Here is a 52730-nt window from a genome sequence, read left to right on the forward strand (position 1 = left end):
CCGTCCGCTGCCTGCCCCTACACCTCCGCGATCACGCCCCGCACACGAAGAAGTCCCTGTTCATCGAACAGGGACTCCCTTTGCCACAACGCACTGACAATCCCCTCCGCCAACCACCTCAAATCCCGCCTGGTTCAGAGCATGCAGGACCTCCGCGACAAGCTCACCCACCTCAGACGACACATTCCTCGCCAGCCCGCAGCCGGGCCCTTCATGCTCACGCGTGCGGCGGACTTCGTGGACGATCTGTAACGCTCGCAAGATCAGCACCACACAGATGCGTTGACCTCATGGCGGCGGGCCGTCACCCGTGCTACTTGAAACCCGCTTGCGCCGAAGAAAGTGACCCCCGGACGTGGGTCGGGCCGCCTGCCCTCCAGGGGGAGGTACGCGGGCGGCATCGTGCAGGGGTGGAGCCGTTTGCCCCCGGATGCGCGCGACGGACTTGCTCCCCGGCCGCGTAGAGCAGACGACGGATTCACCCACGGAGGGGACTGCACAGTGACAGCGCGTGCACTCAAGGGGGCACTGAGGGGTGCCAGGGGTACGGCGATCGCGGCAGCGGCGATGGCCGTGCTGACCGCGTCGCAGGCGCCGAGGGCGGTCTCGGCCGAGGCCGTGGAGCCCGCGCGTAGGGCGGCACCCGCCGAGCACGGCCTCAGCGTGTCCGGCGACGCTCCGTACCGCACCGGCCTTCCCCCGCTGCGGACGCGGAAGAAGGGCTCGGCACACGGAGTGTCGGGCGGCGGCGCCCTGCCCGCGAGCGTGTTCGCCGCGTACCGGCGTGCCGAGGAGGAGCTGGCGCGCAGCGCGCCACGCTGCCGGCTGCGCTGGCAGCTGCCGGCCGCGATCGGACAGGTGGAGTCCGGGCAGGCACGGGGCGGCCGGGTGACCCGGGACGGGACGACCGTGACGCCCATCCTCGGCCCGCGGCTGACCGGCGGTGCCTTCGCCGTCGTGGCGGACACCGACGGCGGTGCGTACGACGGGGACACGGTGTACGACCGCGCGGTCGGCCCGATGCAGTTCATCCCGTCCACCTGGGCCCGCTGGGGAGCGGACGGCAACGGCGACGGACGCGCGGACCCGAACAACGTCTACGATGCGGCGCTCGCCGCCGGCCGCTACCTGTGCGCGGGCGGCCGGGACCTGTCGAACCCCGCCGACCTGGACCGGGCGATCCTGGGCTACAACCACTCCGACGCCTATCTGCGCACCGTCAAGGCGTGGTACGCGTACTACCTGACCGGACACCGCGTGGTGCCGGACGCGTCCGACGGTTCCCGGTCGGACCGGCCGAAGCCCGCCCGCCCGAAGAGGCCGAAGCCGTCGGACGACCGGGAGCCGGGCCCTGGTCCTTCGCACACGCCGTCGCCCCCGCCCACCTCGCCCTCCCCCAGCCCGTCCCCCAAGGCCGGCATCCCGAAGGAGTCCGGGACTCCGCTCGTTCCCGTCCCCGAACCGACCCTCACATTGCCCGACTTCGGTGTGCTGCCCGACGCGGGACCGCTGACCACCGGCAACGGCGGGAACACGATGGACGTCTCCCCCTCCACAAATGCCACTACCCGGCGGTAATGTCGCCCCCCGCCGGAAGCACAGGACCGGCGGGTGAGTGCGAAGGGGCCCTCATGGCGACGGACATGCCTGCGGACACAGCGGCCGACGACGAGCGTTGGCAGCGCATGTGGAGCCATCGCGAGCAGCTGCTCAAGGTGGCCCGGCGGCGATCCATGAGCCGGGAGGACGCCGAGGACGCCGTTCACGAGGCGATGCTGCGGGCCGCGGAACGCCCGGACCTCGACGACGAGCGGCTCGGCGCCTGGCTGACGACGGTGACGATGCGGCTGTGCGTCGACCGGCACCGGCAGGTCAACCGCGAGGCCGAGGTGGGCAGCCGCCGCACACTCGTCGCGCCGGGCCCGGTTCCCGTCGAGGAGGCGGTGTGCGACCGGGCCGAGGCGAAGTGGCTCGCCGTGCGCAGCGGTGAGCTGCCCGCCCGGCAGGCGGAGGCGCTGCGGCTGAAGTCGGAGGACCTGGACGTCGGCCAGGTCGCCGTGCGCATGGGGCTGAGCTACCGGACCGTCGAGTCCCTGCTGGCCCGCGCCCGGCGAACGCTGCGCGCCTCGCTGGCCGGGACGCTCGGGCTCGTGCTGTTCCTGCTGGGACGCGGCCGGCCGCGCGCGGGCGGCAAGGCGCACACGGTGGCCGTGGCCTCGACGGCGGCGACGCTGGTGGTGACGGGCTTCGCGCTGCCGTACGCGCTGGACGGCGGCGGGAAGGGCCCGGCGCCCCGGCCGGCGGTGTCCACCGGTGCCGGGGCGATCCGGTCGGACAGCACGGCCCGGGCGTGGGTCCCGGGGACGCCCGAAGCCGCACGCAAGCCGACGAGCCGCGCGCACCCGCCGGCCGCGTCCACTGCCGGCGGGTCGTCGGCGAAGATGTCCGTGCCACCCCTGCCGGCCGTCCTGCCCGCCTCGCTTCCGAGCCTGTCGGCTCCCGCGGTGCCGCGGGTTCCGGACCTGCCGGTTGTGTCGGCCGTCCCCGCGCCGCCGTCGGTCCCGCCGGTCCCGGCCCCTGACGCCGTACCGTCCGCCCCGCTCTCCGTACCCACCCCGAGTACGCCTCGCGTGAAGCTGCCGTAGGGCCCGCGAACCCGTCCGAAAAAAAATCCGGGTCCGCCGCGACGGACGCCCCGCCCCTCCCCGTAGAGCAGTCGTCGGAGCTACTCACGGGCGAGGGCACGGGCGAAGGGCGGGACCGGATGGGTGTCGAGATCTGTGTGGAAGGGCTGACCAAGTCCTTCGGTCACCAGGTCATCTGGCAGGACGTGTCACTGACGCTGCCCGCCGGGGAGGTCTCGGTCATGCTCGGCCCCTCCGGGACGGGCAAGTCGGTGTTCCTCAAGACGCTCGTCGGCCTGCTCAAGCCGGACCGCGGCTCGGTCACGGTGGCCGGGCGGGACATCACCAAGCTGCGTGAGCACGATCTGTACGAGGTGCGGAAGTTGTTCGGCGTGCTGTTCCAGGACGGCGCGCTGTTCGGCTCGATGAACCTGTACGACAACATCGCCTTCCCCCTGCGCGAGCACACCCGCAGGTCGGAGAGCGAGATCCGGCGGATCGTGCTCGAGAAGATGGACATGGTCGGGCTGCTCGGCGCCGAGGCCAAGCTGCCCGGCGAGATCTCCGGCGGTATGCGCAAACGCGCCGGGCTTGCCCGGGCGCTGGTCCTGGACCCGGAGATCATCCTCTTCGACGAGCCGGACTCCGGCCTCGACCCGGTGCGCGTGGCCTACCTCAACCAGCTCATCGTCGACCTCAACGCGCAGATCGACGCGACCTTCCTCATCGTCACCCACGACATCGCCTCCGCCCGCCAGGTCCCCGACAACATCGGGCTGCTGTTCCGGCGCGAGCTGGTGATGTTCGGGCCTCGTGAACAGCTGCTGACCAGCGACGAGCCGGTCGTCCGCCAGTTCCTGAACGGCCGGATGCAGGGGCCGATCGGCATGGCGGAGGAGAAGGACGCGGCCCAGGTCGAACAGGAACTCGCCCAGATCCGGGAACCCACCAGGACTCCCGGCAGCAGGCCCCTGACCCCCCGCCTGCTGCCGGGCCCCGGCATCACCCGACCGCCCCGCTGGGAGGCGATCGCGGCACGGGAGGCCGAGCTGCAGCGGAAGGAGGTGGCCGACGCATGAACCTGTCCCCCACCGGTGCGCTACGGCACTCGGGCAACCTGTTCGCGATGGCCCTGGACGTCGTCCGGACCCTGCCCCGACGGCCTTTCCAGGCAAGGGAGTTCATCCAGCAGGCGTGGTTCGTCGCGAGTGTCACGATCCTGCCCACCGCCCTCGTGTCCATCCCCTTCGGCGCGGTCATCGCGCTCCAGATCGGCAGCCTGACCCGGCAGCTCGGCGCCCAGTCCTTCTCCGGGGCCGCGTCCGTGCTCGCGGTGCTGCGCGAGGCCTCGCCGATCGTCACGGCCCTGCTGATCGCGGGCGCGGGAGGCACGGCGATCTGCGCGGACCTCGGGGCGCGCAAGATCCGGGACGAGATCGACGCGATGCAGGTGCTCGGCATCGACCCGATCCACCGGCTGGTGGTGCCGCGCGTGCTGGCCTCGATGGTGGTGGCCGTGCTGCTCAACGGTCTGGTGTCGGTCGTCGGCGTCGCGGGCGGCTACTTCTTCAACGTCATCCTGCAGAACGGCACGCCCGGCGCCTACCTGGCCTCCTTCACCACCCTCGCCCAGCTGGACGACCTGTGGGCGGCCGAGCTGAAGGCGCTGGTGTTCGGTGCGATCGCCGCGATCGTCGCCTCCTACAAGGGGCTGACCGCGCAGGGCGGGCCGAAGGGCGTGGGCGACGCGGTCAACCAGTCGGTCGTGATCACCTTCATGTTGCTGTTCGTGACCAACTTCGTGATGACCGCGGTGTACTTCCAGGTCGTCCCGCAGAGGGGTTAGCCCATGCGACTTCTCAGCCGTCCACTGGACGCTCTCGAAGAGCTCGGATCCCAGCTCTCCTTCTACGGGCGCTCACTGGCCTGGACGGGCCGCACCGTGCGCCGCTACAAGAAGGAGATCCTGCGGCTGCTCGCCGAGGTGAGCTTCGGCCGAGGCGCCCTCGCCGTCGTCGGCGGCACGGTCGGCGTGATCGCCTTCCTCTCCTTCTTCACCGGTACCGAGGTCGGCCTCCAGGGCTACGCGGCCCTCAACCAGCTCGGCACCTCCAACTTCGTCGCGTTCCTGTCGGCGTACTTCAACACCCGGGAGATCGCCCCGCTGGTGGCCGGACTCGCCCTGTCCGCGACAGTCGGCGCCGGGTTCACCGCACAGCTCGGTGCGATGCGGATCAGCGAGGAGACCGACGCGCTGGAGGTGATGGGCGTCCCGTCGCTGCCGTTCCTGGTGACGACGCGGATGATCGCCGGCTTCGTCGCGGTGATCCCGCTGTACGTGATCGGGCTGTTGTCCTCGTACCTCGCCGCCCGCACCATCACGACCGGTTACTACGGGCAGTCGACGGGCACGTACGACCACTACTTCCACCAGTACCTGCCACCGGTCGACGTCTTCTGGTCCTTCGGCAAGGTGATCGTCTTCGCCGTCCTGATCATCCTCGTGCACTGCTACTACGGCTACCACGCGAGCGGCGGCCCGGCGGGCGTCGGCGTCGCGGTCGGCCGTGCGGTGCGGACCTCGATCGTCGCCATCAACGTCCTGGACTTCTTCCTGAGCCTCGCGATCTGGGGCGCCACCACAACCGTACGAATCGCGGGGTGAGGCCGATGAGAGCACTGAGACTCAGGTTGTACGGCGTCGCGTTCATCGCCGTGCTCGCGCTGCTGCTGTCGCTCGCCGTGGCCGTCTACGAGCAGGCGTTCACGCCGGTCGTGCGCATCACGCTGCAGGCCGACACGCTCGGCAACCAGCTCGAGCCGCGCGCCGACGTCAAGCTGCGCGGGCTGCTGGTCGGCGAGGTTCGGGCAACGCACGCGGACGGGACGAAGGCCACGCTCGACATCGCGCTCAAGCCTGAGTACGTCCCGTACATCCCCTCGGACGTACACGCGCGGCTGCTGCCCAAGACACTCTTCGGCGAGAAGTACGTCGATCTCGTGCCGCCCGCCGGGTCGGCGGCCCGGCCCATCCGCGCCGGGGACGTCATCACGCAGGACCGCACCACGGTCGGCATCGAGGTACAGCAGCTGATGAACGACCTGCTGCCGCTGCTGCGGACGGTCCGGCCGGGCGAACTCAACGCCACGCTCTCGGCGTTCGCCACCGCTCTGGAGGGCCGCGGCGACCGGATCGGCGACAACCTCACACGGGTCGAGGGCTATCTGCGCAGCCTCAACCCGCACCTGCCCTCCCTCAAGGAGGACATCACACGGTTCGCGGACGTCGCCGAGGTGTACGGCGACGCCGCACCCGACCTGATGCGGATCCTGCGCAACACGGTCACCACCAGCCGAACGATCGTCGAGCAGAGGGACCGGTTGGCCTCGGCTCTGCGCGCGACCGCCTCCGTGGCGGGCACGGCGAACGACTTCCTGTCCGAGAACGGCGACCGGCTGATCACCCTGGGCCGGGTCGCCCGCCCCACGCTGGAGCTGTTCGCCCGCTACTCCCCCGAGTACCCCTGTCTGTTCCAGGGCCTGGTCCGGCAGGAGAAGGCGTCGGAGGACGCGTTCCGGGGCGGCGAGATGCGGATCACCCTCGAGGTCGTCCGGCCGCAGGGGGCGTACCGGCCCGGTGAGGAGCCGGTGTACGGCGAACGGTCCGGCCCGAACTGCCGCGGCCTGCCGCATCCGCAGGTGCCCGGGCCGAAGCCCCACCTCGACGACGGTACGTCGGCCGGAGGTTCCGGCGGCGCACTCCCCGGAGGTGTCGACGTGTCCGCCACCCGGGCCGAGCAGCGGGCCGTCGGCTCGCTCGTGGCCCCCGTCATGGGCGTCCCCGCGGACCAGGTGCCGCCCGTGGCGACCCTGCTGTTCGGGCCGCTCGCGCGCGGAACGGCGGTGAGTGTCGCATGAGCAGGTCAGGAGCCCGGCAGACCGCCGCCCCGCTGGTCAAGTTCAGCCTCTTCGCGCTGGTCACGATCGCGGCGACGGCGCTGCTCGCCGCCACCATCGTCAACGTCTCCTTCACCCCCGAGGACACCTATCACGCGGTGTTCACCGACGTCACCGGGCTGGAGACCGGCGACGACATCCGGGTGGCCGGAGTGCGGGTGGGAGAGGTCGACGGCATCCGGATCAAGGACCGGACCCTGGCGGAGGTCACGTTCACCGTCAGCGCGGACCGGCCGCTGCTCGCCGGGACCCACGCGGTCGTCCGCTACCGCAACCTGGTCGGGCAGCGGTACATCGCGCTCACCGAGGGCACGGGTGACGTCACCGCCCGGCTGCGGCCGGGCGGCACGATCCCGCTGTCCCGGACCCAGCCGGCGCTGGACCTCAACGCGCTGCTGAACGGCTTCAAGCCGCTGTTCGCCGCGCTCAGCCCGAGCGACGTCAACCAGCTCGCCACCGAGATCGTCCAGACCCTGCAGGGCGAGGGCGGCACGGTGAACAGCCTGCTCGCGCACACCGCCTCGCTCACCAGCACCCTCGCCGACCGCGACAAGCTGATCGGATCGGTGATCGACAACCTCAACACCGTCCTGGAGACGCTCGACAAGCGCGGCTCCCGCTTCTCCGAGCTGCTCACGCAGCTGCGCCGGGTGGTCTCGGGGCTGGCCGCCGACCGCGGGCCCATCGGGGAGTCGCTGGTGAGCATCGGCGACCTCACGGACGTCACGTCGGGGCTGCTGAAGGACGCGCGTCCACCGCTGAAGGACGACATCGCCGGGCTCGGCGATCTCACCGGAACGCTGAACAAGAACGAGAACACCGTGGAGGGCGTCCTGAAGCGGCTGCCGAACAAGCTCGAGAAGCTGACGGGGACCGCCTCGTACGGCTCGTGGTTCAACTTCTACCTCTGCGACTTCGACGGCCGGATCGTGCTGCCGAAGACCAAGCAGGTGATCAGCCCGGAGCTGCACGTGGCGCAGGCGAGGTGTGGCGGATGAGCATGCGCATCAGGCGGCGCACCGTCCGCCGCCCCGAGCCACTCGTGAGGGTCCGGGTCCTGCCGCCGAAACTGCCGAAACTCCCCAGACTGCTACCCAAACGCAAACCCCGCCCCGAACCCCTCGTGAAGGTACGCGTCCTGCCGCCGAAGTTGCCCAGGATCCGGCTCAAGCGCCCACGCCTGAAGCCCTTTCGCGAGCGTAACCCGGTCGTCGTCGGCGCCGTCGGCCTCACCGTCCTCGCGCTGCTCACGTTTGCCGCCTTCAACGCCGACAGCCTGCCGCTGATCGGCGGCGGCGACACCTACAGCGCGGCCTTCTCCGAGGCCGGCGGGCTCAAGCCGGGCGACGAGGTACGGATCGCCGGGGTCAAGGTCGGCAAGGTCGAGGGCGTCGACCTGGACGGCGACCACGTCAAGGTGACCTTCAAGGTGAAGGGCCATCCGGCGTTCGGTACCGACACGGGTGCGTCGATCCGTGTCAAGACGATCCTCGGCGCGAAGTACCTGGCCCTGTACCCGAAGGGGCCCGGCCAGTTGAAGCCGGGCCGCGAGATCCCGCTCCGGCGGACCGTGTCGGCGTACGACGTCGTCCAGGCCTTCAGCGACCTGACGACCACCACCGAGGAGGTCGACACGGACCGGCTCGCGAAGGCACTGGACACGATCTCCGTCACCTTCCAGGACTCCCCCGAGGAGGTGCGGGCGTCGATCAAGGGGCTGTCGCGGATCTCCCGGACCGTGGCCGCCCGTGACAAGGCGCTGCGCGGGCTCCTCGACCATGCGAACGGAGTCACCGAGGTGCTGGCCGGTCACACGAAGGACTTCTCCGCACTGGTGAAGGACGGTGACGCCCTGTTCAAGGAGATCGACAAGCGGCGCACGGCGATCCACAAGCTGCTCAAGAGCTCCGCGCTGCTCGGCATCGAGCTGTCCGGCCTGGTCGACGACAACAGCAAGGAGATCGGGCCCGCACTCAAGAACCTCGACACCTTCGTGACGATGCTCGAACGCAACCAGGCGAGCCTCGACCGCAGCGTCCGACTGCTCGCCCCGTACGTACGGCTCTTCACCAACACCCTCGGCAACGGCCGCTGGTTCGACTCCTACATCCAGAACCTGGTCGCCGCCCCGGTCGCGCCACGGACGGGAGGCACCCGATGACCCGCAGACTCCTGGCCCTGTTCACCGCGCTCGCGATCGTCGTCGGCCTCGCCGTCGTCCTCTGGCCGGGCCCCGGCCCCGTCCGCGTCACGGCGTACTTCCCGCGCACCGTCGGCATCTACCCCGGCTCCGACGTCCGTGTCCTCGGCGTCCGCATCGGCGAGGTCAGGGAGATCACGCCGGAGGGCGACCGGGTACGGGTGGAGCTGGAATACGACCGGGGCCGCAAGGTCCCCGCCGGCGCACAGGCCGCCATCGTCAACTCCTCGGTGGTCAGCGACCGTTACGTGCAGCTGCTGCCGGTGTACCGCAGGGGCGCGGTGCTGCGGGACGGAGACGTCATCCCCGAGTCCCGTACGGCCGTCCCCGTCGAGCTGGACCGGATCTTCGACAGCCTGCACACCACCGCCGAGGCGCTCGGCCCGAACGGTGCCAACAAGAAGGGCTCGCTGTCCCGGCTGCTCGGGGTGAGCGCCGACAACCTCCAGGGGCAGGGCGAGAACCTCAACCAGACGGTGGAGGACCTGTCCCAGGCGGTCACCACGCTGTCCGACGGACGCGGCGACCTGTTCGGGACCGTGCGGAACCTTCAGGTGTTCACGGCCGCACTCGCGGCGGACGACACCAGCGTGCGGTCGTTCAACACCGACCTCGCCGACGTGGCCGGGCAGCTCGCCGGGGAGCGCAAGGATCTCGCGGCCGCGCTCAAGTACCTGGCCGCCGCACTCGGCGACGTGTCCGGCTTCGTGAAGGGCAACAAGAAGGCGCTGACCTCGGACGTGCAGGGCCTGGCCAAGGTCACCAAGGTCCTCGTCACCCAACGGGACGCTCTGGAGGAGCTGTTGACCGTCGCCCCCACGGGCCTGTCGAACCTGCAGAACGCCTACGACCCCGCCGCCGGCACCCTCGACACCCGCAACAACGCGCAGACCCCGCAGGATCCGTCATCCCTTCTCTGCTCGATCCTGAAGACGACCGGCGACGACCACGACAACTGTGCCGGGCTGAAGAAGCTTCTCCACTCCCTGCCCGAGGTTCCCTCGGCCCCGGCGTCGACGGGCACGGTCGACAAGACCCTCGGCGGGATTCTGGGGGCACCGGCATGAGCGTGCAGCGCAAGGGGCGGGTGGCCGCCTGGACGGCGATCGGCTCGCTGCTGCTGACCGGCTGCGAGTTCAACGGCTGGTACGACGTTCCGCTCCCCGGCGGCGCCGCCTCGGGCGGTCACGCCTACCACGTCACCGTCGACTTCCGGGACGTCCTGGACCTGGTGCCGCAGTCGGCGGTCAAGGTCGACGACGTCACCGTCGGCACGGTCGAGAAGGTGGAACTGGACGGCTGGCACGCCCGCGTGCGGCTCAGAATCGCCGACTCGGTGAAGCTGCCCGGCAACGCCGTCGCCGATCTGAGGCAGACCAGCATGCTCGGCGAGAAGTACGTCGCCCTGTCCCCGCCGGCCGGCACACGGCCCGTCGGACGGCTCCGCGACGGCGACCGCATCCCGCTGTCCCGGAGCGGCCGCAACCCGGAGGTCGAGGAGGTGCTGTCGGCCCTGTCCGCGCTGCTCAACGGCGGCGGGGTGGCCCAGCTCAAGACGATCACCGTCGAGTTGAACAAGGCCCTCAGCGGCCGCGAGGACCGGGTCAGGTCCCTGCTGAAGCAGCTCGACACGTTCCTCGGCGGCCTCGACGACCAGCGGGCGGAGATCGTGCGCGCGCTCAAGGGCGTCGACCGGCTGGCGAAGCGGCTGAAGAACGAGAAGAAGACGATCGCCCTGGCCGTCGACACCATGCCGCCCGCTCTGAAGGCCCTCGCCGACCAGCGCAAGGACCTGACGAAGATGCTCACCGCCCTGTCAACGCTCGGCAAGACCGGCACGAGGGTGGTGAACGCCTCCCACGACGACACCGTCGCCGACCTGAAGAAGCTCCAGCCCATCCTGCAGGAGCTGAACAAGGCGGGCGACGACCTGCCCGACTCCCTTGAGCTCCTGACCACTTACCCGTTCCCGCGCAACGCGACGGACGCCGTCAAGGGCGACTACGTCAACCTGAAGATCACCGCCGACCTCGACCTGGCGGACCTGTACGGCAACGTCACCGGCAAGCCGGGCAACGGCGGGAAGTCCCCGGCCCCCGGGACCCCGCACCTTCCCGGCGTCCCCACTCCCACCCCTCTCCCGTCCGTCCCGTCCCTGCCGGGCACCCCGTCCGTGCCCTCCGTACCCGCCGTGCCCTCCGCGCCCGGCGTGCCCTCGACGCCCTCCGACGGCAGCACCCTGCTGTGCCCGCCGGTCTGCACCGCCGCCTACGGCTCCAAGGGCGGCTCGCGTCGCCTCCCGCCGGGGGTCGATCTCGGCCTCGCCGAGCTGATGCTGAAGGGGATACTGCCGTGATCACACGTACGGTCAGGGCCCAGCTGCTCGCCTTCGCGACCGTCACCGCCCTCGGAGTGTCGTATGTCGGCGCCCGGTACACGGGCCTGGTGGACGACGTCCTGCACCGCGGCTACACCGTGCGCGCCGACTTCGCCGAATCCGGGGGCGTCTTCCCCGGCGCCGAGGTCACCTACCGGGGGGTGCCGGTTGGCCGCGTGGGCGATCTGCGGCTGACCGGGTCCGGGATCTCGGTGGCGCTGAAGATCGAGGACGGCGCCCCGAGGATCCCGGCCGACACGCTCGCGGTGATCGCCGACCGTTCGGCGGTGGGCGAGCAGTACGTCGACCTCCAGCCACGGCGGTCGGGCGGGCCGTACCTCATGGACGGCAGCCCGATCCCGCGCAGCCGCACCCGGACCCCGCTGCCGGTCACCGACCTGGTCCTCAGCCTGGACCGGCTGGTCAACTCGGTCGGCAAGGACGATCTGCGGGTCACCGTGGACGAGCTGGGCAAGGCGTTCGCCGGCACCGGAGCGAACCTGAGCCGACTGGTGGACTCCGGCGACGCGCTGGTGGAGTCGGCATCCGATTCGCTCCCCCGGACGGTCTCGCTGATCGAGGACTCGCGGAAGGTGCTCAAGACACAGGCCGACGAGGGCTCGGCCATCAAGTCGTTCTCCCGCGACCTGGCCACGCTCACCGAGCAGCTGAAGTCGAGCGACGGCGATCTGCGCAGGCTTATCGGCAACACCGCGCCCGCCGCCCGGCAGTTGGACTCCCTGCTGAAGTCCACCCGGCCGCACGTGCCGGTCCTGCTGGCCAACCTCATCAGCGGCGGCCAGATCACCGTGGCCCGGCTGCCCGGCGTCGAACAGGCCCTGGTCACACTCCCGCTCAATGTCGCGGGCAGCTACACGGTCATCCCCGGCGACGGCACCACCCACTTCGGGCTGACCGTGAACGCCGACGACCCTCCCGCATGCACCCAGGGCTACGGCACCCGGCGGCGCGACCCCGCCGACACCGGCACGCGCCCGGCGAACACCGACGCGCGCTGCACGGTACCGCGCGGCAGCAAGACCTCGGTGCGCGGAGCGCAGAACGCGCCCGGCGCGACGACCGGTCGGTACGGCGCCGACCAGGCCGCGTTCGTGGCCCCGTACGACCCGGAGACCGGCACCGTGACCGGCCCGGACGGAACGCCCGTCGAGATCGGCTCGACGGGCGGGGAACAGACCGTGTTCGGAAAGGAGTCGTGGCAATGGCTGCTCGTGGGACCGATGGCGTGAGAAGCGGCCGCATGAGGCTGCTGTCGGCGGGGCTCGTCGCCGCGACCGTGCTGACGACCGTGCTGTGTGTCTGGCTGGGCCTGAAGCTGTCCGACCAGCGCGCGGCGGAACAGCGCCGCCAGGACATCCTGGCGGCGGCCCGCCAGTCGGCGCTGAGCTTCACCTCGCTCGACTACCGGCACTACGACCGGGACAGCGGCAATGTGCTGAAGGGCGCCACCGGCGAGTTCAAGAAGGAGTTCGCCGCGCAGACCGCACAGCTGACGAAGCTGGTTGCGCAGAACAAGTCGGTGTCCGAGGGGCAGGTCCTGGAAGCGGGCATCGTGCGGTCCGACGCGCGCTCGGCCCGGGTCCTGGTCGTGGCCGACAGCAAGGTGACCAACACCGCCGCGCCCGAGGGCCAGGCGCGCACCTACCGGCTCCAACTCGACCTCGCGCGCGTGGCCGGCCGCTGGCTGACCTCCGACGTCGCGTTCGTGGGCTGACCCACCCGTGAGGCCATCGATGAGAAGAGACACCATGGTGAACCCGACCTCCCGCACCCGCGGCACCGGCTCACCGGCCCGCCGCACCATGACCGCGGCCGCCCGCGCGGCAGCCAAGCGCGCCGGACGGCCCGCGTTCCCCGAGCACGGTGCCCGCCAGGAAGAGCAGACTCTTTCCGGGCGCACCCTGCTCGTCGAGCCCCCGGCGAACGGCTGGGAGGACCCGCCGGAGCCCGAGTCTCCCGAGTCGCCCGAGTCGTTCGAGGGGGAGCAGCCGGAGGACGGCGCGCCCTCGCGCAAGGCCGGGCCGAGCGTGCTCACCGCGGTGCTGGGCGTCGTCCTCGTGGCGGCCCTGGTCGCGGCGGCCGTACTCGGGTGGCAGTACCGGCAGGGGCGGCAGGCGGAACAGGCCCGCGGCGAGGCCCTCGCGGCGGCGCGGCAGGCGGCGCCGGTCGTGCTGTCGTACGACTACCGGCACCTGGACCGGGACTTCTCCCGGGCCCGCGCCCTGCTGACCGGGCACTTCCGCGACCAGTACGGCAAGACCACGAAGGCGGTGGTCGCGCCGACCGCGACGAAGTACCACGGCGTGGTGAAGGCGACCGTGGCCACACCCACCGACGGCGGCACCCCGGCGGTCTCCGTCGTGTCGGCCACACCGGACCGGGCCGTCGTCCTGCTCTTCGTCAACCAGGTCACCCGGAGCACCCAGGTCCCGGAGCCCCGGCTGGACCTGAACCGGGTGCGTATGACGCTCACCCGCACCTCCGACGGCTGGAAGGTGAGCGGCGTCGACGCCCTCTGACCAGGCGTCCGTAAGTGCCCTCGCGCAGTCGTGCGGGGGCACTTTTTCGCGGGGAACGGGGTGCGGCCCGAAGACGTCCGCCCCAGAAGCCGGCGCCCCCGCCCGCCGCCGCCCGAGGGGGATCCGAAGGTGCCGCCGTTGCCCCCGGCACCCGGTGTTCCGTTCCCACCGTTGCTTCGACCGCCGCTGCCTCCGCTGCCTGTTCCGCCGGAGGCGCACATCCCACTGCCGCCCGAGCCGGCACCGCTGACGCCGGTGCCGTCGCCAACGGGGTTGCAGTTGGCAGTCCCGACGCCACCGGGCCCACCGGGCCGCAGGGGCAAGTTGGTGCCTCCGCCGACGGCGACGGCGACGGCGACGGCGACGGCGACGGCGACGGCGACGGCGACCAGCATCCGCGGGTCTGTCGCTGGAACGCCGGTCAGTCCGCAAGGGGCGGAAGACACTGAGCACGTGCGGACGTCGGACTCGCCGCCGCCTGCTCCGCCGCGGGCACTGCCGCCCGTGCCACCTGCCACCCCGACCTCGACATACAGGGTGCTGCCGGGCGTGACCGGGATGTCCGCGGTCACCTGTGCTCCGGAGCTTCCGCTGCTGATCCGTGGTGATGCCGTTGGCGCCGTCGGTGACCACATGGATGCTGGTCACCCCGGAGGGAACGGTGAAGGTGTCTTCCCCGGTGGTGGTGTACGTGCAGGTGGGGGGTCCACCGGTGAAGGTTCCATTGGTGCCGCACGGATTTTGCGCGTGCGCCTCCTGGGACGATGCCCCCGCGAGGCCGAGTGCCAGGCTCGCGGAAAGCGCCACGGCCGTTGGCCACCGGGGTCTTGTACGCGGTGCCCGGCCATCCACGGCCCGCACAGACGGCCCGCGAACCCATGACCCCAAGTGACGGGAACGGGGTCTTTGTCGGCCCCAAGGGGTCTGGGTGCTCACCGCTTCGACGACTGCAGCCGGTCTCGACCGACTCCCCAGCCCTCCTTCCTACGGGCTCGTGGAGTCCTCAATGGGAACCTCATGGGAACGGAAGGTCGAGTAAAGGCGGGGAACGATCGAACGACAACGCAAGGTCGGACTGCGCTGACCAGAAGGAACGACGAATCCCGAGGAAGATCATCACGGACGGGGAAGACTATAGGGACTCTCCTGAAGCGGGTGTCGCAGGTTCGAATCCTGCCGGGGGCACAGCGAGAAGGGCCAGCTCGGGAGGGTTTCCTCCTGAGCTGGCCCTGCGTCGCGTTCGGGGGCGTGCCAGACGCGTGTCACCAATGCCACGCGGATACCACGTCTCCTGGGCGGGAGCCTCTTCCCCGCCCTTCCAGATCATGTCGCCGAGACGCGGTGGCGTGTGGCAGCGGTAGGTTGAGGACCTTCGGCCAGGCTGGCGAAGCCGCCCTGGACCGATGACTGGCGGACAACACGCGAGTGTGCCTGGTCGAGCAGTTGGAACCGTGAGCCATGGAGTCACAGCTCATCTCTCGACTCGGCCTTCCGCCGGACCTCGACCAGAACCGCCACAACGCTTTCCGCTTTCCATAGCCGCCTGAAGAAGCTACGGGCCCGCTGTGGTTACCGATCAACGGTCAGGCTGTCGGCCAAGCCGTCAGCGATCACCCGACGAGGGAGTCCCGCGATCTCGCGATCAGAAGGAGACGGTGAATCCCACCTGGTGGTACTGACCGACGGTGTCCAGGACCTCGTCCTTGACCGCGCCGAGCTGAGCCACGAGGCCCGAGCTGCTGATCGCCGTGGGGCCGGCGGTGATACCGACCTGCGGGCTCAGGCCACCGGAGACGGTGTCGAGCTCGGCGTCGGAGATTTCAAGGGTCTGAACCTGGGGAGCGGAGTTCATCATGAAACTGCCCTTCGTATGGATGTTCTACAAGGGGGGCGGCCAAGCTGGGGACAGATGGTCGGCCGCGACCGCAGCCCGCGCCATCTCTTTCCGGACGTCTTGGCGCGATCCCTGCGACGCGAAGGATCAAATCACGGAGCATGCCCGGCATCCAGTCGGTCGTTGCTCCCAGCAGGGCAGTTGAAACGGTCGGCCACTCATCCGTGCAGGGATGCACACGAATAGAGGGCAGCCTCTCTACATGTAGTGCTGCACATCGAAACCGGCAGCTGTTGTCACGTCTGCTCCGACCCGGACAACTCTGCATCAACCGAACTCACCTGTGCGGCAATTGCGCCTTCGCTGTGTAGATCCAGTTGCAGATTCAGTCATGTACGCATCCGCGCGCCCTTCGGCGTGAGGTTCCCCGCCTGCCGCGCTGGTCGGGCCGGGCCCCGGCCGAGCGAAAACTCCATGACGAGATCCCCGAGCCGACCGAGGCCCTCACCGGCGTTTCCGCGAGCAGCACGCGTTCCTGGTCCGTCTTGCGTCTCGACCATCGGCCCGTCGTGATGCCGAGGTGTTCACGGAAGGCCGGGCGCTACCTACCGTCGGTGCGGTCGGCGGCGATGGCACGGTCCAGGGTGTCCGGTCTACAGCACACGAGATCAGCGACCGTTTGGCCGTCGTCGCGGGGTGATCCGCCGTGCAGACGGATCACCGTCCCGGCGATTCCTCGCCGAAGGCAGCCCCAGCCAGAACGGATTCAGTACACATGAGTCCGGGAATCCCTGTGAACACGCGAGAACCACCGAAGGGTGTTTCCCCGGCCCAGGCAGCATGCAGTCGGCGTTCCCGCAGGCCACGGCCCCAGCCAAAGGAAACTCCTAAAGCGGGTGTCGCAGGTTCGAATCCTGCCGGGGGCACCAGGTCAGAGGCCCCGGAGCGATCACGTCCGGGGCCTCGGACAGCCGCGTCGGGCATCAACGGCGCTGGGCGCTGACGATCGGGGCTCTTTCTGAGCAGTCGGTCCGATGTGGCTCATGACCGCACGCCGGGTCTCCTGCCCGCCGTGCGTGTACACGTTCATGGTGACGTTGATCCGGAAGTGACCGAAGATCTCCATCACCACGTGGGCGCGGTTCCTGCCGTGGTGAGGAGGGTGTGGAGTGACTCGGGGCACGCCCAGGACGGGCGCGCCCCTGTGTAACTGCGGTGACCGCTACCGAACCACGATGATCACGATGCTCCCGTTGACGAATCGGTGATCGAAGCGGTTGTCAAAGCGGTTGTCGAAGCGGTTGTTGAAGCAGAACCCCGGGTGATTGAAGCAGAACCCCTGGTGGTTGAAGCGGAACCCCTGGTGGTTGAAGCGGAACCCGCCGTGGTCGGAGCAACGCCAGTCGTTGTTGCCGAAGCACCAATTGGTGGGCGCCTGGGTGTGCACGGCAGGGGCTGCTGCGGCCGTGCCGGCTGCGCTGATCGCAGCGCCGCCGGCCATCAGAATGCTGGCAGCGAACGCCGCGCCGAGACGCCTCGCGCGTTGTGCTCGCATGATGGATACGCCCTTCCTTCCGACGTCTCGCGCGGCTCTCGGTGGCACGAGACGGATGGCTGCAGCCGCGGAGCACGTCCCGCATCCAAGATCCCGCTGTACTGGACCGGCCGATCGGGTGCGCACTCCCAGAATGCGACCTACTTCCAGTACGTCTGAAACGTCCCTTTGGATTGCCTCCAGGCGGACCGGCGGGGTGGTGCCGGCGAGATCCACAGCAGTCGGCCGTCCGGACCGGTCGCCGGCTGCACGCTCACCCCCGTACCGGCGGCGCTTGTGGGAACAGTGGGCGCGGCTGTCGCCGACCCGGTCGCACTCGGCGAGAGACCGAATGTGAAGCACGGCGGTTTGGCCCGATGCCCTGCGATGACCGGGCTTCGGAGCGCCGACGCACTGTCGTCCGGGTGCCAGGCCGCTCCGACCAGTACCGTTGCCGACCGCTCGTGCGACGGAGTAATGCCGGCCGCCATGAGTGCCGTGTGCGTCAGTGCGCGATGCGTCGAGCCGTCGTCAGACTCACGATTTCCATGAACTCGCATGTACTTCTATCAACCCACCGTATCCGCCCTGGCAGGTCAGGAAGAAAGGACTGAAGCCGACAGGCCGACGTGCCGGTCTCAGCGCGTCCTTTCTCCGGACCCTGGCGCGGTTCGCACACGGTCCGGTGTCTTCGACGGTCTCGGGGCGGCACGGGGCGCCGGCCTCTCTCCCAGCCAGGCGAGGAAGGCGAGGACGAACAGCCCCTCGACGATCAAGGACAGGGGGCCGTACGGCGGTTCCCAGCCAGGTTCGTAGTAGCCGTACGGCAGACCGACGGTGCGCGACAGCAGAAAACCGACGATCATGCCGAGGCTGACGACGGCCCCGGTCAGCCAGGCGGCCATGGGGCGCTTCAAGGCGACCAGCGCCGCTGCCACGACCAGCATGACGACACTGCCCACGGCGAACAGGACGCCGATGTAGAACTTCTCCTCAAGGTGATCAGGGACGAGGAGACCGTGCAGCACCACATTGCCCAAGGCGCAGCAGACTCCCAGTCCTCTCAGGGTGACTTCGGTGACAGAGGCCGAGTTCATGATGGCTCCGCTTCTCTCGTGCACGGAGTGGATCGGCCAAGGCGCTCACCGCGCAGTTCCACGCAGCACGCGCCGGGCTTCGGGGCGAGTACCGCTGGGGTCTGAACACCTGGTTGACGGCGCAAGACCAGTTCCGGGGCCTCGACGGGCATGGTGCGGAAGGAGCATTTACCCAGCAGGGAAGAGGCGGTGCGTGCCGGCTCGAAGCCGAACTTCCCCCAGCGTCCCGACCGTCACGCCGGCTCGCGCTCGGGACCGAGGCACTCAGGACGCACGCGCTCGCGCCGATTCCTCGTCCGCCGGCTCATACATCTGGGGCTTACGGCCGGGGGACGGCGGCGAGTGGCGGCGCCGGGGGGTGGCCAGGCTGGTCAGCGAGTCACGATCCCATCCCGCTGGGCAGAAATTCCGACCATGGATATGGGCGAAACCCACCAAGGTGCTGTTTCCGGAGGTGTTGCCTCCTGTGCCCTGGTACGAAAACGGCGCTCGAAGGGATTGCATCGAGGGGCTGGAACGCGCAACAACTTTCCCAAGCTTTACCGAGGCGGGAATTCCGCTGATCGTCGAGTTCGGCCTACTCGCCTTGCCTTCGCCTCTACGAGCACTGCGCGGCCGGAGTCGGTGGCTGCAGTCAGCGCATGCCGGAGCTGTTCGAGGGAGGGCGCGCATGCCAGACCGTCGATGATCATGACGTCGGCCACGCCCCACTCGCCGCCGCCACCGCGCTTCGCAGCCGACGACAGGATCAGCGCGGGGGGCATCAGCTCACGCAGGCTCGCTCCGGACAGGGCGAGGGCGTTCCCCGTGTGCTGAAGATCGTGCCCCGGGCAGAGCCGAGCAGCCGGGAGGGGAGCCGGGGGCCAGTGGCGGGTTGAGGTGGCTCGCGATCCGGAAGAGGGGTGGACGTGCCAAGGGTGGCCGTGGCCCGCCTTCGAACCGGGGTTTCCGCATCGAGGCGGACCCGAGTACGACGTCCTGGGCCGCTGAACGACACATGGCCACGATTCTCGTCGCTCGCTCCGTGTGAAGCCTTCGGGCCAGGGGCCCGGGGGTTCTTTGTTATCCGGACCGGCGAGCGGGTGCCGCACCCCCGGGGCTCGGAGGACTCCCCCTGCTTCTCCTCACCGGTGTGTCAACGCCGTAGCAGGAGTTGACCATTCACCTGCCGGGATCCAGCCGCTGGGCGAGGTCGTGGGCGGTGGCACTGGTGAGGTCACCGACATAGGCCCCGACGACTTCGAAACGGCCGCCGGTGATCGAGGAGGTCACGTAGGGCCTGCCGCGGAGCTTGCCGTCGATGACGATGGCGAACTCGTTGCGCGGGGCCGGGGCCGCCGCGATGGAGCCGGTGAGGGCGGCGAATCGGGTCCGGTCGGTGGGGCTGAGGGTCACCTCGACCTGCCACGTGCCGTCGGTGACGCTTTTCTCGGCCTTCGCGGAGGTGACATGGACGTCGGTCATACCCCTGGCCTGGTCGACGCGGACACAGAACGCGGGTTGGGTCGCGGTCGCGCGCACGGTGTAGCCGCCGCTGCCTCGGGTGCAGGCGTGCTCCATGGACGAGGTGACGGGCAGAAGGGAGACCGGGGCCGCCTTCCCTGAGTTCCCCGTGCCACCTCCTGCAGCGGGCTGAACCACGTGCGCGCGGGGGGTCGCGCCGTCCGCGACGGCCACCCAGGCGGTGGCGACCACGGCCACGGCGGCGACGCCGACCCCGGCGCGGGTCAGCCGCTGTCGCCGCCGGGCGACCCGCAAAGCACCGTCCGCCAGGCCGGCCAGGCAGGCACCGACGACGTCACCGCCGCTCTCCCGCACATGTGTGTGCAGGGCATCGTGCAGCAACGTGTCGTGCAGCGGGTGTTCGATCGAGTCGTTCATGCGATGACGCCCCTTCCGGAGGCGGTGGAGGAGGAGGCCGACGGCCCCGCCTCGGCCAGGGTGGTGCGGAGAGAGGCGAGCGCCTTGTGGGTCTGGCTGCGGACCGTCCCCTGGGCGACGCCCAGAATCGCGGCGATCTCGTTGTCCGGCCGGTCCTCGAAGTAACGCAGCACGATCACCGCACGCTGGCGCTTGGGCAGCCGCCGCAGCGCGGCCATGATGTCCTGCCGCTGGACCACGGTGTCGGCCCAGTCGGCGGCCTGCCCGGACGGCTGGTCCGGCAGGGTGTCCGTGACCGTCTCCCGCCCCCAGCTGAGGAGTCGGAAGCGATCCACCTGGGCGTGGTAGAGCGCCCGCCGCACATAGATCTCCGGCTGTTCCCGGTCACGCAGCTTCGACCAACGCCGAGCGGTGGAGGCAAGCGCGGTCTGGAGCAGGTCCCGGCCCTGCTCCCAGTCCCCGGTCAGCAGGTACGCCGTGTGCAGCAGCGGTCTCGACCGCGCCGCCACGAACTCTCGGAACTGGCGTTCCTCGTCGGCGTTCAATGTGCCCTCCCTCGTTCCTCTGTAAAGACGGGTGGGGAAGGAAGTTCGACTGCCCTGCCGGTCGCACTTTCTCGACCACGACGCCGCGAAGCTCGCCGTGGGGAGCATCGCGGGGATGCGGCGATCCAGATCGCGGTGTCCCCGGCCGATGGCCCGATCGCTCCATACGACCGCGGAATCTCGTGCAGGATGACGCCTGCCTACTTGGTAGGCCGCCTGCTGCAACGCGGAGACGCTTGCCGCGCCAGAGGTCGGTATGGGGGTCGGGACCAACGGCAGCCGCTACCGGGCGTGCCACTCCCTGGCGCTGGCCGCGTAGACCGTACGGCGGGCGCGGTTGAGGTTGCCGACGGGGGAAGCGCATCCACGGACCCGGTCCTTCCGCATCCGTGTACCGGTCCAGGCCCTCGATGCCGGAGCGCTCCAAGACCCGTCGAGCCCCTGACGCCCGGCTCGGACGGTGCCGGTTCGTGGTTCACGATGCCGTCGACTCCCCTGCGGACGGCCTGGCCAGTAAGCACTACCAGACACCCTGTAACCGACGTTTCCGCAGGTCAAAGCCCTGTCCAGAGAAAACTCCCCAAGCGGGTGTCGCAGGTTCGAATCCTGCCGGGGGCACAAGAGAAAAGGCCCAGACCGATCACGGTCCGGGCCTTTGGCATCCCCTTCTGGCATCAGGGGGGCTGATCACTGACGACCGGCCGGAGACGCCCTTGGGGACTGCTCATCGGCGGAGCCGGTCGAAGCGGAACGGTGTCAGGGGCTCGGGACGGTGGCCGGTGAGGAGGTACTGGGTGAGTTTGTGGCCGGTGACCGGGCCCAGGGTGATACCGAGCATGCCGTGGCCGGTGGCGGCGTAGGCGTTGGCCTGGCCCGGGACGCGGTCGATGACGGGCAGGCCGTCGGGGAGGAAGGGGCGGCCTCCGACCCAGGGGTCGCGGATCAGGCCGACCAGGTCGTCGGGGTCGTCGAACCAGCGGCCCAGGTAGTGCCGGCTGGCGAGGGCGACGGCGACGATGCGGCGCCAGTCGAGGCGGTTGTTGTTGCCGCTGAGCTCCATCGTGCCGCCGATGCGCGTGGTCGTGCCGATCGGTGAGGCGACGGCCCGGCGCTCGCCGAAGTAGAGCGTGTGCCGGGGCGCCGGGTCCAGGTCGACCGAGAAGCTGTAGCCCTTGCCCGCCTGGAGGGGCAGCGGACGGCCGAGGCGGCTGAGGAGGGTCGAGGAGCGTGTGCCGGCCGCGATGACGACGGCCGCGCACGGGATGTCGCCCTGGGTGGTGCGCAGTGCGGTGACCCGGTCCCCGGAGGTGCGGAAGCCGGTGGCCTCCGCGTTCTCGTGGAGCTTCACCCCCGATGCGGCGAGCGTCTCGGCGAGCGCGCGGGCGAACGCCTCCGGGTCGACCACGCCCTCCCCCTTGACGAGGTACGCGGCGCGCACCCGGTCCGAGAGCGCCTCGTCCAGCAGCCGCGCCGCGGACCCGGTGACGACGTCGTCGGGGAGCGGGTAGCGGTCGTGGGCCATCTCCCGCTGGACGGCGAGGTGGTGGCGGGCCTCGGCCGGGGACAGGAAGGCGTGCACCATGCCGGGGCGGGTGAGGGTGGTGTCGACGCCGGCCGTGCGCAGGCCGTCGAAGAGGTCGAAGGTGTCGCGGTTCAGTTCGGCGATCGCCGCGTAGCCGCGCTGGAAGGCGGCCGGTGTGCTGCTGCGCCAGAACCGCCACAGCCAGCGGACGAACGCCGGGTCGGGCAGGGGGCGCAGATAGAGGGGTGAGTCCGGGCGGCCCAGTGAGCGCAGGGCGTAGCGCACGACGCCGGGGGCCGGGACGGGGCTGGAGTGACTGAGGCAGACCCAGCCCGCGTTGCCGCGGGAGGCTCCCGAGGCCAGGCCGCGCCGCTCGACGACCTCCACGGGGATGCCGGCCTCGGCCAGGTAGTAGGCCGTGCAGAGGCCCACGACTCCGCCGCCGACCACCACCACGGGGCCGTCACCGACGAGGCCGGGCGTGGCGGTCATGACGCGGATCCGTACGAGGCGAGGAACTCCCGGGTCCGGGCCTGGGCGGGGTTGTCCAGGACGTCCCGCGGCCTGCCCTCCTCCACGATCCGGCCGCGGTCGACGAACACGACGTGGTCGGACACCTCGCGGGCGAAGGGGAGTTCGTGGGTGACCAGCAGCATGGTCATGCCGTCCGCGGCCAGCTCCCGCATCACGCTGAGCACTTCCCGGGTGGCCTCCGGGTCGAGGGAGGACGTGGGCTCGTCGAAGAGGAGTACCTCGGGCTTGAGGGCGAGGGCCCGTGCGATGGCGACACGCTGTTGCTCACCGCCGGAGAGCATCTCGGGCTGCGCGAGGGCGCGGTGGGCCACGCCGACCCGGCGCAGCAGCGTGACGGCTCGCTCCAGCGCCTCCTGCTCGGGGACACCCGCCGCGCGCTGGGCCAGTACGACGTTCTCCACGGCGGTCAGGTGCGGGAAGAGGTTGAAGCGCTGGAACACCATGCCGACCGTGCGACGCAGTCCGGGCAGGTCCCGGCAGACCTTCCGGCCGTCCTGGTGCACCACTTCGCCGGCCACTTCGACCGTGCCGTCGTCCGGGGATTCGAGCAGGTTGACGCACCGCATCAGCGTCGTCTTCCCGCCGCCGCTCTGCCCGATGACGCTCACGATGCGGCCCCGGTCGACCTCCAGGTTCACGTCGTCGAGGACCGTGCGGCCGTCGAAGGCCTTGCGGAGTCCTCGTATGCGTACGACCGCCTCGGTGGGCGACGCGCACGTGGTGTCGGTCTCGGCGGTGGTCACGGGCTCGGTCATACGACCGCCTCCTTCCGGTCGGTTGCCGTGGTTCCGGTGCCGAGGTCGGCGGCGAGCAGGGCGCGGGCGGCGCGTATCCGCCGCCGTCGCCACGGGGACAGGGGGACGCCGGCCCGCACCTTCCGCTCCAGCAGCAGGAGCAGTTGGGAGAGGGGGTAGCACAGGACGAAGTAGACGGCGGAGATCACCAGGTAGACCTCCAGCGCCCGGAAGGTGGCCGAGGTGATGAGCCGCCCCTCCGACATCAGCTCGGCGGCGGAGATGGTGACGAGCAGTGAGGTGGACTTCAGCAGGTCGACGAGCATGGTGTTGGTGCCGGCCAGGGCCAGCCGGACGGCCTGTGGCAGGACCACGTGGCCGAAGATGCCGGCCCGGCCCAGGCCCAGTGCCTCGCCCGCCTCCGTCTGTCCGGCGTGCACGCCGCTGATCGCGGAGCGGAAGATCTCGGAGAGGTAGGCGGCGTAGAAGACGACGAGGCTCAGGCATCCGGCGGTGAACACGTCGAGCCGGATGCCGGCCGAGGCCAGGCCGAAGTAGGCGAGGAAGATGATCGCGAGGAGGGGGACGTTCTTGAACACCTCGGTGTAGACGGCGGCGAGGGCCCGTGCGGGCCACACCCGGCTCAGCCGGAGCAGGGCCACCGCCAGCCCGAGGAGCACCGCGCCGGCGAAACTGACCACGGTGTACGACACCGTGCGGCCGAGTGCGGCGATCAGGTCGGGGCGGTAGTCGGACCAGGGAACCTGGAAGAAGCCGGACATGTCATCCCCTCACTGGCCGATGGAGCCGATGGACGGCGGGGTCCAGTCCGCGGGCCGGTCGACGCCCCGACGCGCGACGGCCATGTCGGCCGAGGGCTTGAGGAACTGCTCCGGGTCGCCGCCGTACTTCTTGATGAGCTTCGCCAGTTCGCCGTTCTGGTACATGGCGTCGATCTGCGCGGAGATCGCCTTTTCCAGCTTCGGCTCCTGTTTGGGGAGGTAGAAGCCGGTCTGGTACGGCTGGAAGTAGGAGTAGGCGGGCTTCGCCTTCACCTGCGCGGCGGTGGGCGGGGTGAGGTACTCGGTGCTGATCTTCAGGTCCGGGCGTTGTTTCTGGGCCGCGATGATGAGCAGCGGGTCGAGGAAGCCGACGTCGATGCGGCCCGCGCCGAGGTCGTCGAAGACTCCGTTGGCGTCCGGGTAGGCGTGCAGCTTGGCGCCGGGTACGGACTGGATCGACTTGACCCAGACGTAGCCCTCGACCGTGCCGAGGCTCAGGTTCTCCAGGTCGTCGACCGTCTTGTAGGTCTTGCCGTCGCGGACGGCCATCGCCGGGGGCGAGTAGTAGGGCGGGTCGGTGAAGAGGCCCTGCTTCTGCCGCTCCGCGGACCAGGCGACCCCGCCGATGGTGATGTCGACCCGACGGGACTGCACCCCGGCGAGCATGCCGGCGAAGTCCGTCACCTGGGGTTTGATCTCCAGGCCCAGCTTCTTGGCCGCGTAGGCGAGGATGTCGCCGTCCAGGCCGACGATCTTGCCGCCCTGGACGCTGGTGTACGGCGCGTACGGCTCCACGGCGACCTTGATGACGCCGGGTGTGAGGGTGCCCAGCGCGGCGGTCTTCGCGGAGACGTTCTTCGGAGCGTCGTCACCGCCCGACCCGCAGGCGGCAACGGAGGAAAGGAGGAGGAAAGTTGACAAAGAGGCGGCGATGGAGCGCACACGGATCATCGGCATGAGCCTTCCGTTCCGGCTGAGGGAGCCCGCCGTTCACCGCGCTGTGCCCCCGGCGGGGAGGTGATTGGGGCCATACGCTAGGGAGCGGCCCGTCATACGTCACCGGTCACTTCGTACACAGTTGTCGCTGGAATCGATCCCTCCGCTGTACGGTGCGTCCAAGCCCGGCCCGCCCCGCGACGGGAGGAACGCCCGTGCTGAGCCCGTCACTCGCGCAGGAGATCGCCGGGGACACCTCCGCCGTGATCGGCTTCAACGTGCTGATCACCGATGCGGAGGGCATGGTCATCGGCAGCGGCGACAGCAGCCGCGTCGGCACCTTCCACGAGGCGTCCGTGCAGGTCATCCGCACGCAGGAGGCCGCCACGCACGACGCGTCCCAGGCCCAGTCGCTGCGCGGAGTGCGCCCCGGCATGACCCTGCCGCTGATCGCGGGCGGGCAGGCGGTGGGGACGGTCGGGATCACCGGCACGCCGACCCAGGTCCGGCGGTTCGGCCTGCTGGTGAAGCGTCAGACGGAGATCCTGCTGCGGGAGTCCGTGATGCTGCGCTCCCGGCTGCTGGCCGAACGCGCGGGCGAGAAGCTGCTGGCCGACATCGCCGCCTACGACCCCGAGGTCGTCGAGGGTGAGTTCCTCGTGTTCCGGGCCGCCGAACTCGGCTTCGACCTGCGGCTGCGACGGGTCGCGGTGGCGTTCGAGGTGACCGTGCCCGGCGCGGCCGCCCACCGCCAGGGCGCCCCTACCCTGGCACTGGTCCGTTCCGAACTCCTCCGCACCGTCGGCGAGGTCTTCGCCGACCCCCAGGACATCATCGCCTCCACGGCTCCCGGCTGGATCGGCGTCCTGCACCGGATCCCGGCCGGGAGTTCCACGGCGTCCCTGGCCGCCGACTGCCGACGGGTCACCGACGTCATCGCCGCCCAGGACGGCCTGGCCGCCCGTGCGGGCATCGGCGAGCCGGCCGCCTCCGTCGGCGGGCTGCACGACTCCTACCAGGACGCGTGCGACGCGCTCCGCCTCGGTACCCGGCTGGCGAGCGGCTCCGCCGTCCACCTCATCACCGATCTGCGCGTCCACCAGGTCCTGACCTCGGTGAGTCAGTCCGCCCGCAACCGGCTGCTCGACCTCACCACCGCGGACCTGCGCACCCAACCGGACTGGCCGGCGCTCCGCGACACGATCACCGCCTGGTGCGAGAACGGGTTCAACCTCGTCAGGGCTTCCGAGGCCCTGCACGTCCACCGCAACACCGTCGTCTACCGGATGAACAAGATCGAGCAGATCACCGGCCGCCCCCTGCGCGAGCACCGGACCACCATGGCGCTCTACCTCGCCTGCCTGGCAGACCAGTTGGGCGGCGGCGCCGACTCCGCCGTGCCACGACAACGCAGGGAGCGCCGAACGACGCCGGTGAAGAAGCCCGGCGATCCGCGGAGCCAGCCGAGCACAAGCTGAACCGAGCGACGCCCGCCGGACCCACCGCAGTCGACGTCCGTGCAGGTCACAGCACTACCCAGGGAAGACTCGGGTGGTGAGGCGGTCCGGGGTCGGCCAGCGTACGTCGTGGGCCCAGTGGAGCTTTTCGAAGATGCGGATGAGGCGGGCTGCGGGGTCGAGTTGGCCGGGGAGTACGCCGTGGCGGGCGCTTGTGGGGTCGGCGTGGTGGGAGTTGTGCCAGCTTTCGCCGAAGGAGAGCAGGGCGAGGGGCCAGAAGTTGGTGGCCTTGTCGCGGCTGGCGAAGGGGCGGCTGCCGGCGACGTGGCAGATCGAGTTGACCGACCAGGTGACGTGGTGCAGCAGTGCCATCCGGATCACGCCGGCCCAGAAGAAGCCGGTCAGGGCGCCGGTCCAGGTGCCGGTGACGAGGCCGCCGGCCAGCGCCGGGGTCAGGAGGGAGACGGCGGTCAGGGGGCCGAAGAGGTTGCCGATGAGCCGCAGATCGGGGTCGGCGGCGATGTCGGGGGCGAACCTGGCCCGGTTGCTCAGTTCGCGCTTCAGCATCCAGCCGATGTGGGCGTGGAGGAGTCCCTTGAGGAGTGCGCGGGTGTCGGTGCCGTAGCGCCAGGGCGAGTGGGGGTCGCCCTCGCGGTCGGCGAAGGCGTGGTGGCGGCGGTGGTTCGCCACCCACTGGACGGGGGAGCCCTCGACCCCCAGCGAGCCCGCTACGGCGAGGGCGATCCGCAGGCCCCGCCGTGCCTTGAACGAGCGGTGGGTGAAGAGACGGTGGTAGCCGACCGTGAGGCCGGCCAGGGAAATGACGTAGAGGACCACGGCCATGGCGAGGTCCAGCGCGGACAGGCCCCAGCCCCACGCGAACGGCACCACGGCGATCAGGGAGATCGGCGGAGCGAAGACGAAGATCCACATCGCCACACCCGCCGCGGCCGTCTGGGGAGCGTCCAGTAGGGGCTTGGCCCCGGAATCGGCTTGGGGTGCGGTGGTGGGGGGTTTGGTGGCGGTGGGTTCGGTACGGGCGATGTCACTCGGGTTCATCGGGGGCATCGGGGTCATCGGTTCCTCACCATCGCTCAGGCTTTTCGGAGCCGGTGGTGGACCGACCTGGGTCGCGCGCCCGGGTGGTTTCGGGCGCGTACGGTGGTCCGTTGCCCACGATCGCACCGGGCGGCATCCGCGCAGGCCGTCGCCGATGGCCGGGGCGTGAACGTCGCGGAACTGGATCTCCGTGGGCGGCAGTCGGGCCTTGGTGTCCGGTTCCGGCATCCGCGGGGGCGGTCGCTCCCGCCCGGGAGGCGCCTGCGCGGGCGATGAGCTGAGTCAGTCCTGGGCTGACCGGCCTCCTGACATCCACGCTCGGGGTCCAGCGGAGGCATCCGGTTGGTCGGACCGCGGTCAGCCGACCGGGGCGAGGCGCCGGAGAACGACTCGGCGCCCCCGACACCCGCCTCTTGCGTTGCCGGGCACCCCCGAACCCTCGACATTGCAATTAGCAAAGGGAAAGCAAAGAGGCGGTCGAGTCTCATCACTGCCTGGATCAGCCTGAATGTGACATCGCTCAAATACTTTGCATTTCGCTCCTGAAATGCCTAGCCTCCAAGTGTACGAAACTGTTTCGATCAGTTACTGGGGCGACAGCCCTTGTGCACGCGGAGACGAGGTGTCGTCGGATGGGCGCTCCACAGACCGCTGCGCGGACCGCCGAGGCGGCGCCCCGCGCGCGCAGACTCACCCCGGAACGCGAGGGCGAGCTCTACGACGCCGTCCTCGACGGGCTGCGCGAGTACGGCTACGACGCCCTGACCATGAACGCCGTCGCCGCCCGCTCGCACTGCAGCAAGGCCACGCTCTACCGGCAGTGGCAGGGCAAGCCCCGGCTGGTCGCCGCGGCCCTCCGGCACTGCAAGCCCTTCGACCTCGACGGGCTGGACACCGGCTCGCTGGCCGGCGATCTCCACGAGCTGGTCCGGCGCTTCACCGGCGCGCGCAAGGACGTCGAACTCGCCCGGATCATCTCCCCCGCGCTGCACCGGAACCCCGATCTCGCCGAGGCGCTGCACCAGGCCGTCGTCGAGCCGGAGCTGGCGACGCTGCGGGAGATCGTCGAGCGGGCCGTGGCCCGCGGCGAGATCCCGGCGGACTCCCCCACGGCCGCCCGTCTTCCGCACCTGCTGATCGGCGCCGTCCTCGCCCGGCCCATCGTCGAGCGGCGCGAGGCCGACGCCGACTACCTCGAGCACTTCCTGGAGACCGTGATCCTCCGGGCGCTCGTCAGCACATGAACGGCATCAACCGCGTCAACCGCACAACCGCATGAGCCGCAGAGACCACCAGCACCACTAGCACCACTTCCGGAGAGCCCCGCCATGTCATCCACTTCTGTCGACGCGCACGCCGACGCCGCGTCAGCCGCGTCCGCGTCCGCCGCGTCCTCGTCCGCCCGGGGTGCCAAGCACCAGGCACCACACCGGTGGTGGGTACTGGCCGTCATCGGCCTCGCCCAGCTGATGGTGGTGCTCGACTCGACGATCGTGAACATCGCCCTGCCGTCCGCCCAGCGGGACCTGGGGTTCTCCAACGACGGCCGGCAATGGGTGGTCACCGCCTACTCGCTGGCCTTCGGCTCGCTGCTGCTGCTCGGCGGCCGGCTCGCGGACTTCTTCGGCCGTAAGACGACCCTGCTGATAGGCCTGATCGGGTTCGCCGGTGCCTCCGCGGTGGCCGGCGCCTCGCAGAACCTGACGATGCTGATCGTCGGCCGGGCCGTCCAGGGTGTGTTCGGCGCGCTGCTCGCGCCCGCCGCGCTGTCCCTGCTGACCACGACCTTCACCGACGCCAAGGAACGCGCCAAGGCGTTCGGCGTCTACGGCGCGATCGCGGGCAGCGGTGGTGCCATCGGTCTGCTGCTCGGCGGTGTCCTGACCGAACACCTGAACTGGCGGTACACCCTCTACGTCAATCTGCCGATCGCGGTCGTCGCGGTGATCGGCACGATGGTGTTCGTGCACCGCCCCGCGAAGGGCCCGCGTCCCCGGCTCGACTCGCTGGGCACGCTGCTCGCCGCGGGCGGCATGTTCTCGCTGGTGTACGGCTTCGCCAACGCCGAGACCCACCCGTGGGGCAACTGGATGGTCTGGGCGTTCCTGGCCGCCGGTGGCGTGCTGCTCGCTCTCTTCACGTTCTGGGAGACCCGGACCGCCCACCCGCTGCTGCCGCTGCGGGTGCTGGCCGACCGCAACCGTGCGGCCGCCTACCTCTCGGTGTTCGTCACCGGTGCGGGCATGTTCGGGATCTTCCTGTTCCTGACCTACTACCTGCAGGAGACGCTGGGGTACTCGCCGGTCAAGACCGGTCTGGCCTTCCTCCCGATGATCGGGGCGCTGATGGTGTTCGCGCAGCTGGCCACCATCGTCGTGGTGCCCCGGGTGGGCGCCAAGCCGATCGTCCCGGTCGGCGCGCTCCTCGCGGCCGCCGGCATGGTCTGGCTCACCCGGCTCGACCTGCACTCGGCCTACACCTCGGACGTGCTGGCGCCGCTGCTGATCATGGGCGCCGGTATCGGCATGGTGATGCCGCCCGCGATGAGCCTGGCCACCCTCGGCGTCGCCCCGCAGGACCAGGGCGTCGCCTCGGCGACCACCAACACCATGCAGCAGGTCGGCGGCTCCATCGGCACCGCGCTGTTCTCCACCCTGGCGGCGACCTCGGCAACCGACTACGTCAAGGACCACCACCCGGTGACCCCGCTGGTGAAGGCCAACGCCGCGCTGCACAGCTACGCCACCGCCTACTGGTGGGCGGCCGGTTTCTTCGTCGTCGCCGCCGTCCTCGCGGCGGTGCTCTACCGCAAGGGCAGCCCGATGGCCCAGACCCAGATCCAGGACGCGACCCAGATCCAGATCCAGGCCCGGACCGAAGGCATGGCCGCGACTGCGGAAGAGGCGGAAGAGGGGGCCGCGCCCCTGGTCCGGCCCCGGGCCGCGGCTCTCATGGACCTGCCGGGTCCGGCGGCGGGTGTGTCGGTGTACGGCCGGGTGCTGGCGGCCGGCGGCGGTGTCCCGGTGCCGGGTGCCGTGGTCACGCTGATCGACCCGACGGGTCGTCAGCTCGGCCACGCCCTCGCCGACCCGGCGGGCCGCTACACGGTGAACGTCCCCGCCGCGGGCTCGTACGTCCTGGTCGGCTCGGCCGCCGGGCGCCAGCCGCAGGTGGCCACCCTCTCGGTGGGCGGCTCCCCGGTCGAGTACAACCTGGTGCTGACCGGCACCACCGGAGTGACCGGCAGCGTCCGCTCCGGCGACCGCCCGGTGACCGGAGCGCTGGTGGTCGCCACCGACCTGTACGGCGAGGTGGCGGACTCCACCGTCACCGGCACCGACGGCGGCTACCGTCTCGGCGAACTGACGGCCGGGGAGTACGTCCTGACCGTGAGCGCCGTGGGCCACCGGCCCACCGCCACCGCGGTGACCGTCGGAGACGCCGGGGCCGCGCAGGACGTGTTCCTCGCTCCGGCCGCCTCGGTCCGCGGCACCATCCGGGGCAGGAGCGGCTCGCCCCTGACCGACGCCCGGGTGGCGCTGCTCGACTCGGCCGGCAACGTGGTCGCCACCCGCACCACCGGTGAGGACGGCGAGTACGCCTTCCCTGATCTGCCGGGCACCGAGTACACGGTGGTCGCCTCCGGCTACCCGCCGGTGGCCGCCCCGGTCCGGGTGAACGGCGTCGGGCAGGACGGCTTCGACCTCTACCTCGCCCACGAGGAGCAGGAAACGAGCGGGCAGGAGAACGCGCCGGAACCCGGCGGACCGACCTTCTAGAGGGCAGCTGCCCCGAGCCCCCCGAGCCCCCGAGCCCTCCCGCACAGTCCGGGAGGGCTCGGGGCCGGTGTTGCGGTCAATACCGTCCAGTACCGGCCAGTACAGGCATGTACCGGTCAGTACTGCTCGGTCTCCATGAAACCCGCGTTCCCGTTGTCGTCCGCGTCGAAGGCGGCGGCGGTGGGGTCGAATCCGGGCGGGCTGTCCTTGAGGGCCAGGCCCATGCCGGCCAGCTTCGCCTTGACCTCGTCGATGGACTTCGCACCGAAGTTGCGGATGTCCAGAAGGTCGGCCTCGGAGCGCGCCAGGAGCTCGCCCACCGAGTGGACCCCCTCCCGCTTGAGACAGTTGTAGGAACGGACCGTGAGCTCCAGTTCCTCGATCGGCAGCGCCATGTCGGCGGCCAGGGCGGCGTCCGTGGGGGACGGGCCCATGTCGATGCCCTCGGCGTCGATGTTCAGCTCGCGGGCGAGACCGAACAGCTCCACCAGGGTCTTGCCCGCCGACGCCATGGCGTCGCGCGGCCGCATGGCCTGCTTCGTCTCGACGTCGACGATCAGCTTGTCGAAGTCGGTCCGCTGCTCGACACGGGTCGCCTCGACCTTGTATGTGACCTTCAGCACAGGCGAGTAGATCGAGTCGACGGGGACGCGGCCGATCTCCTGGCCCAGCTGCTTGTTCTGGACGGCGGAGACATAACCGCGGCCACGCTCGACCGTCAGCTCCATCTCCAGCTTGCCCTTGCCGTTGAGCGTGGCCAGGACCAGGTCGGGGTTGTGCACCTCGACACCGGCCGGGGGCGCGATGTCGGCGGCGGTGACCAGACCCGGACCCTGCTTGCGCAGGTACATCACGACCGGCTCGTCGTGCTCCGAGGAGACGACCAGCTGCTTGATGTTGAGGATCAGGTCGGTGACGTCCTCCTTGACGCCCGGCACGGTGGTGAACTCGTGCAGCACGCCGTCGATCCGGATGCTGGTGACAGCAGCGCCGGGGATCGAGGACAGGAGGGTACGGCGAAGCGAGTTGCCGAGGGTGTAGCCGAAGCCCGGCTCCAGCGGCTCGATCACGAACCGGGAGCGGAATTCGTCGACGACCTCTTCGGTCAACGAGGGACGCTGAGCAATCAGCACGGGGTATGGCCTCCAGTGTTTGGCGCCCGCTATGTGACGCCGTAGTCCCCCGAAGGGTACGGGCGGTTCGGCCGTCGAAGAAGCCGAACCGCCCGACCCCGCCCGTCCGAGCGCCGGCCGGCGGGCTCGGCAGCGCCGCCGCGAAGGGCCCCGGAAGCCGGTGATCGGCCACTCCTGCCCGCCGGATTCGGCCACCGGTAGGGTTCCTGGGCGCATACTGGGGATGATGACAAAGCCTGCTGCACCGAAGCGTCACTTGCCCACCAGCCCCTTCAAGGCCCCGGTCGTCCCGGCTCTCAAGCAGTTCGCTGTCGGCGACCAGGTCACCCATGACATGTACGGCCTCGGCCGGGTGATCGGCATCGAGGACGGAATCGCCGCACTCGTGGATTTCGGCTCCACGCAGATGCGGATCCTGAGTCCGTACGCCAAGATGACCAAGCTGTAGAACCGCTGTGCCCGGTCACGGCACGCCAGGTCCCTTCCGGGACCTGTACCGAAAGCGAGATCTCTCATCGATCTGACGTCGCTGTTCTCCGCCCTGGAAGGGCAACCCCGCCGTGCCGCCGCGGCATCGCCTCCTCCGGTGACCGACCCCTTCCAGGCCCCGGACTTCGGGGAGGACGACACCTACCTGCACGACGAGGACGCACCCGGGCCCGCCTCGGGCCTGCGTGCCGCACGACCCAAGGCGGCTTGACTCCCACACGTACCGCGCCCGCACCCCGCCCTGTCAGGGCACAGCGGCCGAGAGGGGTGGAACCGATTCGGTTCCACCCCTCTCGGCCGTCGGGCGGCATGGCACCTGCTCATTGCGCCCCTCCCGATTCCGTCCCTCCCCGCGGAGCGCCTCGCGGACCGCCTCGCACCGCCCGTCCCACCTCCGTGCGCAGCGCCACGAAGGCGGGTGAGCTGCGGGTGGTGAGCTGGTCGCGCTCACGCGGGAGGGTGACCGGGAGGTCGCGGACGACGCGGGCGCCGGGGCCGGGAGAGAGGACGACGACGCGGTCGCCGACGTAGACGCTCTCGTCGATGTCGTGGGTGACGAAGACGATGGTCGTGTCGTCGGCGCGGTGGACTTCGAGGAGGAGGTCCTCCAGGTCCTCGCGGGTGCCCGCGTCCAGCGAGCCGAACGGCTCGTCCATGAGCAGCAGGGAGGGCCGGCAGACGAGGGCCCGGGCGATGGCGACGCGCTGCTGCATGCCGCCGGACAGTTCGCGCGGGTGGCGGCGGGCGACCCCGTGCAGGCCCACCCGTTCGAGGATGATCTCGGCCTCGGCCCGGCGGGCGGCACGGTTCAGGCCCCGGCGGCGCAGTGGCAGGGCCACGTTGTCGCGGACGGTGAGCCAGGGCAGCAGCGAGCGGCCGTACTCCTGGAAGACCACCGCGAGCCGGTCCGGGACGCCGGTCACGGGTGTCCCGTCGACGGTGATCGTGCCCTGCTGTGCGGGCAGCAGGCCGGCGATGGCGCGCAGCAGCGTGGACTTGCCGCAGCCGGAGGGCCCGACCACGCTGAGGAGCTGCCCGGCGGGCACGGTCAGGCTGATGTCGTCCAGGACGTGCTGGTCGCCGAAGTGCCGGCTGACGGAGTCGAGGCGCAGCATCCCTCACCCGGCCCGGGGTGCGTAGAGGGTGCCGGCGCCGCCGGTCACCGCGACGTGCAGGAGGAAGGGGCCGCTGTCGTCGCCGCGGCCCAGGGCGTGGTCCAGGGCGGCCGGCAGTTCGCCGGGGTGCTCGGCGTGGGCCGCGGGGCAGCCGAAGGACTCCGCGAGCGCCGTGAAGTCGATGCCCGTGATCTCCGTGCCGGGGACGGGCTCGATGCCGATCCGGCGGCCCAGCGCGCGGACGGCCGCGTAACCGCCGTTGTCCAGAAGGACGTAGGTGACCGGGGCCCGGTGGCGGGCCGCGGTCCACAGGGCCTGCACCGAGTACAGCGCCGAGCCGTCCCCGACCACGCACACCACCCGGCGCCGGTCGGCGAGCGCCCGGCCCACCGCCAGGGGCAGGCCCCAGCCGAGCGCGCCGCTGCCCGTGGTGAGGAAGCCCCCGCGCGACGCGACGGGCACCCGCGCGTGCAGCGCGTCCCGGTGGCTCGGCGCCTCCTCCACGAGGACCCGGTCGCGCGGCAGACGGGCGTCCAGCAGGTCGAAGAACAGCTCCGGGGTGATGTGCCCCTCGGCGCGGGCGGGAGGCGGCGCCGGGCGGGGCGGCGGCGGATCGCGGTCGGCCGTCGTCTTCAGCAGCCCGGCGAGGTGCGCCAGCGCGGGGCGCAGGGTGGTGACGATGCTGGTGCCGGTGGGCAGCCAGGCGGCCTGGCCGGGGTCGCAGTCCAGATGGAACAGCTCGGTTCCGGGCGGGAGCGGCGGGCCGCCGTCCGCCACGTGGTAGGTGAACACCGGTGCGCCGAGGGCGACGACCAGGTCGTACGGGGCGAGCCGCGCGGAGAGTTGGCGGGAGACCGGCGGCAGGAAGCCCTGGAACAGCGGGTGCGACTCCGGGAAGCCCGAGCGGCCGGAGAGGGGGCTGATCCACACCCCGGCGCGGAGCCGCTCGGCGAGCGTGCGGACCTCGTCCAGCGCGTCCTCGTCGTCCACGCCCGGTCCCACCACGAGTGCCGGGCGCGCGCAGGTCTCCAGCCGGGCGGCGAGCGCGTCGAGAGCGGCCGGGTCCGCCGTGAAACCCGAGTGGACCGTGCGGGGCGTGACGAACGCGGCGGGCCGGTCCCAGTCGTCCTCGGGCACGGACACGAACACCGGGCCGCGGGGCGGCGCCATCGCGACCCGGTACGCCTCGGCGAGCACCGCCGGCACGTCCTCGGCCCGCTCCGGCTGGCGTGCGGACTTCACGTACGGACGCGGGAACCGGGCCGGTTCGTCGGCGCCGAGGAAGGGCCGCAACTGGAGCAGGGAGCGCGCCTGCTGGCCGGCCACGATCACCAAGGGCACCCGGTCGCGGAAGGCGTTGAAGACCGCGCCGAGCGCGTGCCCCACCCCGCCGGCCGAGTGCAGGCTGACGAACGCGGCCCGTCGGGTGCCGAGCGCGTGCCCGGCCGCCATGCCGACGGCGACGGACTCCTGCAGCCCCAGTACGTAGGTGAAGTCGTCCGGCCAGTCGCGGAACATCCGCAGTTCCGTGGAGCCCGGGTTGCCGAAGACCGTGGTCATGCCGGTGTCGCGGAGGAGTCGTACGACCGCCTCGCGCACCGTGGGCGTCGTCATGCCGTCCTCCTTGCGGGCGTTCCCTGGCCGACGAGCCGCTTCTCGACCGCCAGCAGTGCGGTGTTGAGGAGATACCCGAGTGCGCCGAGCAGCAGCAGTGCCGACCACACCGTGAGCAGGTCGGAGCGCGTCTGGGCGTCGGTGAGCGTGAACCCGATGCCGTCGGCGCTGCCCGGCAGCAGTTCCGAGAACACCATCAGGATCAGGCAGAGCGACAGGCTGAGGCGGAGCCCCGCGAAGATCCGGGGCAGCGCGGAGGGCAGGATCAGGAACCACAGCCGCTCGGGTGCCGTCAGCCGCAGCACGGCCGCCACCTCCCGGCGCAGCGGATCGGTGGCGCGGGCGCCCTCGGCCGAGTTGACCAGCACCGGCCAGACCGCGCCGAACACGATCGACGCCACCTGCATGGGCGTACCGACGTCGAAGACGACGACGAACACCGGCACCAGCGCGGGCGGCGGCACGGCCCGCGCGAACTGGAGCACCGGGTTGCACAGCGCGTACGCCCGGCGTGAGCGGCCCACCGCGATCCCCAGGGCGACCCCGGTGACGGCGGCGAGCGCGAACCCGGCCGCCATCCGGCCCAGGCTCGGCAGGATGGTGCCGACGGCGTCCGAGGTGAGGAACAGCCGGCCTGCGGGCCCCGAGAACCACAGGTCGTAGGCGTGCCGGGCGATCCGCAGCGGCGGCGGGAAGTACACACTGCGCTGCGCGCGGGCGGCCAGTTCCCAGCAGAGAACGGCACCGAGAAACACCGCCCAGCGGAGAAGGAAGGGGACGGCGGCAGCGCGCGGCGGCGCCTGCCGCAGCGGCGGGGGCTGGGGCTGCGTCGGCGGCTGCGGCTGTCGCGGGGGCTGGGGCTGCGTCGGCGGCTGCGGCTGTCGCAGGGGCGGGGGCTGCGTCGGCGGCTGCGGCGGGGGCTGCGGCGGGGGCTGCGTCGGCGGCTGTCGCAGCGGCGGGGGCTGGGGCTGCGCTGGCGGCTGTCGCAGCGGCGAGGGCTGGGGCTGCGCTGGCGGCTGCGGCTGTCGCAGGGGCGGGGGCTGCGTCGGCGGCTGCGGCGGGGGCTGCGTCGGCGGCTGTCGCAGCGGCGGGGGCGGGGGCTGCGCTGGCGGCTGCGGCTGTCGCAGGGGCGGGGGCTGCGTCGGCGGCTGCGGCTCCCCCTGCGGCTGCGGCTGCGGCTCTCGCTGCGGCCGCGGCTCTCGCTGTGACTGCGGCTGCGGCTCCCCCTGTGACTGCGGCTGCGGCTCCCCCTGTGACTGTGGCTCTCGCTGCGGCTGTGGCTGTGTCATGGGCCGCTCCGCTGCAACGTCGCGGCCGCCGGGCGGGGTTCCTGTGCCCAGGCGAACAACCGCCGCTCCGCGCCGACCAGTACGCCGTTGATCACCAGCCCGAGGCCGCCCGCCCACACCACCCCGGCCAGCACGTCCCGCGTGCCGTGGGTCGCGGTCTGGGCCTGGGCGATGAAGATGCCGAGGCCCTGGCCGAAGCCGGAGAGGATCTCCGTCGCGACGGCGAGGATCAGGGCGACCGCGGCCGAGATCCGCACGCCGGCGGCGATGAACGGGGCGGTGGCCGGCAGTTCCACGCGCAGCAGCACCGCGAGCCGGCCGAACCCGAAGGCGCGCAGGGTGTCCCTGGCCAGCGGGTCGGTCTCACCGAGGCCGTAGACGGTGTTGAACAGCACCGGCCACAGCGAGGCATACGCGATCAGCGTGACCTCCGTCCGGGTGCCGGACCCGAGCAGCAGCGACACCAGGGGGATGAGCGCGACGGACGGCAGGGGCCGCAGGAACTCGATCACGGCGCGCGCGGCGGCCTCCATCACCGGCACCGTGCCCAGCAGCAGCCCCAGGGGTACGGCGACCGCGCAGGCGAGCCCGAGGCCGAGTGCCCACGCCCGCACGGTCACCCCGACCCCGTCGAGAAAGGCCGGGTCCCCCGCCAACCGGACGGCGCGCACGAGGACTTCGGACGCGGGCGGCAGATAGCTGCGCCGGACGATCCCGGCCCGGGCCACCGCCTCACAGATCCCGAAGGCCGCCGCCGCGCCGAGCACTCCCAGCAGCAACTCCTGGCGCCGGGTCATGTCACCAGTAGGGGTGCCGGGTCGATGTCCTTGCCGAGCAGTCCCTGGGCGCGCATGAGCCGGACGAGCCGGCGCAGGGCGGACGGATCGGCGGTCGTCGGATAGACCGGCAGGTGGATCGACTTGGCCTGGTCCGCCGTCACCTTGGCGTACTTGGGCAGTTCGGTGCGTACGACCGCCGGGTCCTCGGCGGCCAGCGCGGACGCCGCTTCGACGGCACGCCGGAAGCCCGCCGCCGCCTTCGGGTTCTTCTTCACGAAGGCGGCCGTGGTGACGTACCCGCTGGCGGGCAGGCCCTTCGCCGGTCCCGAACCGCCGTCGAGCAGCACCCGCGCGCCCAACTCGCCCTGGATGGCCGTGTCGAAGGGCTCGACCGCGTGGACGGCGTCCACCTGGCCCCGCTGCAGGGCGGGGCCCATCTGCGGGAACAGGATCTGCCGGTAGACGGGCCGGCCGGCGTGCCGGGCGTCGAGGATCGCGTTCAGGGTCAGGGACTGGATGTTGTTCAGGACGGCGACGGCGACCTTCTTGCCGGCGAGGTCCGCGGGCGACTTCAGGGCGGAGTCCTTGGCCACGAGGACATCCATCATGTGCGGGGCGATCCGCACCCCCTCGGCGAGGATGCGCAGGTCCAGGGTGCCCTTCTCGTACGCCTGGAGGTAGGTGACGTAGTTCGCACTCGCGATGACGTCCACCTGGCCCTTGAGCAGTGCGGGCAGCGCCTGGATGCTCTGCTGCACGGGCTGGATGCGCACGTCCAGCCCCTCCTTGGCGAACAGCCCGCGGTCCCGGGCCAGATAGAGGGCGGCGGAGTCGGTGAGCGGCAGCGCAGCCACGGTCAACTGCTGTCGGCCGTCGGCGGAGTGCGGCGTGCCGCCGCTGTCACAGCCCACCAGGATCAGCGCCGCGGCGGCGACGAGCGCGGCGAGGCGTTTGGTTCCCGATCGTGATCGATGTAATCGCTGTGAAGGCATGTCGGCATGCCTACCCGTATTTGTCATGATCGCTACAAATACGGTGCGGATTTCGGGGTCATTGGAGAAATACGAACCGAGCGCGGAGGAGCCGCGCAAGCGGGCAGGAGGAGCCGCGCAAGCGGGCAGGAGTACACGCTCTGGTGTTGAATCGGCTGATGGACATGTCCTCCCGAGAGATCCGTATGCCCCTCAGTGAGGTCGTGGCGGTGCTGCGGGACCTGAACGAGTTCGTTGTCTCACTCGATCGCATCGGATCCCGTCAGGCGTCCGGAACCGCCGACGAGTTCACCGTCGGCGCCTTCGTCGCGGACTGGGACGTGGCCCGGCGGCTGGCGCACGCCCGGCGTGTCATCGGCGTCGCGCTCGATGCGCAGCTGAGCGAGGAGGACAACGCCGAGATCGACGCCGTGTGCGAGCAGGGCCGGTTCTACGGGACGGACGGCGACGGCGGTTCGTCCTCGGGCCGGTCCGGGTTCTAGTGCTCGTTGGCCGGGGCGGCCTCCGTGCGGGTGGCCGGTGGTGGGGCGGCGCCGCGGCAGCGGGTCGTCGGGGCGGGAGCGGTGTGCCGTACCCAGCGGATGTCGACCTCTCGGCCGTTCGGCAGGGTGTGGTGCGGCGGGCTGTCGTCGGGGACGAAGCGCGCGGCCGACAGCGCCTGTGCGGTCTCCGCGTGCCTCGGGTCGTATGCCGCCCGGACGGTCCGAAGGCCCAGGTGGGCATGGCCCAGCAGCGCGGCTGCCCCGAACAGCTCCGCGGCGAACGCCTGGTCGCGAGCGTGGGGAGCCAGCCAGCCGGTCACCTGCCCGGAGCCGGGATCCATCTCGATGACCCCGGCGTATCTGCCGTCGTCCGTACGCACGCCGATCAGAGGCACGATGTCGGGGCCGGGTTCGATGGGGTGGGCCAGCAGGCGGTGGATCCGGGCGGACGACCGGAGGGCATCGGTGTCGCCCGGGCGCAGCGCCAGCAGGGCCTCGCGGGCCTGTTCGCCGAGGACTCTCTCCTCCTCCCACCCGAGCCAGTGCTGGGCCTCGGGGTCCGAGGCGGCGGCCAGGGCGGCCGCCAGGTCCAGCCATGATTCCGGCGAGTAGAGCAGCAGCCGCGCCGTGCGCAGGGTGTGCCGGCGATGCCCGCACACGCCGGGCAGCGGGAGTCTGGGTGCCCCTCGCCCTCGACGCCTCCGTGACCAGAACACGTGCCCCCCTTGGTGAAACCGGGGCGGAGTCTAATGCGCCGCCCGTGCGATGCGGTCCGTGGTGTCCTGGCCGTTGGGTCCCGGGCCGACTGGGTTTATCGTCGGAATCATGGGGCCAGGACGAGGAGGACGGCCGGTGATGCCGCAGGACGAGGCCGTGATCGGCTGCGTGGGGAAGGTGCTCATCGGAACGCGCGGTTCCGGCGGCCCCGGCGAAGTCCTGGTAAAGGTCAGAGGCGGTTCCGAAACGTTTCTCGCCTGGTCGGAGGAGCCCCTGCCCGTGGGTGCCACGGTGCTCGTGATCGAATCACGGGGATGCCGCGAGATCGGCGTCATCGAATGGGCGGATCCATTGGACGCGCTCGGCGGGGATGCCGCCGAGGCCGGCTGAGGAGTAACAGGAAATGTTCGGATACCGCGTACCCGCTCCCGACGAGGCGATGCTGATCTCGGGGGGCAGGCGGGGACTGGGGGGCGCGCCGTTCCGAGTGGTCACGGGGCACGGGAAGTTCGTGCTGCCGGTCTTCCGGAAGGTCCGGTTCCTCACCCTGTCCATGTGCGAGTCCGAGGTCACCGAGACCTGTGTGACCAGACAGGGCATCGCGCTGCACGTCCGCGCGGTCATCGCCTTCAAGGTCGGCAACGACCACGAGAGCATCATCAACGCCGGTCAGCGCTTCCTCTCCGACCAGGAGCAGATGTCGGTGCTCACCGGCCGGATCTTCGCCGGTCACCTGCGGGCCATCATCGGCTCGATGACCGTCGAGGAGATCGTCACCGAGCGGCAGAAGCTCGCCGCGGAGGTGCTGGACACCTCGAAGACGGAGATGGCGAAGATCGGCCTGATCGTCGACTCGCTGCAGATCCAGTCCATCGACGACGGCGACACCGGCTACATCGACGCCATGTCCGCCCCGCACAAGGCGGCCATCCAGCGGCAGGCCCAGATCGCCCAGGCCCAGGCCACCCAGGCCTCGGCCGAGGCGGAGCAGGCGGCGGCCCGCAAGCAGGCCGAGTACGCCCGGCAGACCGCGATCGTCAGGGCCGAGTACTCCGCCGAGGTGGACCGCGCCCAGGCGCAGGCCGGGCAGGCCGGACCGCTGGCGCAGGCGCACGCCCAGCAGGAGGTGCTGGCCGCCCAGACGGAGCTGGCCCAGCGCCAGGCCAAGCTGCGCCAGGAGCAGCTGGTCGCCGAGGTCGTGCGGCCCGCCGAGGCGGAGGCGGAGCGGGTCAGGATCCTCGCGGCGGCCGAGGCGCAGCGGATGAAGATCCAGGCGGAGGCGGCGGCCTCGTACGACCGGGTCGCGCTCGACCGGATGCTGATCGACCAGCTCCCGCAGATCGTCAAGGAGGCCGCCGGTGGCCTAGCCGGCGCCAACGTCAACGTCCTCAACGGCGCCGACGGCCTCGGCGAGATCGCCGCCGGCCTGGTCTCCCAGGGCCTGACGATCCTCGACTCGGTCCGGCAGAACCTGAGCGGCGCGGACTCCGACGGCCAGCGCCCCGACGGCGGGCGTCCCGCGGAGAGTGGCGCGGGCGGCGGCGGCCTGCTCCAGCTGCCCACCAGCAAGGGCCGGAAGCCGAACGACGACGGTCCGGTGGACGTCGACTAGGACACCGATGCGCCGGCGGGGCCCCCTCGGAGGGGCCCCGCTCGGCAACGGGTTCTCCGATCTGCCAGGGGCGGGCGACGGCGCAGGTGGCGGATGCCACGGGGAGCGCACCGACCGTCGCCGAAGCGGCTAGGTTGTGGGCACACGATCAGCACAAAAGCTGCCAATTCGCCCCCTTCCCCGTGAGGCGTTCCGTCATGAGCCTGAGCATCCGCAATCAGATTCCCGGCACCGTCACCGCCGTCGCCCCCGGGGAGGTGATGGCGACCGTGAAGGTGCGTCTCGACGGCGGTCAGGAGCTCACCGCCGCGATCACCCTGGAGGCGGTGAGGGACCTGGGGCTCGCCGAGGGGTCGGCCGTGCGGGCCATGGTGAAGTCCACCGAGGTCGCGCTCGCCACCGGCCGCCTGGCCGGGGTGTCCATCCGCAACCAGCTGCCGGGCACGGTCAGCGAGGTCGCCACCGGCGGGGCCATGGCCACGGTCAAGGTCGACGTCGACGGAGGTCAGCACCTCACCGCGGCGATCACCAAGGACGCGGTCACCGAGCTTGGCCTCACGGCCGGTTCGCCGGTCGTGGCGCTGGTCAAGGCGACCGAGGTGGCCCTCGCGACCGCCTGAGTCCGGTCAGGCGTCGGCCGGTCGGCCGTCGTCCTCGCGCCCCCGTCCGCCGAGCGCCACGAGCACCTCCGCGCAGACGGCCAGGGCCGTCTCGGCGGGGGTGCGGGCGCCCAGGTCGAGGCCGATCGGGCCGTGGACGCGCGCGAGGTGCGTGGCGTCGAGACCGGCCGCCGTGAGGGCCTCGGCGCGGCGGGCCTGGGTACGGCGTGAACCCAGCGCTCCGACGTAACCGACGTCCGCCGTCAGCGCGGTGTGCAGGACGGGGACGTCGACGTCCGGTTCATGACTGAGGACGATCAGGCAGGCGGCCGGACGGGTGGTGAGCAGGGCGCGGGCGTCCGGGGCGGAGTCGGTGACGGTCGCCTGCCAGCCCAGCACCCGGGCCTGGGCGACGAGGAGTTCGGCGAGTTCGCCCCCTCCGACGATCACCAGGTGCGGGACGGCGGGGCAGGTCTCGATCAGCACGAGACCCGCGTCGGTGTACCGGACCTCACGCCCGGCCCGGTGCCGGGCGAGCAGCTGCCGGGCGGCCTGTTCGGGGGTTTGCGGCGAAGCGGCACCCTGCGGCGAAGCGACGGCCCGCGACGAAGCAGCCCCCTCCGACAGGACGGCACCCCCCGGCGTCGCAGCACCCTCCATCGAAGCAGCCCCCTCCGGCGTCACGACGGCCCGCGACGAAGCAGCCCCCTCCGGCGTCGCAGCGCCCTCCGGCGTCGCAGCGCCCTCCGGCGTCGCAACGCCCTCCGGCGTCGCAACGCCCTCCGGCGTCGCAACGGCCCGCGGCGAAGCAGCCCCCTCCGACAGGACGGCACCCCCCGGCGTCGCAGCACCCCCCGGCGAAGCAGCCCCCTCCGGCGTCACGACGGCCCGCGACGAAGCAGCCCCCTCCCACAGGACGGCACCCCCCGGCGTCGCAGCACCCTCCGGCGAAGCAGCCCCCTCCGGCGTCGCAACGGCCCGCGGCGAAGCGGCGCCCCGCGGCGGGCCGGCGGCTTCCGTGCGGGTGGGGCCGACGACCGTGCTGGTGGCTCGGGTCCGGGTCGTGTCGAGGTGGGTGACGAGTGCGGCGTCGGCGCCCTCGGCCAGCAGGTCCCACCAGCCGGCGGGGACGGCGGACAGCGGCTGGAGCAGGATCTCGGCCTGCCCGCCGCAGGTCAGACGGGCCTCCTTCACCTCTTCGCCGTGGACGGACACCTCGCACACGAGGGCGGTCCGCCCGGCCGGCATCCGGGCCGCCGCGTCGGCCAGCCGCGTGTCGAACGCCCCGCGATAGAGGGTGCCGTGGCAGGTGCCGTCCTCGTCGACCAGCAGCGCGTCCGCCGGTCGGCGCGGGCCGAAGCCCTGCTCGGTGAGCGGACGGGCGAGCACCGCACCGCGGCCCTCCGCCGTCCACCGGCGTGCGATCTCCGCCAGCTCACGCATCGCCCTCGCCCTCCTCGCTCCGGACGCCCGCTCGCGCGGCCACCGGCATCCACCTGGCCGGCAACGGTCTTGTGGGACCGAGTGTAGGGAGACGGCCCGGCGTACGGGCGGCGGCGCCCCCGGCCCTCCTCAGCCCTCCCCTCAGCCCCCTCAGCTGCCGGACGCGGCCGTCGGCAGCGACAGCAGTGCCCGGAGCGGTGCCGAGGTGTGGGACCCGGCTCGCCAGATGAGGGCCTTGGCGTACGGGATGCGGGGGGTGAGCGGTACCGCCGTGACCCGGGGGTCGCCGGTGAGGCAGCGGGCCGCGGCCGCCGCCAGGGCGATGCCGACGCCCGCGGCGACCAGTTCGATCTGCAGGGCCACGTGGTTGGTGGCGTAGGCCGGCCGGAAGGGCTCGCCCGCCTCGGCGAAGGCCGCGAGCAGATGGGGGCGCAGGCCGCTGTCGGGGCCGTAGGCGATCAGCGGGGTGCCGGCCAGCTCGGCCAGGGTCAGGGTGGGCCGCCGGGCCTGCGGGCGGTCCGCGGCCACGACGGCGACGATCTCGTCGCGGACCAGGACCCGGTGCCCGAAGCCCGGGTCGAGGCCCCCGGGCGGTACGGCGACGAACGCCGCGTCCAGGGAGCCCTGCCGTACCTGCGGGACCAGGCTGGCGCTGGTGCCGTCGACGAGGTGCACGCTCACCCCGGGGTACTGCCGGTGGAACGCGCCGAGCTGTGCGGGCAGGCCGCTGTGTTCGACGCCGTCGGCGGCGCCCAGCGCCAGGTTCCCGGTGAGCAGCCCGGAGCGGGCCGCGAACTCGGCCTTGGCGGCGGCGACGGCGGCCGTTCCCTGACCGCCCCGAAAACCGGCGGCTCCGCTTCCCCGTAGGGCGCGGCGCGCTTTCTTTACGCACTCCTGACGCGGGCACCCGCATCCGGGCGGGCCCGGCCGGTGTCCTCCTCCTTGTCCGGAATCTTGTCCGGATCACGTCGAGAATGGAGTGTGTGCCCATGGACGGCGCCGTTGTAGGGGGCGTACTGGCCGTCGTGCTGGCCCTGCTCGTGCTGCGCAGCGGGATGCGGGTGGTCAACCAGGTGGAGCGCGGGGTCGTGTTCCGCCTGGGCAGGGCGCAGCCGGATTTCCGGCGCCCGGGGATCACCTTCCTCATCCCCTTCGTCGACCGGATGCGCAAGATGAACGTGCAGGTGGTCACCATGCCGGTACCCACTCAGGAGGGCATCACCAAGGACAACGTGTCGGTGAAGGTCGACGCCGTCGTCTACTTCCGGGTGACCGACCCGGTGCGGGCCGCCATCGAGGTGCAGGACTACGTCTTCGCCGTCGGGCAGGTCGCCCAGTCCTCCCTGCGGTCCATCATCGGCAAGAGCGACCTGGACGACCTGCTGACCGACCGTGAGCGGCTGCACGAGGGCCTCGCCCTGATGATCGACAGCCCGGCCGCGGAGTGGGGCATCCACATCGACCGCGTCGAGATCAAGGACGTACAGCTCCCGGAGTCGCTGAAGCGGTCCATGTCCCGGCAGGCCGAGGCCGAGCGGGAGCGGCGGGCCCGGGTCATCACCGCGGACGGCGAGTTCCAGGCCGCGCAGCAGCTCGCCAACGCCTCCAGGATCATGTCCGACACCCCCGAGGCGATGCAGCTGCGGCTGCTGCAGACCGTCGTCGAGGTCGCCGCCGAGAAGAACTCCACGCTCGTGATGCCCTTCCCGGTCGAGATGCTGCGCTACTTCGACCGGGCGGCCAAGCGGCTCGACCAGGAGGTCGAGAAGAACGAGCGGGAGCTGGACGGCCCGGAGGGGCAGGCCGCGCTCAGGGCCGGGATCGAGCAGATCGCCTCCGTCGCCGACAAGTTCACGCCGGCGCCGGAACTCACCGCGCCGCGGGAACCGGAGCCGCAGGAGCCGTCCGCTCCCGTCGAGCGGCCGTAGCCAGCGCCAGCGTCACGGCGAGCGACGCCCCCGCGAGGAGCGTCATCGCGCGGGCGGGCGAGGTGAGTTGAGCCGCCGAACCCGCCAGCGCGGCGCCCACGCCCTGCATGGTCAGCATCCCGGCCGAGTGCAACCCGAGGGCGTGGCCGCTGAGTTCGTCGGGGGTCAGCCGCATCAGCCGCTCCTGCTGGACCAGGCTCGCGCCGAACCCGACGGAGGCGACGGCGGCACAGCCGGCGGCGAGCCCGAGCGGCGGGTGCAGGGCGAAGAGCAGGTACGGCGTGGCCAGCAGCAGGAGCAGCGGGGTGGCCGTCCGGGTGCGGACGGCGGGCGGGAGCAGCCGGCCGACGGTCACGTCCCCGGCGAGCATGCCGAGGGCCGCGCAGGCGAAGAGGGTGCCCGCCGAGCCGGGGGCGTACGACACGTACAGCGACTCGCAGCCGACGATCAGGCCGTTGGGCACCCACAGGCCGAGATAGGTGAGCCGGCGCGGGCGCGAGGACCACAGCAGGGCGTTGGTGCGCCAGGTCGCCGCGACGGAGGGGCGGCCGGCGGCGCGCGGCGGGCGGGCGGTCAGGCCGAGGCGCAGGGCGAGCGCGGCCGTCAGGTAGAGGCCGGCCGCGAGCAGCAGGCAGACGCGCGGGGAGACGGCGGCGAGCAGGGCGCCGCCGGTGGCGTAACCGGCGATCTGCACCAGCCCGCTCGCCATGTTGAACAGCGAACGCCCGGGCAGATAGCCGTCCTTGGCGAGGATCTCGTTCAGCAGCCCCCAGCGGACCCCGCCGCCGAGCGCGGCGACCAGGCCCAGCAGGAGGACGACGGCGAGCAGCGCGCCGGCCGGGAGGCCGGGCAGGGCCAGGCCCGCGGTGGCGACGGCGAAGACGAGCGAGATCGCGGCGAGGGTGGTGCGCGGGGGCAGCCGGTCCGCGCCGGACAGCAGGAAGGTCGCGCCCAGCACCTGGGCCAGCGAGGGCCCGAACATGCTCAGCGCCGAGAGCAGGGGTGAGCCGGTGGAGCGGTAGACGAGCGTGCCGAGGGCGAGGCCGCCGACGGTACCGCCCGCGTTGTGGGCGGCGGCAGCGAGGAAGAGCGGGGTGAACTCGGGCGTGCGGAACAGGGTCCGGTAACGGGTGGTGGGCATGACGGGGAGTCTCAAGGGAGCCCGGCGCCGGCGTTATTGTTTCGCGCGGACGCGAAAGGTTCTCACGACCAGGAGAACCTCTCCCGAGAAGGAGACCCTCTTGGGCTGGTGGCAGCTGAACGCGGACACGCTCGCCCGCAGCCGGTTCGTGCTCTCCCCCTTCGCCGAGACCTTCGCGAGCCTGCGGCTGCTGCACGGCGGCACCGCCGCACACCCCGGTGAGCGGGCCTGGCTGGACGCGCACCTGCCCGGCTACCGGGCGCGGCTCGCCGCCGACCCCGTCACCGCCGCGCTCGTCCGCGCCGGTCTCGGCCGGGTGTGGACCGCCGACTTCCTCACCCCCACCCCCCGGGACGGCGAGAGCGCCGGGGAGGGCATCGCGCGGGTGCGGGCCGCCCGCCCCGACGCGGCCCGCGCGCACCTCCGGGTCGCCCTGGCCGGCCCGCTCCCCGGCGCCCTGGACCGGGACGACCTGCCCGACCGCGCGGCCGACCTGCTGACCTACGTGTGGGAGACGGCCGTACGGCCGTCCTGGGACCGCCGGCGGCGGATCCTGGAGGCGGACGTGGTCGCCCGTACCGCGCAGGTCAGCCGGGGCGGCTGGGCCGAGGTGCTGGACTCGGTACGGCCGGGACGGACCCGCTGGCTCGGCGCCAACCGGCTTCAGGTGAACCTGCACGAGTACCCGCCCCGCGAGATCTCCGGCGCCGACCTCCTCCTCGTACCCGTCACCCCCAAGTCCGGCTGGGTCTCCTGGGAGGAGCCGGACCGCTACGCCCTGGTCTACCCCTGCGCCGGCGCCCTCTCGGACCCGGCCGCCCGGAGCGTCCCGGCCGCCCTGACCGCGCTCCTCGGCGGCGCACGCGCCGGCGTGCTGGTGCTGCTGGAGACCCCCCTGAGCACCACCCAGCTGACCGCGGTGACCGGCCAGGGCCTCGGCTCGGTCGGCCGGCACCTGAAGGTGCTCCTCGACGCCGGTCTGGCGGAGCGGCGCCGGGCCGGCCGGTCGGTGCTGTACTCGCGGACGGCGGCCGGGGACGCCCTTGTGGAGGCCGGAAACCGGGCCGTCGCTGAGCGGAGTTAGCATCCGCTTATGACGACTACTGAGAACAACGGGTCCGTGCTCGATGTCGAGATCGATGCCCTGCAGGGCGGCTCCGCCGGCCTCGCGGGCTACGGCGGCAAGGCCGTCCTCATTGTCAACGTGGCCTCCAAGTGCGGCCTGACCCCGCAGTACAGCGGCCTGGAGCGGCTCCAGGAGCGGTACGCGGCGCAGGGCTTCACCGTGCTCGGGGTGCCCTGCAACCAGTTCATGGGGCAGGAGCCCGGCAGCGCCGAGGAGATCGCCGAGTTCTGCTCGGCGACGTACGGCGTGACCTTCCCGATGACCGAGAAGGTCGAGGTGAACGGCGAGGGCCGGCACCCGCTCTACGACCGGCTGGTCGGGTTCGCCGACGCCGAGGGGCACACCGGGGACATCCGCTGGAACTTCGAGAAGTTCCTGGTCGGCCGGGACGGGCAGGTCGTCGCCCGGTTCTCGCCGCAGGCCGAGCCGGAGTCGGCGGAGGTCGTGGCCGCGGTGGAGGCCGCCCTCGCCTGAGCCCTCCTTGACCTTGCCCCCGGGGCAGGGCCGAGCCTCCTGGTCACCGGGCGGAAAGGATCCGCCCGGTGACGGAGGATGTGGCCGTGGACGACGAGGAACTGCTCACCATCGGCGCGTTCGCCGCCCGGTCCCGGCTCTCGGCGAAGGCACTGCGCCTGTACGACCGCCTCGGGCTGCTGGCCCCGGCACACGTCGACGAGGCGTCCGGCTACCGGTACTACCGGGCCGGCCAGGCGGAGCGCGCCCGGCTGGTGGCGCTGCTGCGCCAGCTGGACATGCCGCTGGCGCGGATCGCCGAGGTGGTCAGGGCGGTGGAGACGGCGGACGGTGACACCGCCGCCGGGCTGCTGAGCGGCTACTGGGCGGACGTCGAGGCGCGGCTCGCCGGGCAGCGGACGCTCGCCGCATACCTCCGTGGACGGCTGTCCGGGAGGAGTACGGAGATGTACGAGACGTTCGTGGTGGAGACGGCGCGGGTGCCGGCACAGGTGGTGATCACCGAGACCCGGCACACGCTGGCGGACGAGCTGCCCGCCTGGATCGGGGCCTCGCTGGGCCGGCTGGAGGCGGCGGCCCGGGAGTGCGGGGGTGTGACGGGGGCGCCGTTCGTCGTCTACCACTCCGAGGTGTCCATGGAGAGCGACGGCCCTGCGGAGGCCTGCGTCCCGGTGTCGGACCAGGCGGCGGCCCGGGCCTGGGTGGAGCGGCACGGGCGGGCCTGGGAGACGAAGGTGCGGGTCGAGCCGGCGCGCACGCTGGCGTACACGCGGATCGGCAAGGCCCAGGTGGCGCATCCGCAGATCCTGGCGGCCTTCGAGGCGGTGGAGCACTGGGTGGCCGGGCAGGACGGTCTGGAGTACGACGGCCCGTGCCGGGAGGTCTACTTCGCGGACTGGGACGCGGCCGGGCCCGAGGACCCGGTCTGCGATGTGGCGTTCCCCGTCCGGTGACCGGGCACAAGCCGAGCCCCCTCGGCAAGGACGGCGGGCTGGTCGAGAGGGCTCTGTGGGTGATGCTTGTGCAGTTGTCGTAGTCGGGAGCGCGAGCGGAGGGTCAGCGAATGCCCCCTACGCCTTGACCGAGGTCACAAAGGCGTTCCACGCGCCGGCCGGGAACGCGAGGGCCGGGCCCTCCTCGACCTTGGAGTCGCGTACGGCGAGTCCCGCGGTCGTCGGCGACTTGACCTCGACGCACGCCCCGTTCCCTGCGGAATAGGAGGACTTCGTCCACGTCTCCGTGGCGCCCTGAAGCAGTGCCATGTCCACTCCTGTAGCGAGTTGCTGTGGTGCTTGCTGTAGTGCCATTCACGCCAACCTTCTGACCGGTTGGCGTGATCGACGCTACTAGCCAACTCCCCCGCCTGGAGCACTCGTTCACTCGACCGGATGGCATATTCCAGGGGAGCCTTCCATGGGAGCGTTACGCCGGTGTAAGATCCGGCGCCCACCGTCCGGGAGGGCTCCCGGAGGGCTCAGCGGGCGTACTCCTTGGCCGCGTCGGCGATGAACTGCCGGGACTGCTCGACGTTCAGCGACTGGGCCCGCAGGTGCTCGTACATCACGGCGTACTTCTGCACGTCGTGGGCCTTCTCCAGGTAGAGGTCGCTGGTCACGCCCTCCAGGTAGACGACGCTGGAGTCGGCCGCGTCGGCGAACTCCAGGATCGCGTACTGGCCGTTGAGGCCGGGATGCGCGCCCACCTCGAAGGGCAGCACCTGCACGGTGATGTGCGGCTGCTGGGACATCTCGATGAGGTACTCCAGCTGCTCGCGCATCACGAGCCGGTTGCCGACCAGCCGGCGCAGGGCGGCCTCGTCGAGCACCACCCAGAGGCGAAGGGGGTTCTGTCCTGCGGTGATACGTTCCTGTCGGCGCAGCCGCACCTGGACCCGCTTCTCGATGTCGGCGGCGGAGGTCTCCGGCAACGCGCCCTGCACCAGCGCCTCGGCGTACGCCCGGGTCTGCAACAGCCCGGTCACCAGCTGGGGTTCGTACACCCGCAGCGACTCGGCGTCCGTCTCCAGGCCGATGTAGACGCTGTACGGGATGTCGCCGAACGCGTGCCACCAGCCTTGCTGGCGCGAATCCCTGGCCATCTCCATCAGGGAGTCGACGACCCGCTGGTCCTCGACCTCGTACACCCCGCACAGGTCGCGGACGTCGCGCTGGCTGATGCTCCGGCGCCCGTTCTCCAGCCTGCTGATCTTCGACTGCGAAACGAGCAACCGCTCCGCCACTTCCTCCGCCGTCATGCCCTTGAGCTCACGGAGCCTGCGCAGCTCCTGGCCCAGCCGGCGTCGCCTGACGGTGGGATTGACATTGGACGCCACGGGACGTGCACCTCCGGCTGCCTGCCTGTAACTACCACTTTGCGTATCTGCTGTTGAGCAGACTGCCACCAAGGTGGTTCCTACCGCTGGGAAACAGTGGATATGCGGCGCGTACGCGTCAGTTCGGGCACATTCCGGATGCGGCCGGGAACAGGGATGCGCAGACAGCCGAGCGGGGCGGCGAGGCGCGTACTGCGTACGCCTCACCGCCCCGCTCGGACCAGCGGCTCCCGAACCGGGTCTCAGGTGTGCCGTGTTGCTGCCCGTCGTTCTCCGTCGCTGCCGTGGAACTGCGGCTCAGTGCACCACGGCGCGCGCCATCGCGCCCCGGCGCGGCTGCATCGGAACACCGCGGGCGGGTTCCGGCGCACCGGGCCTGGCGCCTGGTCCGGCCTGCCGCCGTGGCTGGGCGACCGCGCCGTTCTGCACGTCCATGACGGCGTGGGCCACGAGCCCGCCCATCGGGTCGTGCCGGATCAGGTCCCGCAACCGGGAGCGAGAGGACCGTCCCTCGTTGCCCGGGTACAGGTGCTTGCCGAGACCGACCGCGTGGGCCAGGGCGGCGAGCGCGGCGGTCCGCGGGTCCGGCGGTACACCGGTGCGGATCGCCGAATCCAGCCGGCCACGGATCTCCCGGGTGACGGCGTTGTCCGTCGCCTGGTAGCGAGTGGTCGGCAGCACCCCGCACATCTGGCCCGCCACGGCGGCGACCATGCCGCAGCGTTCGAGATGCGTGAGGTAGACCTGACGGAGCCCCAGCCGGGGTCCGCCGATCCAGTGCACTGCCCGCACGGGAGCGCCACGCCTTCGCAGCAACTCCAACGCGCAGTCCAAAGTCGGATCTCCAGTCGGCCGTGGCTGCACCACGGCGATACGATCCCCGTCTGGGGCTATCCGTCCGGCCAGCGCCAGCTCCACTAGCTGTGCTCCGGCCAGACCGAGGTCGAGCGACTGCGGCTGTGCAGTGGTACCCGTGGCCGGGTCCAGTGCCAGCAGCAGAAGCTCCTCCGGAAGTGTTCTGCGGCTCCTGCCCATCCATGCCTCCCCGCGTGGATGAATGACAGGGTGACCCCTCTCACATTGGTCTGTCGAGGGTGCGTGACCGGTTTGTAAGGGAACCGGAAGGTATGTCGTTCTCGTCTACCGCAGGGGCTAAGCCCGCACACAGGACACTGGTACATGGTTCGGACAACGCACGGCAACGTGCGAAGCGTGGAGGAGGCATCGGTGGCGGGCGAGTCCCCCGACAGGTCGAAGCAGCGCGAGTCGTCGGCAGAACCGACGTCGGGGAGCGCGGATTCGGTTCCCGAAGCACGCGACCCGCGACTGGCGGTGGCCGCCGGGAAGGAGACGGCCGGCGGCGTGGACACCGCGACCCGGATCTTCTCGGTACGGAACCCGAAGCCGGGCGGTGAGGACGACACGAAGCTCCGCGAGGCGGTGGCGGCGTGGGTCCGCACGGGCGAGCCGGAGGACGGGGAGCCCGTGACCGACGCGGGCACCGGCGAGGCGGCCACGGAGCCCGAGGAGGGCCCTGAGACCGCCGAGCGGCACGAGGAGACCCCGGAGGCGGCGGAGAACGCCGACAGGCCCGACACGGCGCCCGGGTCGACGACAGCGGCGCACACCGAGTCCACCCCGAAGCCGACGGACGCCGACCCCAAGGCCCGGCCGAACAAGGCCACTTCAGCCGAGAACACCCCGAAGACCACGACCGACCCTGCGGACACCCGCCCCGACGACAAGCCGAAGTCGACGACCGCCGAGCCCGAGGACGCCAAGCCCGACGCCGAGGCACAGGCCGACGCCGAGCCCGAGGACGCCAACCCCGTGACCAAGGCGACGAACGCGGCCGAGCCCGAGGACGGCCCGAAGGCCGACGCCGGACGCAAGGACGCCGCGCCCGTGGACGAGCCGAAGGCCGCGACCGGGGAACCGGCGGACGCGAATCCCGGGGACGAGCGGTCGGCCGTGGCGGAGCCCGAGGACACCCGCCCCGAGGACGAGGCGACGGCCCACACCGAACCCGAGGACAAGCCGCAGGCGGCGACCGCCGAACCGGAAGACGCCAAG

The 52730-nt window shown here is 71.4% G+C and carries 50 protein-coding genes and 1 pseudogene; 28 read left to right on the forward strand and 23 right to left on the reverse strand.

The genetic code is table 11. The features are described from left to right. Positions 1–567: 567 nt before the first annotated feature. The 13 genes from ACFZDK_RS22900 (at position 568) to ACFZDK_RS22960 (ending at position 13698) form a co-directional block, all read left to right on the forward strand. Positions 568–1578, forward strand: coding sequence for a lytic murein transglycosylase (locus tag ACFZDK_RS22900; RefSeq protein WP_390975886.1), 1011 nt, complete (start codon positions 568–570; stop codon positions 1576–1578). Positions 1579–1643: 65 nt separating this feature from the next. Continuing rightward, positions 1644–2645: a sigma-70 family RNA polymerase sigma factor gene (locus ACFZDK_RS22905; protein ID WP_390975073.1), complete on the forward strand. Its 1002-nt coding sequence runs from the start codon at positions 1644–1646 to the stop codon at positions 2643–2645. A 119-nt stretch (positions 2646–2764) separates the two neighbouring features. Continuing rightward, entirely contained in the window at positions 2765–3703 is a 939-nt protein-coding gene (locus tag ACFZDK_RS22910; protein ID WP_390975075.1) for an ATP-binding cassette domain-containing protein, read from the forward strand. Beyond that, entirely contained in the window at positions 3700–4470 is a 771-nt protein-coding gene (locus ACFZDK_RS22915) for an ABC transporter permease (RefSeq protein WP_390975076.1), read from the forward strand. The genes ACFZDK_RS22910 and ACFZDK_RS22915 overlap by 4 nt, the downstream gene beginning before the upstream one ends. A 3-nt stretch (positions 4471–4473) precedes the next feature. Next, the gene (locus tag ACFZDK_RS22920; protein WP_123976319.1) at positions 4474–5289 is read left to right on the forward strand and encodes an ABC transporter permease; all 816 of its coding nucleotides are present in this window, start codon (positions 4474–4476) and stop codon (positions 5287–5289) included. Between the two features lie 5 nt (positions 5290–5294). Continuing rightward, the gene (locus ACFZDK_RS22925) at positions 5295–6542 is read left to right on the forward strand and encodes an MCE family protein (RefSeq protein ID WP_390975078.1); all 1248 of its coding nucleotides are present in this window, start codon (positions 5295–5297) and stop codon (positions 6540–6542) included. Then, the gene (locus ACFZDK_RS22930) at positions 6539–7579 is read left to right on the forward strand and encodes an MCE family protein (RefSeq protein WP_390975080.1); all 1041 of its coding nucleotides are present in this window, start codon (positions 6539–6541) and stop codon (positions 7577–7579) included. The genes ACFZDK_RS22925 and ACFZDK_RS22930 overlap by 4 nt, the downstream gene beginning before the upstream one ends. Continuing rightward, entirely contained in the window at positions 7576–8742 is a 1167-nt protein-coding gene (locus tag ACFZDK_RS22935) for an MCE family protein (protein ID WP_390975081.1), read from the forward strand. The genes ACFZDK_RS22930 and ACFZDK_RS22935 overlap by 4 nt, the downstream gene beginning before the upstream one ends. Beyond that, positions 8739–9848 (forward strand): MCE family protein, encoded by a 1110-nt coding sequence (locus ACFZDK_RS22940; RefSeq protein WP_390975082.1) that lies wholly within the window; start codon positions 8739–8741, stop codon positions 9846–9848. Before ACFZDK_RS22935 ends, ACFZDK_RS22940 begins: the two co-directional genes overlap by 4 nt. Continuing rightward, positions 9845–11137 (forward strand): MCE family protein, encoded by a 1293-nt coding sequence (locus ACFZDK_RS22945; protein ID WP_390975084.1) that lies wholly within the window; start codon positions 9845–9847, stop codon positions 11135–11137. The genes ACFZDK_RS22940 and ACFZDK_RS22945 overlap by 4 nt, the downstream gene beginning before the upstream one ends. Beyond that, a complete protein-coding gene (locus tag ACFZDK_RS22950) occupies positions 11134–12408 on the forward strand; it encodes an MCE family protein (RefSeq protein WP_390975085.1) in 1275 nt (424 codons plus the stop codon). The genes ACFZDK_RS22945 and ACFZDK_RS22950 overlap by 4 nt, the downstream gene beginning before the upstream one ends. An 11-nt stretch (positions 12409–12419) precedes the next feature. Continuing rightward, positions 12420–12893 carry a hypothetical protein gene (locus ACFZDK_RS22955; RefSeq protein WP_260328226.1) on the forward strand — a complete coding sequence of 158 codons (474 nt, stop codon included), beginning with the start codon at positions 12420–12422 and terminating at the stop codon, positions 12891–12893. Positions 12894–12927: 34 nt separating this feature from the next. Continuing rightward, complete coding sequence (locus ACFZDK_RS22960; RefSeq protein ID WP_390975086.1) at positions 12928–13698, forward strand: hypothetical protein; 771 nt, start codon at positions 12928–12930, stop codon at positions 13696–13698. A gap of 1642 nt (positions 13699–15340) precedes the next feature. Here the strand turns inward: ACFZDK_RS22960 and ACFZDK_RS22965 are convergent. The 9 genes from ACFZDK_RS22965 to ACFZDK_RS23005 all read right to left on the reverse strand — a co-directional run bounded on the left by ACFZDK_RS22965 (position 15341) and on the right by ACFZDK_RS23005 (position 25118). Continuing rightward, positions 15341–15550: a hypothetical protein gene (locus ACFZDK_RS22965; protein WP_390975888.1), complete on the reverse strand. Its 210-nt coding sequence runs from the start codon at positions 15548–15550 to the stop codon at positions 15341–15343. Between the two features lie 1204 nt (positions 15551–16754). Continuing rightward, positions 16755–17087 (reverse strand): hypothetical protein, encoded by a 333-nt coding sequence (locus tag ACFZDK_RS22970; RefSeq protein ID WP_390975087.1) that lies wholly within the window; start codon positions 17085–17087, stop codon positions 16755–16757. Positions 17088–17704: 617 nt separating this feature from the next. Next, positions 17705–18163 carry a hypothetical protein gene (locus ACFZDK_RS22975; RefSeq protein ID WP_390975089.1) on the reverse strand — a complete coding sequence of 153 codons (459 nt, stop codon included), beginning with the start codon at positions 18161–18163 and terminating at the stop codon, positions 17705–17707. A gap of 1161 nt (positions 18164–19324) precedes the next feature. After that, positions 19325–20044, reverse strand: a complete 720-nt coding sequence (locus ACFZDK_RS22980; protein ID WP_390975091.1) for a hypothetical protein — start codon at positions 20042–20044, stop codon at positions 19325–19327. Next, a complete protein-coding gene (locus ACFZDK_RS22985) occupies positions 20041–20589 on the reverse strand; it encodes a SigE family RNA polymerase sigma factor (RefSeq protein WP_390975093.1) in 549 nt (182 codons plus the stop codon). The genes ACFZDK_RS22980 and ACFZDK_RS22985 overlap by 4 nt, the downstream gene beginning before the upstream one ends. Positions 20590–21313: 724 nt before the next feature. Continuing rightward, entirely contained in the window at positions 21314–22603 is a 1290-nt protein-coding gene (locus ACFZDK_RS22990; protein ID WP_390975094.1) for an FAD-dependent oxidoreductase, read from the reverse strand. Then, positions 22600–23400, reverse strand: coding sequence for an ATP-binding cassette domain-containing protein (locus ACFZDK_RS22995; protein WP_390975096.1), 801 nt, complete (start codon positions 23398–23400; stop codon positions 22600–22602). The genes ACFZDK_RS22990 and ACFZDK_RS22995 overlap by 4 nt, the downstream gene beginning before the upstream one ends. Beyond that, positions 23397–24161 (reverse strand): ABC transporter permease subunit, encoded by a 765-nt coding sequence (locus tag ACFZDK_RS23000; protein ID WP_390975098.1) that lies wholly within the window; start codon positions 24159–24161, stop codon positions 23397–23399. Before ACFZDK_RS23000 ends, ACFZDK_RS22995 begins: the two co-directional genes overlap by 4 nt. Positions 24162–24170: 9 nt before the next feature. After that, positions 24171–25118, reverse strand: a complete 948-nt coding sequence (locus ACFZDK_RS23005; RefSeq protein ID WP_390975099.1) for a transporter substrate-binding domain-containing protein — start codon at positions 25116–25118, stop codon at positions 24171–24173. Between the two features lie 194 nt (positions 25119–25312). On the opposite strand from ACFZDK_RS23005, the gene ACFZDK_RS23010 reads away from it, so the two are divergent. After that, positions 25313–26575: a sugar diacid recognition domain-containing protein gene (locus tag ACFZDK_RS23010; RefSeq protein WP_390975101.1), complete on the forward strand. Its 1263-nt coding sequence runs from the start codon at positions 25313–25315 to the stop codon at positions 26573–26575. A 54-nt stretch (positions 26576–26629) separates the two neighbouring features. Here ACFZDK_RS23010 and ACFZDK_RS23015 read toward each other — a convergent pair whose 3' ends face one another. After that, entirely contained in the window at positions 26630–27631 is a 1002-nt protein-coding gene (locus tag ACFZDK_RS23015) for a fatty acid desaturase (RefSeq protein WP_390975102.1), read from the reverse strand. Between the two features lie 614 nt (positions 27632–28245). On the opposite strand from ACFZDK_RS23015, the gene ACFZDK_RS23020 reads away from it, so the two are divergent. Then, a complete protein-coding gene (locus tag ACFZDK_RS23020) occupies positions 28246–28857 on the forward strand; it encodes a TetR/AcrR family transcriptional regulator C-terminal ligand-binding domain-containing protein (RefSeq protein WP_390975104.1) in 612 nt (203 codons plus the stop codon). A gap of 84 nt (positions 28858–28941) precedes the next feature. Further along, complete coding sequence (locus tag ACFZDK_RS23025) at positions 28942–31392, forward strand: DHA2 family efflux MFS transporter permease subunit (protein WP_390975106.1); 2451 nt, start codon at positions 28942–28944, stop codon at positions 31390–31392. A 116-nt stretch (positions 31393–31508) separates the two neighbouring features. Here the strand turns inward: ACFZDK_RS23025 and ACFZDK_RS23030 are convergent, their stop codons facing one another. Continuing rightward, the gene (locus tag ACFZDK_RS23030; protein WP_365688700.1) at positions 31509–32525 is read right to left on the reverse strand and encodes a DNA-directed RNA polymerase subunit alpha; all 1017 of its coding nucleotides are present in this window, start codon (positions 32523–32525) and stop codon (positions 31509–31511) included. A gap of 226 nt (positions 32526–32751) precedes the next feature. Between ACFZDK_RS23030 and ACFZDK_RS23035 the strand changes: the two genes are divergently transcribed. After that, positions 32752–32973, forward strand: a complete 222-nt coding sequence (locus tag ACFZDK_RS23035) for a hypothetical protein (RefSeq protein WP_390975108.1) — start codon at positions 32752–32754, stop codon at positions 32971–32973. Positions 32974–33334: 361 nt separating this feature from the next. On the opposite strand, the gene ACFZDK_RS23040 is transcribed toward ACFZDK_RS23035, so the two are convergent. Genes ACFZDK_RS23040 through ACFZDK_RS23050 form a run of 3 tightly spaced genes read right to left on the reverse strand, consistent with a single transcriptional unit; the run spans position 33335 to position 36444 of the window. Further along, positions 33335–34129 carry an ATP-binding cassette domain-containing protein gene (locus ACFZDK_RS23040; protein WP_390975110.1) on the reverse strand — a complete coding sequence of 265 codons (795 nt, stop codon included), beginning with the start codon at positions 34127–34129 and terminating at the stop codon, positions 33335–33337. A gap of 3 nt (positions 34130–34132) precedes the next feature. Beyond that, on the reverse strand, positions 34133–35743 hold the full coding sequence (mdlC, locus tag ACFZDK_RS23045; RefSeq protein ID WP_390975112.1) for a benzoylformate decarboxylase: 1611 nt from the start codon (positions 35741–35743) through the stop codon (positions 34133–34135). Beyond that, positions 35740–36444 (reverse strand): ABC transporter permease subunit, encoded by a 705-nt coding sequence (locus tag ACFZDK_RS23050; RefSeq protein ID WP_390975114.1) that lies wholly within the window; start codon positions 36442–36444, stop codon positions 35740–35742. Before ACFZDK_RS23050 ends, mdlC begins: the two co-directional genes overlap by 4 nt. On the opposite strand from ACFZDK_RS23050, the gene ACFZDK_RS23055 reads away from it, so the two are divergent. Continuing rightward, positions 36409–36951 carry a hypothetical protein gene (locus tag ACFZDK_RS23055; protein ID WP_390975115.1) on the forward strand — a complete coding sequence of 181 codons (543 nt, stop codon included), beginning with the start codon at positions 36409–36411 and terminating at the stop codon, positions 36949–36951. The two genes, ACFZDK_RS23050 and ACFZDK_RS23055, sit on opposite strands and share 36 nt — an antisense overlap. A 77-nt stretch (positions 36952–37028) precedes the next feature. On the opposite strand, the gene ACFZDK_RS23060 is transcribed toward ACFZDK_RS23055, so the two are convergent. Both ACFZDK_RS23060 and ACFZDK_RS23065 read right to left on the reverse strand, forming a co-directional pair. Beyond that, the gene (locus ACFZDK_RS23060; RefSeq protein WP_390975117.1) at positions 37029–37829 is read right to left on the reverse strand and encodes an ABC transporter permease subunit; all 801 of its coding nucleotides are present in this window, start codon (positions 37827–37829) and stop codon (positions 37029–37031) included. Then, complete coding sequence (locus ACFZDK_RS23065; RefSeq protein WP_390975118.1) at positions 37826–38803, reverse strand: ABC transporter substrate-binding protein; 978 nt, start codon at positions 38801–38803, stop codon at positions 37826–37828. The genes ACFZDK_RS23060 and ACFZDK_RS23065 overlap by 4 nt, the downstream gene beginning before the upstream one ends. Positions 38804–38988: 185 nt before the next feature. Between ACFZDK_RS23065 and ACFZDK_RS23070 the strand changes: the two genes are divergently transcribed. Further along, the gene (locus ACFZDK_RS23070; RefSeq protein WP_390975120.1) at positions 38989–39285 is read left to right on the forward strand and encodes a hypothetical protein; all 297 of its coding nucleotides are present in this window, start codon (positions 38989–38991) and stop codon (positions 39283–39285) included. Here ACFZDK_RS23070 and ACFZDK_RS23075 read toward each other — a convergent pair. Beyond that, the gene (locus ACFZDK_RS23075) at positions 39282–39944 is read right to left on the reverse strand and encodes a GNAT family N-acetyltransferase (protein WP_390975122.1); all 663 of its coding nucleotides are present in this window, start codon (positions 39942–39944) and stop codon (positions 39282–39284) included. The genes ACFZDK_RS23070 and ACFZDK_RS23075 overlap by 4 nt on opposite strands. 196 nt (positions 39945–40140) lie before the next feature. Here ACFZDK_RS23075 and ACFZDK_RS23080 point away from each other — a divergent pair, with 196 nt between their 5' ends. From ACFZDK_RS23080 to ACFZDK_RS23090, 3 genes are all read left to right on the forward strand, one after another. Beyond that, entirely contained in the window at positions 40141–40392 is a 252-nt protein-coding gene (locus tag ACFZDK_RS23080; RefSeq protein ID WP_390975123.1) for a hypothetical protein, read from the forward strand. A 13-nt stretch (positions 40393–40405) separates the two neighbouring features. Continuing rightward, the gene (locus ACFZDK_RS23085; RefSeq protein WP_390975125.1) at positions 40406–41614 is read left to right on the forward strand and encodes an SPFH domain-containing protein; all 1209 of its coding nucleotides are present in this window, start codon (positions 40406–40408) and stop codon (positions 41612–41614) included. 197 nt (positions 41615–41811) lie between these two features. Next, entirely contained in the window at positions 41812–42234 is a 423-nt protein-coding gene (locus ACFZDK_RS23090; RefSeq protein WP_390975126.1) for a TOBE domain-containing protein, read from the forward strand. A gap of 6 nt (positions 42235–42240) precedes the next feature. On the opposite strand, the gene ACFZDK_RS23095 is transcribed toward ACFZDK_RS23090, so the two are convergent. Next, the gene (locus tag ACFZDK_RS23095) at positions 42241–43656 is read right to left on the reverse strand and encodes an XdhC family protein (protein WP_390975128.1); all 1416 of its coding nucleotides are present in this window, start codon (positions 43654–43656) and stop codon (positions 42241–42243) included. Between the two features lie 150 nt (positions 43657–43806). Beyond that, on the reverse strand, positions 43807–44418 hold the full coding sequence (locus ACFZDK_RS23100) for a LysR substrate-binding domain-containing protein (protein WP_390975890.1): 612 nt from the start codon (positions 44416–44418) through the stop codon (positions 43807–43809). Between ACFZDK_RS23100 and ACFZDK_RS23105 the strand changes: the two genes are divergently transcribed. Continuing rightward, positions 44326–44523: a hypothetical protein gene (locus tag ACFZDK_RS23105; RefSeq protein ID WP_390975130.1), complete on the forward strand. Its 198-nt coding sequence runs from the start codon at positions 44326–44328 to the stop codon at positions 44521–44523. The two genes, ACFZDK_RS23100 and ACFZDK_RS23105, sit on opposite strands and share 93 nt — an antisense overlap. Positions 44524–44645: 122 nt before the next feature. Next, positions 44646–45584: an SPFH domain-containing protein gene (locus ACFZDK_RS23110; protein ID WP_390975131.1), complete on the forward strand. Its 939-nt coding sequence runs from the start codon at positions 44646–44648 to the stop codon at positions 45582–45584. On the opposite strand, the gene ACFZDK_RS23115 is transcribed toward ACFZDK_RS23110, so the two are convergent. After that, the gene (locus ACFZDK_RS23115; RefSeq protein ID WP_390975132.1) at positions 45526–46725 is read right to left on the reverse strand and encodes an MFS transporter; all 1200 of its coding nucleotides are present in this window, start codon (positions 46723–46725) and stop codon (positions 45526–45528) included. The two genes, ACFZDK_RS23110 and ACFZDK_RS23115, sit on opposite strands and share 59 nt — an antisense overlap. Before the next feature lie 100 nt (positions 46726–46825). On the opposite strand from ACFZDK_RS23115, the gene ACFZDK_RS23120 reads away from it, so the two are divergent. The 3 genes from ACFZDK_RS23120 (at position 46826) to ACFZDK_RS23130 (ending at position 49278) form a co-directional block, all read left to right on the forward strand. Continuing rightward, entirely contained in the window at positions 46826–47809 is a 984-nt protein-coding gene (locus tag ACFZDK_RS23120; RefSeq protein ID WP_390975134.1) for an ArsR/SmtB family transcription factor, read from the forward strand. Positions 47810–47818: 9 nt separating this feature from the next. Next, positions 47819–48325 carry a glutathione peroxidase gene (locus ACFZDK_RS23125; protein WP_390975137.1) on the forward strand — a complete coding sequence of 169 codons (507 nt, stop codon included), beginning with the start codon at positions 47819–47821 and terminating at the stop codon, positions 48323–48325. A 68-nt stretch (positions 48326–48393) separates the two neighbouring features. After that, complete coding sequence (locus ACFZDK_RS23130; protein WP_390975138.1) at positions 48394–49278, forward strand: MerR family transcriptional regulator; 885 nt, start codon at positions 48394–48396, stop codon at positions 49276–49278. 117 nt (positions 49279–49395) lie between these two features. Here ACFZDK_RS23130 and ACFZDK_RS23135 read toward each other — a convergent pair whose 3' ends face one another. The 3 genes from ACFZDK_RS23135 to ACFZDK_RS23145 all read right to left on the reverse strand — a co-directional run bounded on the left by ACFZDK_RS23135 (position 49396) and on the right by ACFZDK_RS23145 (position 51692). Further along, positions 49396–49587 (reverse strand): DUF397 domain-containing protein, encoded by a 192-nt coding sequence (locus ACFZDK_RS23135; protein ID WP_390975139.1) that lies wholly within the window; start codon positions 49585–49587, stop codon positions 49396–49398. Positions 49588–49799: 212 nt separating this feature from the next. After that, positions 49800–50657: a Scr1 family TA system antitoxin-like transcriptional regulator gene (locus tag ACFZDK_RS23140; RefSeq protein WP_390975140.1), complete on the reverse strand. Its 858-nt coding sequence runs from the start codon at positions 50655–50657 to the stop codon at positions 49800–49802. A 297-nt stretch (positions 50658–50954) separates the two neighbouring features. Continuing rightward, positions 50955–51692, reverse strand: a complete 738-nt coding sequence (locus ACFZDK_RS23145) for a GPP34 family phosphoprotein (RefSeq protein ID WP_359206960.1) — start codon at positions 51690–51692, stop codon at positions 50955–50957. Positions 51693–51869: 177 nt separating this feature from the next. On the opposite strand from ACFZDK_RS23145, the pseudogene ACFZDK_RS23150 reads away from it, so the two are divergent. Continuing rightward, positions 51870–52730, forward strand: a pseudogene (locus tag ACFZDK_RS23150) (hypothetical protein); the annotation flags it as partial.

Source organism: Streptomyces sp. NPDC007901 (genome assembly GCF_042959465.1).
Taxonomy (GTDB): domain Bacteria; phylum Actinomycetota; class Actinomycetes; order Streptomycetales; family Streptomycetaceae; genus Streptomyces.

Bases quoted from the DNA above. Each gene is read 5' to 3' on its own strand.
- ACFZDK_RS22900 (WP_390975886.1), top strand. From the start codon at position 568: ATGGCCGTGCTGACCGCGTCGCAGGCGCCGAGGGCGGTCTCGGCCGAG.
- ACFZDK_RS22905 (WP_390975073.1), top strand. From the start codon at position 1,644: ATGCCTGCGGACACAGCGGCCGACGACGAGCGTTGGCAGCGCATGTGG.
- ACFZDK_RS22910 (WP_390975075.1), top strand. From the start codon at position 2,765: ATGGGTGTCGAGATCTGTGTGGAAGGGCTGACCAAGTCCTTCGGTCAC.
- ACFZDK_RS22915 (WP_390975076.1), top strand. From the start codon at position 3,700: ATGAACCTGTCCCCCACCGGTGCGCTACGGCACTCGGGCAACCTGTTC.
- ACFZDK_RS22920 (WP_123976319.1), top strand. From the start codon at position 4,474: ATGCGACTTCTCAGCCGTCCACTGGACGCTCTCGAAGAGCTCGGATCC.
- ACFZDK_RS22925 (WP_390975078.1), top strand. From the start codon at position 5,295: ATGAGAGCACTGAGACTCAGGTTGTACGGCGTCGCGTTCATCGCCGTG.
- ACFZDK_RS22930 (WP_390975080.1), top strand. From the start codon at position 6,539: ATGAGCAGGTCAGGAGCCCGGCAGACCGCCGCCCCGCTGGTCAAGTTC.
- ACFZDK_RS22935 (WP_390975081.1), top strand. From the start codon at position 7,576: ATGAGCATGCGCATCAGGCGGCGCACCGTCCGCCGCCCCGAGCCACTC.
- ACFZDK_RS22940 (WP_390975082.1), top strand. From the start codon at position 8,739: ATGACCCGCAGACTCCTGGCCCTGTTCACCGCGCTCGCGATCGTCGTC.
- ACFZDK_RS22945 (WP_390975084.1), top strand. From the start codon at position 9,845: ATGAGCGTGCAGCGCAAGGGGCGGGTGGCCGCCTGGACGGCGATCGGC.
- ACFZDK_RS22955 (WP_260328226.1), top strand. From the start codon at position 12,420: ATGAGGCTGCTGTCGGCGGGGCTCGTCGCCGCGACCGTGCTGACGACC.
- ACFZDK_RS22960 (WP_390975086.1), top strand. From the start codon at position 12,928: ATGGTGAACCCGACCTCCCGCACCCGCGGCACCGGCTCACCGGCCCGC.
- ACFZDK_RS22965 (WP_390975888.1), bottom strand. From the start codon at position 15,550: ATGAACTCCGCTCCCCAGGTTCAGACCCTTGAAATCTCCGACGCCGAG.
- ACFZDK_RS22970 (WP_390975087.1), bottom strand. From the start codon at position 17,087: ATGCGAGCACAACGCGCGAGGCGTCTCGGCGCGGCGTTCGCTGCCAGC.
- ACFZDK_RS22975 (WP_390975089.1), bottom strand. From the start codon at position 18,163: ATGAACTCGGCCTCTGTCACCGAAGTCACCCTGAGAGGACTGGGAGTC.
- ACFZDK_RS22980 (WP_390975091.1), bottom strand. From the start codon at position 20,044: ATGAACGACTCGATCGAACACCCGCTGCACGACACGTTGCTGCACGAT.
- ACFZDK_RS22990 (WP_390975094.1), bottom strand. From the start codon at position 22,603: ATGACCGCCACGCCCGGCCTCGTCGGTGACGGCCCCGTGGTGGTGGTC.
- ACFZDK_RS22995 (WP_390975096.1), bottom strand. From the start codon at position 23,400: ATGACCGAGCCCGTGACCACCGCCGAGACCGACACCACGTGCGCGTCG.
- ACFZDK_RS23000 (WP_390975098.1), bottom strand. From the start codon at position 24,161: ATGTCCGGCTTCTTCCAGGTTCCCTGGTCCGACTACCGCCCCGACCTG.
- ACFZDK_RS23005 (WP_390975099.1), bottom strand. From the start codon at position 25,118: ATGCCGATGATCCGTGTGCGCTCCATCGCCGCCTCTTTGTCAACTTTC.
- ACFZDK_RS23015 (WP_390975102.1), bottom strand. From the start codon at position 27,631: ATGACCCCGATGCCCCCGATGAACCCGAGTGACATCGCCCGTACCGAA.
- ACFZDK_RS23020 (WP_390975104.1), top strand. From the start codon at position 28,246: ATGGGCGCTCCACAGACCGCTGCGCGGACCGCCGAGGCGGCGCCCCGC.
- ACFZDK_RS23025 (WP_390975106.1), top strand. From the start codon at position 28,942: ATGTCATCCACTTCTGTCGACGCGCACGCCGACGCCGCGTCAGCCGCG.
- ACFZDK_RS23035 (WP_390975108.1), top strand. From the start codon at position 32,752: ATGACAAAGCCTGCTGCACCGAAGCGTCACTTGCCCACCAGCCCCTTC.
- ACFZDK_RS23040 (WP_390975110.1), bottom strand. From the start codon at position 34,129: ATGCTGCGCCTCGACTCCGTCAGCCGGCACTTCGGCGACCAGCACGTC.
- mdlC (WP_390975112.1), bottom strand. From the start codon at position 35,743: ATGACGACGCCCACGGTGCGCGAGGCGGTCGTACGACTCCTCCGCGAC.
- ACFZDK_RS23060 (WP_390975117.1), bottom strand. From the start codon at position 37,829: ATGACCCGGCGCCAGGAGTTGCTGCTGGGAGTGCTCGGCGCGGCGGCG.
- ACFZDK_RS23065 (WP_390975118.1), bottom strand. From the start codon at position 38,803: ATGCCTTCACAGCGATTACATCGATCACGATCGGGAACCAAACGCCTC.
- ACFZDK_RS23070 (WP_390975120.1), top strand. From the start codon at position 38,989: ATGCCCCTCAGTGAGGTCGTGGCGGTGCTGCGGGACCTGAACGAGTTC.
- ACFZDK_RS23080 (WP_390975123.1), top strand. From the start codon at position 40,141: ATGCCGCAGGACGAGGCCGTGATCGGCTGCGTGGGGAAGGTGCTCATC.
- ACFZDK_RS23085 (WP_390975125.1), top strand. From the start codon at position 40,406: ATGTTCGGATACCGCGTACCCGCTCCCGACGAGGCGATGCTGATCTCG.
- ACFZDK_RS23090 (WP_390975126.1), top strand. From the start codon at position 41,812: ATGAGCCTGAGCATCCGCAATCAGATTCCCGGCACCGTCACCGCCGTC.
- ACFZDK_RS23095 (WP_390975128.1), bottom strand. From the start codon at position 43,656: ATGCGTGAGCTGGCGGAGATCGCACGCCGGTGGACGGCGGAGGGCCGC.
- ACFZDK_RS23110 (WP_390975131.1), top strand. From the start codon at position 44,646: ATGGACGGCGCCGTTGTAGGGGGCGTACTGGCCGTCGTGCTGGCCCTG.
- ACFZDK_RS23115 (WP_390975132.1), bottom strand. From the start codon at position 46,725: ATGCCCACCACCCGTTACCGGACCCTGTTCCGCACGCCCGAGTTCACC.
- ACFZDK_RS23125 (WP_390975137.1), top strand. From the start codon at position 47,819: ATGACGACTACTGAGAACAACGGGTCCGTGCTCGATGTCGAGATCGAT.
- ACFZDK_RS23135 (WP_390975139.1), bottom strand. From the start codon at position 49,587: ATGGCACTGCTTCAGGGCGCCACGGAGACGTGGACGAAGTCCTCCTAT.
- ACFZDK_RS23145 (WP_359206960.1), bottom strand. From the start codon at position 51,692: ATGGGCAGGAGCCGCAGAACACTTCCGGAGGAGCTTCTGCTGCTGGCA.